Source organism: Vibrio crassostreae (genome assembly GCF_041439375.1).
Taxonomy (GTDB): domain Bacteria; phylum Pseudomonadota; class Gammaproteobacteria; order Enterobacterales; family Vibrionaceae; genus Vibrio; species Vibrio crassostreae_D.
On the sequence record NZ_JBGONY010000002.1, the window covers coordinates 57672 to 103230 of the forward strand.

Genomic DNA, 45559 nt, shown 5'->3' on the forward strand with positions numbered 1-45559 from the left:
GTACACTTCCAATTATCATATTTGTTATGATGTTTGTTCGTGGCGTCAGTGGTTTTGTTTCAACCTATTGCCTCAGTTGGGTTTCTGGCAATGTGGTCATGGAAATTCGCCGTAAGATCTTTAGTCACTTTATGCACATGCCTGTTTCTTTCTTTGATAAAGAGCAGACGGGCGCACTGCTATCTCGAATTACTTACGATTCAGAACAAGTGTCAGCTGCGACCAGTAAAGCTTTGGTGAGTATCGTGCGTGAAGGTGCCAGCATCATTGGCTTGCTGACGCTAATGTTCTGGAATAGCTGGCAGTTGTCTTTAGTTCTATTTGCTGTCGCTCCTTTTGTTGCTTGGGCAATTAGTATTGTATCAAAGCGATTCAGAAAAATTTCTAAGAACATGCAAACCAGCATGGGACATGTTGCTTCTTCAGCAGAACAAATGCTGAAAGGTCATAAAGTTGTTCTAACTTACGGTGGTCAAGAGCTAGAAAGAGGACGTTTTGATACCGTTAGCAACCAGATGCGCCAACAAAGCATGAAGCTGGTAACGGCTCAAGCTGCCGCTAACCCAATTATTCAGATGATTGCCTCTATTGCGATTGTTGTTGTTCTTTATCTCGCGAGTGTTGATTCAATTAAAGCTGAGCTAACAGCAGGTACGTTTACAGTTGTTTTCTCCGCGATGTTTGGCTTACTGCGCCCCCTTAAAGCTTTAACCAATGTAACGTCTGAATTCCAACGCGGTATGGCAGCGAGTACGACCCTATTTGGTTTGATGGATCTAGATACGGAACAAAATAAAGGTACGTTGAAGCCTGAAACCGTAGCGGGTGAAGTCGAAGTAAAAGATGTGACATTTACTTACCAAGGTGCTGAGAAACCAGCGCTTGATAAGGTCAGTTTTAATATACCGAAGGGCAAGACCGTTGCTCTTGTCGGCCGATCAGGTTCGGGCAAGAGTACCATTGCGAACCTGTTTACTCGTTTTTATGACGTCGATTCGGGCTCTATCGAATTGGATGGACACGACATTCGTGATTACGAATTGAGAAACCTACGTGAGCACTTTGCGCTTGTTTCTCAAAATGTACACCTGTTTAACGATACGGTAGCCAACAACATTGCTTACGCAGCAGAAGCTAAATATTCTCGCGAACAAATCGAACACGCGGCTAAGCTTGCTCATGCTACTGAATTTATCGAAGGCATGGAAAACGGCATTGATACGATTGTTGGTGAGAATGGGGCAAGCCTATCTGGCGGCCAAAGACAACGTATCGCTATTGCAAGAGCGTTGTTAAGAGAGGCTCCAGTATTGATTCTTGATGAAGCCACATCGGCTTTGGATACTGAATCAGAGAGAGCGATCCAATCTGCGTTAGAAGAGCTGCAAAAGGACAAGACAGTATTGGTTATCGCACACCGACTCTCTACTATCGAACAAGCCGATGAGATCTTAGTGGTTGATGATGGTCGTATTGTAGAAAGAGGTGCACACGCGGAGCTAATCGCGCATGATGGCGCTTATGCACAACTGCACCGAATTCAGTTCAGCGGATAAGATTAGGCCTTGTTGTGATCGAAAAGATTTGGTTTAACAATCATCCGTTAAAATACCTTCTTTGGCCGCTACTATGGCCATTGAGTCTGCTTTTCAAAATGATCAGCGGTCAAAGACGTGACGCCTATCTATCCGGTAAAAAAGAGACCTACCGTCCGCCCTTACCAGTAATTGTTGTTGGTAATATTACCGCTGGTGGCAATGGTAAAACTCCGGTTGTGATTTGGTTAGTTGAGGTGCTTCAAGCTAACGGCTTTAAGCCTGGAGTGGTTTCTCGAGGTTATGGGGCAAAAGCGCCAAGCTACCCGTTAGTATTGGATGAAAACACGCCTGCTGAACATTCTGGCGATGAACCTCGTTTAATTCGAAAGCGAACCGGTGCGCCTGTCGCTGTCGATCCTGTGCGTGCAAACGCAGTAAAGGCTTTGTTGAGCGAAGGAGTTGATGTCATCATCACGGATGATGGCCTTCAGCATTATGCACTTGAACGTGATATTGAATTTGCGGTTATCGACGGTGCTAGACGCTTTGGTAGCGAATGCCTAATTCCTTTAGGCCCGTTAAGAGAGCCTATATCTCGTTTAGATGACGTAGACTTTTTGGTTAACAATGGCGGTAAAGTGCAAGGACGAGAGTTCTCTATGTCTTTGCTACCAAGCCAAGCCGTTAACCTAAAGACAGGTCAGAAAATATCGGTAGCAGAACTACAGAAGTTGGTGGCTTTTGCTGGTATTGGCCACCCACCACGCTTTTTTAAAACATTGGAAGATCTTGATGGTGATGTGGTTTTCACACAGGGCTTCGCCGACCATCAAGATTTTGATAAAGATGAACTTCATGCCTTAGCTAAGAAAGGCATGAATCTGATTATGACAGAAAAAGACGCTGTAAAATGCGAAGAATATGCTCAAGATAACTGGTGGTATCTTCCAGTTTCTGCGCAGTTTGATGAAGATTCGCAACAGCAAATTTTAAAAAAAATAAAAGAGGTTATGGAATACTATGGATCACCGTCTGCTTGAGATCGTTGCTTGCCCTGTATGTAAAGGTAAACTGACTTTTGACAAGGATAAGCAAGAGCTTGTTTGTAAAATTGATCGCCTTGCTTACCCAATTAAAGAGGGTATTCCTGTTCTTTTAGAACCTGAAGCTCGCACCGTTTCTATGGATGAGGGTAAGTAATGTCCTATACGGTTGTTATACCTGCGAGATACCAATCGAGCCGTTTACCTGGTAAGCCGCTTGCTGACATTGGTGGAAAGCCGATGATTCAATGGGTATACGAACAGTCAATGAAAGCGGGTGCCGATAACGTTATTATCGCTACCGACGACGCTCAAGTTGAAAAAGCGGCTAAAGCATTTGGCGCGACCGTTTGTATGACATCTCCGAATCATGAATCGGGTACTGAACGCCTAGCTGAAGTGATTGAAGTTATGAAGATTCCTGATGATCATATTATCGTGAATGTTCAAGGTGATGAGCCACTTATCCCACCAGCGATCATTAATCAGGTTGCTAACAATCTTGCGAACAGTACAGCTCCGATGGCAACACTCGGTGTGGAAATCACTCATGCTGATGAAGTGTTTAACCCTAATGCCGTTAAAGTTGTAACCGATAAAGACGGTTACGCCTTGTATTTCAGTCGAGCAACTATTCCTTGGGATCGCGATGCTTACGCGAACAACGGTACAGCAGCGGAATCTCCACTGCTTCGTCACATTGGCATCTACGCTTACCGTGCGGGTTTTATCAATACCTATATTAATTGGGAACCTAGTACTCTTGAGCGTATTGAGTGCCTAGAGCAATTACGAGTGCTTTGGTATGGTGAAAAAATCCATGTAGATGTTGCGGCTGAAGCACCAGCTGCTGGTGTTGATACGCCTGAAGACCTTGAAGCGGTTCGAGCTATTATTGGCTAAGCTTCTTTGAGCGACTACTTCTTTGCTCTACAAAAATGCAAAATCATGAGCCTTGCTTGTTGCGAGGCTTTTTTCTATCTATCGAAAAGTACGCTATCGAAAAGCGGATGCGTGTCTGATTGACCTAAGCAAACGGATATTGAGTCGGTTGCATTGGTTTATGCATCATCAACACGGAATTATCTGAGATTTACCTCGCTCGACTTTCAATTTTTCTCTATAATATGCCGCCTATAAAGTAGTGGCGAATCGCTAGTACAGAATAAAACTTACGACAAAACGTGGAGTAAAAGATGCCTTCTCAAAGCCCAGTGATTACGGTTGATGGACCAAGTGGTGCAGGTAAAGGTACCCTGTGTATGTTGCTAGCAGATAAGCTAGGCTTTCATCTTCTAGACTCAGGCGCGATCTATCGCGTATTGGCTTTAGCGGCAATTCACCATGGTGTGGATACTGAATCAGAAGATGCTTTAGTACCGCTTGCTACACACTTAGACGTGCAGTTTATTGCTGAAGGCGACTTAGTTAAGGTTATACTAGAAGGTGAAGATGTGTCTGGTGAACTTCGTAAAGAAGAGACGGGCATGGCGGCTTCAAAAGTTGCTGCTTTACCTCGCGTTCGTGAAGCACTGCTTCGTCGTCAACGTGCATTCAGCGCTGCGCCTGGCTTGGTTGCCGATGGCCGTGACATGGGAACGGTTGTGTTTCCTGAAGCTGAAGCGAAAATATTTTTAGATGCAAGTGCTGAAGAGCGTGCGAGTCGCCGCCTTAAACAGTTGCAACAGAAGGGGTTAGATGTTAAATTTGACGACCTTTTGAGCGAGATCCAAGAGCGAGACGACCGAGATCGTAATCGCCCAGTGGCGCCACTTCGCCCTGCAGAGGATGCTCTAGTGCTTGACTCCACCTCAATGAATATTGAGCAGGTAGTAGAAAAAGCACTACACTATATTGAATCGAAACTGGCTGGGTAATTTCGCTGAGCTAGTACGAACGTTGGTCGCAAGGATGATGACCGGCGAATTTATCAACCCCATGCGGTAGGATACCCATGGACGTTTAATTATTGAAGATTAAATAATGACTGAATCTTTTGCTCAACTCTTTGAAGAGTTTCTATCTGAAACTGAATTCCAACAAGGCAGCATCGTTAAAGGTACTGTAGTAGCTATCGAGAACGGTTTCGTTCTTGTAGACGCTGGTCTTAAGTCTGAATCTGCTATTCCTGCTGAACAATTCAAGAACGCTGCTGGCGAACTTGAAGTTGAAGTTGGTGCTGAAGTAGACGTAGCTCTAGACGCTGTTGAAGATGGTTTCGGTGAGACTCAACTTTCTCGTGAGAAAGCTAAGCGCCACGAAGCTTGGATCGTACTTGAGAAAGCTTGCGAAGAAGCTGAAACTGTTGTTGGTATCATCAACGGTAAAGTTAAAGGCGGTTTCACTGTTGAACTTAACGGTATCCGTGCTTTCCTTCCAGGTTCTCTAGTAGACGTACGTCCTATCCGTGACACTGCTCACCTAGAAAACAAAGAGCTAGAGTTCAAAGTAATCAAGCTAGACCAGAAGCGTAACAACGTTGTTGTTTCTCGTCGTGCTGTTATCGAATCTGAAAACAGTGTTGAGCGTGACGAACTTCTTGAAACTCTACAAGAAGGTACTGAAGTTAAAGGTATCGTTAAGAACCTTACTGACTACGGTGCATTCGTTGACCTTGGCGGTGTTGACGGTCTTCTACATATCACAGATATGGCTTGGAAGCGCGTTAAGCACCCATCAGAGATCGTTAACGTTGGTGACGAAATCCTAGTTAAAGTTCTTAAGTTCGATCGTGAGCGCACTCGTGTTTCACTAGGTCTTAAGCAACTAGGCGAAGATCCATGGGTAGCAATCGCTAAGCGTTACCCTGAAGGTCACAAGCTTTCTGGTCGTGTTACAAACCTAACTGACTACGGCTGCTTCGTTGAAATCGAAGAAGGCGTTGAAGGTCTAGTACACGTTTCTGAAATGGATTGGACTAACAAGAACATCCACCCTTCTAAAGTTGTTAATGTTGGCGACGAAGTTGAGGTTATGGTTCTTGATATCGACGAAGAACGTCGTCGTATCTCTCTAGGTCTGAAACAGTGTAAAGCTAACCCATGGCAGTCATTTGCAGAAATGCAAGCTAAGGGCGACAAAGTTACTGGTAAGATCAAGTCTATCACTGACTTTGGTATCTTCATCGGTCTAGAAGGCGGTATCGACGGTCTTGTACACCTATCTGACATTTCTTGGAACGCTGCCGGCGAAGACGCTGTACGTGAATACAAGAAAGGCGATGAAATCTCTGCTGTTGTTCTAGCAGTAGATGCAGAGCGTGAGCGTATTTCTCTTGGCGTTAAGCAAATGGAAAACGACCCGTTCAACGCATACGTTGCTGACAACAAGAAAGGTGTTCTTGTAAACGGTACTGTTACTGCAGTTGACGCGAAAGGCGCTACTATCGAGCTAATCGAAGGCGTTGAAGGTTACATCCGCGCTTCTGAAGTTTCTCGCGACCGTATCGAAGATGCATCTCTAATCCTAAGCGTTGGCGACAGCGTTGAAGCGAAGTTCACTGGTGTAGACCGTAAGAACCGCGTAATCAACCTATCTATCAAAGCTAAAGATGAAGCTGATGAGCAAGAAGCAATGGCTTCACTGAACAAGTCTGAAGAAGGCGCGTTCGGTAACGCAATGGCAGACGCATTCAAAGCTGCTAAAGGCGAATAATAGCTTCTCGTTAAGAGAATTATAGCTATATAGCCAAGAAAGGAGCCGTAAGGCTCCTTTTTTTTTGCTTATTTTTCCGATAGGTCTATAATTTCTAAAAAGAAAACCAACGAGGGTAACTATGACTAAGTCTGAATTGATTGAAAGACTATGCGCTGAGCAAACGCATCTTTCTGCAAAAGAAATTGAAGACGCTGTAAAAGACATTTTAGAGCACATGGCTTCAACACTAGAAAGTGGTGATCGAATCGAAATTCGCGGCTTTGGCAGTTTTTCTCTGCATTACCGTGAACCTCGTGTTGGACGTAATCCTAAAACTGGTGACAAGGTAGAGTTGGAAGGCAAATACGTTCCTCACTTCAAACCAGGTAAAGAGCTACGCGAACGAGTAAACTCAGGACTGTAGCCTACTTATCGGAATTAAGAAAAGCGGCATACTATAATGTATGCCGCTTTTTTATGACCATAATATGGTGGTCTGATTAGTAATTTTCCTGCATAATCGTACAGCTAACTAACCAATGAGTGATGAACTATGAAAATTATAAAAATAGTCGCCGTTATCGCACTTTTCCTAATTGCACTGGCTTTAGGCTCTCAAAACCAAACAACTGTGAATTTCAACTATCTGCTAGCGCAAGGTGACTTCCACCTATCAAGTTTACTAGGCGTTGTATTCGTTTCAGGCTTTGCCCTTGCTTGGTTAGTCTTTGGCAATATGCACATGCGGTCTCAGCTAAAAATTCATCGCTTGAAGAAGCAACTCAATAAGCAATCAAAGCAGGTCGCTGCTGATACTAAAGCTTAAAGGCTATATTTGATGTTAGAGTTACTGTTCTTACTTTTGCCTATCGCAGCCGCTTATGGTTGGTATATGGGTAATCGTAATGCTCAGCAAGAAAAACAAAAACAATCACACCAGATCTCCCGTCAATACGTGACGGGTTTGAACCTATTACTATCAGACCAATCTGACAAAGCGGTTGATCATTTTATTGAGCTACTTCAAGTAGACAATGAGACCATCGACACTCACTTAGCCTTGGGCAACTTGTTCCGCTCAAGAGGCGAAGTCGACCGCGCTATTCGAATTCACCAAAATCTTATCTCTCGTTCGGGGCTTACTCTCGACCAGAAAAATCTCGCACTGCAACAATTAGCTAAAGACTACATGGTCTCTGGTTTTCTTGATCGCGCCGAAAAAATCTTTGAACAGCTTGTAGAAGAACCCGACCACAAAGAGGGGGCTTTGCAGCAGTTAGTTGCTATTTATCAGCAAACTCGAGAGTGGAATAAGGCTATCCATTACGGAAATATCCTCGTTAAGCTTGGTAAGAAGAAAATGAAAATGCGTGCGACAGTAGCGCATTTTTGGTGTGAACTTGCGATGCAGGAGCAAGCTGATGGCAATCGCTCTAAAGCACTTCAGCACTTCAAGAAGGCGCTTTCTGAAGATCCTAAATGTGTTCGTGCAAGTATTGCTTTAGGTAAGTTCCACTTAGCGAATGAAGATTACCAAAAGACAATTGATTGTCTGGAGTCGGTACTCGAACAAGATATCGATTTTATCAGTGAGGTGTTGCCAACTCTTGCTGAGTGTTACCACAAACTTGGACAAGAAGCTCAACTGGTCGAGTTCCTGAAAGCGTGTATACAGAAGAAAGCCGGTGTATCTGCCGAACTGATGCTGGCGCAATTGGTTGCTCACCATGAAGATGTAGGCTCTGCGCAAGAGCTACTGACCAAGCAGCTTGTTAAAAACCCAACCATGAAAGGTTTTTATCGATTAATTGATTACCACCTAGCGGAAGCTGAAGAAGGTCGAGCGAAAGACAGCTTAACCACACTTCAGTCTATGGTTGGTGAACAACTTAAGGTTAAGCCCCATTATCGTTGTCGTCAGTGTGGTTTCTCAACACATTCAATGTATTGGCACTGCCCTTCATGTAAGGGGTGGGGAACGATCAAGCCTATTCGTGGGCTTGATGGTGAATAGATTTGTGGTCATTTTAAGACCAAATTATTAATTGCAGCTTTCGGGCTGCATTTTTATGACTGTTATTTATCACCTGCTTTGGTGATTGAAATTTTTAGAAAGTTAACTGCGTTAGGAGATGAAATGAACGACCAAAAAATCATTGTAGCTTTGGATTATGACAACCAAGCGGATGCGTTAGCCTTTGTTGATCGTATTGATCCAGCATCTTGCCGCCTAAAAGTGGGCAAAGAGATGTTTACTCTGTTTGGCCCTGAATTTGTTCGTGAATTGCATAAGCGTGGTTTCTCAGTATTTTTAGACCTTAAGTTTCACGATATCCCGAACACATGTTCAAAGGCAGTCCGCGCTGCCGCTGAACTAGGTGTATGGATGGTGAACGTACACGCAAGTGGCGGTGAGCGCATGATGACGGCTTCTCGCGAAATCTTAGAACCGTATGATAAAGATCGCCCGTTGCTAATCGGCGTAACTGTCCTAACCAGTATGGAGCAATCTGACTTAGCGGGTATTGGCTTGGATCTTGAACCACAGCAGCAAGTGATGCGCTTAGCTTCTCTAACGAAGAACTCTGGCTTAGACGGTGTTGTATGCTCTGCACAAGAGGCTTCATTGCTTAAAGGCGCACTTGGTCAGGAGTTCAAACTAGTGACTCCAGGTATTCGTCCTGTAGGCGCTGATGTTGGTGACCAGAAGCGTATCATGACCCCTTCTAAAGCGATTGAATCGGGGTCAGACTACCTTGTTATTGGTCGTCCTATTACTAAAGCTATTGACCCAGCGGCTGTACTTGCAGAGATCAACGGTACGCTAGCTTAAGTTTATATTTAGCTCGAGATATAAATAACAAAGGCCAGCATATTGCTGGCCTTAATTGTCTTGTCCGGATTAGTCTAAACTGGAATGAATTCTCTGCACAGAGTTTAAACTGGAGCACCACTATGGAATTTGAAGTCACTGTCTTCTGAAGTGATAAGTTCCGCTTCTACTTGCGCAAAATGAGCAATACGCTCTGAAATATCTTTACCTGCGATCTGTTCTGCTAGCTCAAGGTAATCTTGGTAGTGGCGAGCTTCTGAGCGAAGTAGAGACACGTAAAATTTCTCCATGTCTTCTTCCAAGAAAGGAGCCAATTTAGCGAATCGTTCACAAGAGCGAGCTTCAATAAACGCGCCGATGATAAGCTTATCAACCAGAGCATCAGGCTCGTAAGTCTTAACTTGTTTGATCAAGCCTTTAGCATAACGACCCGCCTCGATTGGCTGGTAAGTTACGCCTTTCTTCTCCATCAACTCCATGACTTGGTAGAAGTGATGCAGCTCTTCTTTGATCAGCAGTACCATCTTATCGATCAGATCAGCACCGTAATTACAGCCTTCTTTCGCTGTGATTTGCTTGGATACGTTGCTTTTACCACGCAGAGACTCTAAGTCTCCGATACGACGGTAAGCAAATTGCTCGTATGGCAAAATCCATTCATTCAGTTGTTTCGCACTTTCTTTATCAACTGCGTACTTGCGGATAAGGAACAAGGCACTCTGTGCTGCTTTAAGTTCACACAGCATGTGATCGCGTAGAATGATGTGCAGATTTTCAGGCTTTTTGGCTTCATCTATCCATGAATCTGGCGTTTCTGCTTTCAGAAAAGAGTGGATTGGAGCGAGTAGTTCTTGATACATGGTCAGGGAAAGTTTGTTGATAATGCGGGGATTTTATCACAGCTCAAGAGATCTCCCTATACAGAGAAAGGAAATTCAACAGCTATAAAAAAGGCCGCCTATTTAATGTAAATAAGGCGGCCTTTAATTGTTGAGTTAGACTGTTACCATTTTTTCTTTTGACCGAAGAGGGCATCCATATCGTCTTCTCGCTCTTTAGATTCGATCTGTTGTAAATCTTGAGCGTTCTTATCTTGGCGTTTTTGATCAAGCTCGTCGAGCATCTGCTGTAGCTTTTCTTTTGCTTGATTAGAGTACGAATCATTTTTGGTTGCTAGCGCATCGATACCTTTACGCAGTAACTGAATTGCTGTTCCCGGTTGCCCACGAGAAATCGAGTCGTTTGCACGTTTGATAACGTTTTCAATGTTGATACGAATTTGAATTGTCTCTAGACGAGCGTTTTCAACCACATAAGCTTGAGTCTCGAAGCGACCCTTATTGTGTTCGTTACGGACTGTATCACGTAGGCGCTTAACGAGCTTTAGCATCATGATTGCTTGCTTGTCACTACTTGGTACGCGGAAAACTGTGCTCTCACCACCTTTGTAGTTCTCTTTGAGCTGAGTGATCTGTTGTTTTACGCTTTCAATGCGTTGGGCAAGCTGCTTATTTTTTGGATCGAGTTGATACATGTTTTCTAATGCATCAAGAATCCGATTGTTTAAGCACACAAGAAGATCTTGGCTAAACGGCATGTGATGAGCGTTGCCAATCAGTTCTTCTGTACCGTCAATAATGGTTAGATAACGAGAAGCTTCCTGTTTCTTCGCTGTTTCTACCTTAACTTTATATTGAAGCATGATGTTGTAGCCTAAAACTAACACCAAAAGAACGGCTACTAAGGCGATTATTAAACCAATATTCATATGTTTGAGTCTGCTTATTATTTTCTATAGCTAACCTGAGAGGATACACGATTCCATTGTGTATCGGCACTCGTAAATTGCAATTTCTGATTATCTCTTGTTGAGCGAAATCGGCAATCAAAACTTACCCACTAATGTATGAGAATGAGGGTTGGGTTGCAAAGCGTTAGTGATGTTTTTGTTTGTTAAGCTAGAAAAACTCAATTTTTCTGTCATTTTTGTGTTTGAAGCGTTATAACTATTAATTATATTACACGAGACTATAACGCTCTCTTTGCAAATAAGTTAGCACAGAAATGAGTAAAGGATTACGAGGTTAGATATGAAGTTACAGCAACTGAAGTACATTGTTGAGGTTGTAAACCATAACCTAAATGTTTCAGCTACAGCAGAGAGTTTGTACACATCTCAGCCAGGCATTAGTAAGCAAGTTAGATTACTTGAAGACGAGCTAGGCATTCAGATTTTTGAGCGTAGTGGTAAGCATTTAACACAGGTTACCCAAGCCGGTGAGGATATCATTCGCATCTCTCAAGAGATTTTAGCTCGTGTTGAGAGTATTAAAGCCGTAGCGGGTGAACACACTCATCCAGAGATGGGTACATTGAATATTTCAACCACTCATACTCAAGCTCGTTATGCACTGCCTGATGTGATTAAAGGTTTTACTGCGCGTTATCCAAAAGTATCGCTTCACATGCACCAAGGTACACCAAGCCAGATGTCAGAAGCGGTAGCTAAGGGTACAGCGAACTTTGCGATTGCAACGGAAGCGCTGCACCTTTATCAAGATGCGATTATGCTGCCTTGTTACCACTGGAACCGCTCGATCGTTGTGACCAAAGATCACCCTCTGGCACAGAAGCGAAATATAACGATCGAAGATCTTGCGGCTTATTCTCTAGTGACCTACGTATTTGGTTTCACTGGTCGTTCTGAGCTTGATACTGCGTTCAATAAAGTTGGCCTAACACCGCGTGTTGTGTTTACCGCGACCGATGCGGACGTCATCAAAACGTATGTTCGCATGGGCATTGGTGTGGGTGTCATCGCAAGTATGGCGATTGACCACGAGCAAGATACCGATTTGGTTGCGATTGATGCGAGTCACCTATTTGGTGCTAGCACCACAAGCATTGGCTTTAGAAAAGGCACATTCCTGCGTTCTTACATGTTTGATTTTATGGAGCGTTTTGCGCCGCACCTAACTCGCCCAGTAGTTGAGCAAGCCATTTCTTTGAAGTCTAATGAAGAGATCGAAGAGATGTTTAAAGATATCGAACTACCTGTTCGTTAATCTCTTCATTTAAAGCTAGACTCTTATTCGGCCTGTATTTACAGGCCGTTTTGTTTTCGGCTTTATTGGGCGTGCGTTTTTTAGTTCTCTTTGTCTCGAACCTTTCCATTTGAAGCTCTTACCCCTACAATCCACGCACCATAGGGGGAATCATGCATTCACGATTTACAATTCTCGACTCATTTTTGTTAGAGCACCAAGTTTATTGGCGTTCAGAGCCTTTTCACCTATGCCAAACTCAACAGCAACCATGGCAAGAGGCCAATCGTCCACTTGTTGACTGGTTAGAAGACTTAAGCATTGAAAGCATTCAAACTTTAAAAGAAAACCCTGAGCTGTTGGCCGAGGAACTGATTCGTTTCCTTCCTGATTTAGAGCTCGCGAATCAAAATATTCAGTTTGATAATACAGCTTTGGTAGGGCTCCACCTCCCTCGTGGTACTGCCGATGGTATTCCAGGTAGAAAGTTGCAACAAATCGTGTCGATGGGAGAGGCGGTACTTGATCACCACCATGGTAAAGAGTGGCTGGAGTGGTGCTCTGGTAAAGGCTTCCTTGGTCGAATCTTATCTCAACAATCGAAGCAAAAAGTGACCAGCTTCGAGTGGCAACAATCGCTGTGCGAAAGCGGCCAAAAGATTGCAGATGCACGACGTTTAGAAATGACGTTCGTTCAAGGTGATGCCTTTTCTGAGAGTGCTGATAAGGTGTTTAATTCTAATCAACATGCGGTCGCTCTTCATGCTTGTGGTGATCTCCATGTTGAGTTAGTTAAAAAGTCCGTGTCGCATGGGCTTCCTGCTGTGACTATATCCCCTTGTTGTTATCACCTTATTCGTGACGACAACTACAAAGCGATGTCATCAGTGGCACAAGCCTCGGCTTTAACATTGAGCAAGAGTGATTTACGAATTCCACTCCAAGAAACCGTTACTGGTGGCGAAAGGGTAAAGCGACATCGCCAATTGGAGATGAGTTATCGCCTAGGCTTCAGTCAGTTACTCAAGGCTGAAATGGGGATTGATGAATACATTCCCGTGCCGAGCATCAAAAAATCAGAATTGTCTGCGGGCTTTAAAGCTTTTTGTTTATGGGCTTCAGAGATTAAAGAGCTCCCAATTCGTTTGGATACCGATTTTGAGTCTTATCTTGTTCAAGGGGAGCAACTTTTCTGGGAGATGGAAAAACTAAGCCTGGTTCAGCAAGTCTTTAGACGACCATTAGAGATATGGCTAGCGTTGGATCGCGCGATTTATTTAAAAGAACAAGGCTACGAAGCCACCATCGAAGAGTTTTGTGAACGTAGTGTCACACCTCGAAATCTGTTGGTTCATGGTGTTAAGAGCGATAGATAAACGATGCGGTTATTAGAAAGCGTGCTAATCATCGCTTTCGAACGATAGTGTTATAGAGACAAAAAAGCCAGTTCGACAAAATCGGACTGGCTTTTTAATGTGTGGATTAACTGAACGCTTCAACGAGAAAATTTGACGCTCAGTTAGTTACTACATCATTAGTTAAACATTGCGATAGCTTCTGCTGGATCTACGTATTCAAGGTCAAAGCTTTCTGCAACTTCTTTACAAGTTACTTTACCGTGAATGACGTTTAGACCTTCTAGGAAGCCTTCATCAGATAGAAGTGCTTCGCGGTAGCCTTTGTTCGCTAGCTTAACAATGTAAGGAAGTGTTGCATTGTTTAGTGCGTAAGTTGAAGTACGCGCTACAGCACCTGGCATGTTTGCAACACAGTAGTGAACTACGTCATCAACGATGTAAGTTGGGTCTGCGTGAGTGGTTGCGTGAGAAGTCTCGAAACAACCGCCTTGGTCGATTGCAACGTCAACAACAGCTGAACCTGGCTTCATCTTAGCGATGTGCTCTTTTGTAACCAGTTTAGGCGCTGCTGCACCAGGGATTAGTACTGCACCAATCACTAGGTCTGCTTCTAGAACATGCTTCTCGATAGCGTCTTCAGTAGAATAAACCACTTTTGCGCGACCTTGGAATTCTTCATCAAGACGACGAAGTGTATCTACGTTACGGTCAAGGATTGTAACATCAGCGCGAAGGCCAACAGCCATACGTGCTGCGTTAGCACCTACAACGCCGCCACCAACAACAACAACTTTTGCTGGTTCAACACCTGGAACGCCACCAAGAAGAAGACCACAACCACCGTTAGATTTCTCTAATGTTTGTGCACCTGCTTGAATAGACATACGACCAGCTACTTCAGACATTGGTGCTAATAGTGGCAAGCGACCCATATTATCTGTTACAGTCTCATAGGCTACGCAGACAGCTTTGCTCTTGATAAGCTCTTCAGTTTGTGGAAAATCTGGTGCAAGGTGTAAATAGGTAAATAATATTTGCCCTTCGCGAAGCATAGCTCGCTCGACAGCTTGAGGTTCTTTAACCTTTACAATCATCTCTGCTTTCGCGAAAACGTCAGCAGCAGTAGGAAGAATGGATGCGCCTACAGCGATGTAATCATCGTCTGAAAAACCGATACCAGTACCGGCATTGGTTTCTACAAAAACTTGGTGGCCGTGTGAGATTAGTTCTCTCACGCTAGCTGGGGTCATACCAACGCGGTATTCGTGGTTCTTGATTTCCTTAGGTACGCCAATGATCATCCTGACTCCTCATTTTATTTTGGTTGTTTTATCTATGTGTAGGGTAATTCTGTCGAATTAATATCTAGTATAGATAGGTTTAGATAAAATTTGATACTGAATATTAAAAAGTTGTAGTATATTTTTTTGCAAGGAAGTAATAAGGTGGAATAAAAAATGGCAGACAATTATAAGAAGCCGTCCAAGGAACTAGATCGTATTGACCGCAACATTCTTAATGAGTTGCAAAAAGACGGTCGTATCTCAAACGTTGAACTCTCAAAACGAGTAGGACTTTCTCCAACTCCATGTCTTGAACGTGTTCGTCGTTTAGAACGTCAAGGTTACATTACTGGGTACACAGCATTGCTGAACCCACAGTACCTTGATGCTTCACTTTTAGTGTTTGTTGAAATTACGTTGAACCGTGGTGCGCCAGATGTGTTCGAACAATTCAACACCGCTGTGCAGAAACTGGATGACATCCAAGAGTGTCATTTAGTGTCGGGTGATTTTGACTATCTTCTAAAAACACGTGTATCTGATATGGGTGCTTACCGTAAGCTACTGGGTGATACGTTACTTCGTCTACCGGGCGTAAACGACACTCGAACTTACGTTGTAATGGAAGAAGTGAAACAAACTAATCAACTTGTGATTAAAACTCGTTAGTCACAATTGGTGAAATGAAAGAAAGCGGACATTTGTTCCGCTTTCTTGCTTTCTGGAATTGGGTTTTTCTGTTTGATATGGTTAAATCAACAGTAGTTTCATTGAAACGAGCGGCTTTTGCCGCTCGAGATGTTTTTATCCCGTTTAATTATTAAGTTGGTTTATGTTCAAGCAGAGCAGTAATAAAGTAGAAACAATCATTAAAACGAGTGAAGAGCCTCAGTCTCCTCGTTTGAGTGGTTCTCAACGTCTCAAAGAGTGCAGCCTGATTCTCGGTGTTCTCTTCTCTATTCTACTTGCCGTTGCGTTATTAACTTTTAGTCCAGCTGACCCATCATGGTCGCAAACGGCGTGGGGTGGTGACATTCAAAATGCGGGTGGTTATCTAGGTGCTTGGTTGGCGGATACACTTTTCTTCATATTTGGTTCTTTGGCTTACCCTTTGCCTATCTTGGTGACGGTTGCTGCGTGGGTATTATTCCGCAAACGTAATGAAGACGAGCAGATCGACTTCATGCTGTGGGGCACTCGCTTACTTGGCCTGACTATCCTAATCCTTACTAGTTGTGGTCTAGCGGATATTAACTTTGACGACATCTGGTACTTTTCATCAGGTGGAGTCGTGGGTGACGTCTTAACAAGCCTTGCACTTCCGACGTTGAATGTTCTTGGTAGTACGCTGGTTCTTCTTTTCTTATGGGGTGCTGGTTTTACTCTATTAACTGGTATTTCTTGGTTAAGCATTGTGGAATGGTTAGGTGAATGTGCCATCAAATTCTTCACGTCTGCTGTTAATAAGGCTCGTGGCCAAGATCAAGAGCTACTAGAGCCTCAGCTAAGAGAATCAGCAGACCGCGATTTAATCGAAGAACGTCATCAAGAGCCGAGTTACCGTGATGTTCCTGCTTTAGAAGATAACAAAGAATCAACAGAGCATGATCCACTAGATCCTGCAATGAGCTTTTCTGCGACCAATGATTCGTCAGATGCGGCTGCAAGTGCGCTAGAGAGCGCTGCGACACCGAAGCGCCATTACAATATTCACATGCCTGTTGAGGCGCCAGCGAAGCAAGAAGCTTCAGAACAAGAAGAACCTCAGGTTCAGCGCCAACCTCAAGTTGCACCTGCGTCGATCCCTGTAGCACCTGTTTACAAAGCGCCAGAAGAACCGTTAGAAGAAGGTATTGAGCGCTCGAAGCAGCTTAATGCCACTATCGAGCAGCTAGAAAACGCCGCTATGTATGAAGATGATCTTGCGGAGCAAGAACAGGTTGATGCGCATGAATCTCAAATCGCGTATCAGCAATACATGCAGAATGAGCAACAAGACGTTACCTCTACTGATATGGCTCTTGAAAGTGCAGAACCAGAGATCAATAGCTCGCCAGAAGTAACGAATGAATTCGATGTTGAAGATGTTCAGCCAGAATCTCTATACGCTTCACCAATGGGTGAGCCAGAAGCAACTGTGGAAGACGATTTCTCTGCACAAGCTTCACCATTTGATGTAACGGAAGAGCAGGCTGACGAACAGACTTTCGCTCCTGAAGCTCAGCAGACTGAAACCGAGCAAGCTGATGCAGAGTTAGCGGATGAGCAATTTGAACCTTTCTCTTATCAAGAAGAACATTCAGAGCCTGAACAGCCAACAGCACAAAGTCAAGAGCCAGCTGTTGATCTTCCTTGGGAAGAAGTTACGGAAGAAGAGCCTTCGCATCAAGATCAGGATGTCGCCGCATTCCAAAGCATTGTTTCTGAAGCCCAAGCGAATATGGCAGCGGCGCAGAACCCGTTCTTGGTTCAACAAGATGTTAATTTACCGAAGCCTGCTGAGCCATTACCAACACTTGAATTGTTATTCCACCCTGAAAAGCGTGAAACCTTTATTGACCGTGACGCATTAGAGGCAATTGCTCGTCTTGTTGAATCTAAGCTAGCGGACTATAAGATCAAGGCAGATGTGGTTGATATTTTCCCAGGTCCAGTAATCACTCGATTCGAGCTGGATCTTGCTCCAGGCGTGAAAGTGAGCCGTATTTCTGGCCTTTCTATGGACTTGGCTCGTTCGCTCTCTGCATTGGCTGTACGTGTTGTAGAGGTGATTCCGGGTAAACCTTATGTTGGCTTAGAGCTGCCGAACATGAGTCGTCAAACGGTATTCTTCTCAGATGTGGTTGCTAGCCCTCAGTTCCAAGAAGCGAAATCGCCGACGACAGTGGTCCTAGGACAAGACATCGCAGGTGAAGCGGTCATTGCTGATCTATCGAAAATGCCTCACGTTCTGGTTGCTGGTACAACCGGTTCTGGTAAGTCGGTAGGTGTGAACGTAATGATTCTGAGTATGCTTTACAAAGCATCACCGGAAGATGTTCGATTCATCATGATCGACCCGAAAATGCTTGAGTTATCGGTTTACGAAGGTATCCCTCATCTATTGTCTGAAGTGGTAACCGACATGAAAGATGCGTCGAACGCCCTTCGTTGGTGTGTTGGCGAGATGGAACGCCGTTATAAGCTGATGTCAGCGTTAGGCGTTCGTAACATTAAAGGTTACAACGATAAGCTTAAGATGGCTGCGGAAGCGGGTCACCCAATTCACGATCCACTGTGGAAGCCGGGCGACAGCATGGACCCTGAAGCCCCATTGCTTGAGAAGCTGCCTTACATTGTGGTTATCGTTGATGAATTTGCCGACCTAATCATGGTGGTCGGTAAGAAGGTTGAAGAACTGATCGCACGTTTGGCACAAAAAGCACGTGCGGCGGGTGTTCACTTGATCCTAGCGACGCAACGTCCTTCGGTGGATGTTATTACCGGCCTTATCAAAGCGAACATTCCAACCCGTGTGGCCTTTACGGTATCAACCAAAACGGATTCAAGAACTATCCTTGACCAAGGTGGTGCGGAATCACTATTGGGCATGGGTGATATGCTTTACTTGCCACCGGGCTCTAGTCATACAACTCGTGTTCACGGTGCCTTTGCATCTGATGATGATGTACACGCAGTTGTGAATAACTGGAAAGCGCGTGGTAAGCCAAACTATATTGATGAGATCACTAACGGCGAACAAACCCCAGAAACCTTGCTTCCGGGTGAGAAGATGGAAGGTGATGAAGAGGTCGATCCTCTGTTTGATCAAGTGGTAGAACACGTTGTTCATTCACGTCGTGGTTCAGTTTCAGGCGTACAGCGTCGATTCAAGATTGGTTACAACCGTGCTGCACGTATTGTCGAGCAACTTGAAGCTCAAGGTATCGTAAGTGCTCCAGGCCATAACGGTAACCGAGAAGTCTTGGCACCAGCGCCACCAAAAGATTAGGTCAACACGCTCTATGAACTTATACCCATTAAGTCGGTCAAATCGAAAATATGACCGACTTATGTTTTAACAGGATTATTGATGAAAAAATTATTCGCACTTTTATTTATGAGCTTCTCAGTGTTTGCTTCTCCGAAGGAAGAGTTGAGTAGCCGTTTGGCATTAAACGCAGGCTTTAGCGCTGACTTTAAACAAGTCGTGACCAGCCCTGATGGTGATGTTGTTATGGAAGGTGAGGGCTCGGTTGAGATTGCACGCCCAAGCTTGTTCCGCTGGGAAACCACTTTCCCTGATGAAAACCTATTGGTATCTGATGGCCAAAGCTTGTGGTACTACAGCCCATTCATTGAGCAAGTGAGTATTTATTGGCAAGAGCAAGCGACATCGCAAACACCTTTTGTCCTGCTTACACGTAACCAAGAAAGCGATTGGGATAACTACAACGTCGCGCAAACAGGTAACCAATTTACACTAACACCAACGGCAGCGGACTCTAATCAGGGTGACTTCCAGATTAATATCACCGAGAAAGGCATTGTTCAGGGCTTTAATGTGATTGAACAAGACGGTCAAAAAGGTGAGTTTACCTTTAGCAATGTTGACTTGGGTAAACCTGCAGCAGACCGTTTTACTTTTGTGGCGCCGGAAGGTGTCGAGGTCGACGACCAAAGAAACTGATCTAAAGAAGCAGATCGTTTGGTAGTACGTCGATAGGCATTAATGCCATCAACGAATCAAGAGATTGCAATTGAGTAATTACAGCTTAGATTTTGCGGGGGACGAAGATTTTCGTCCCCTTGCTGCTCGTATGAGACCGGAAACTGTCGAACAGTATATCGGTCAGCAGCATATATTAGGCCCAGGTAAACCACTTCGCAGAGCATTGGAAGCGGGTCATATCCACTCGATGATTTTGTGGGGGCCTCCGGGCACCGGTAAAACGACGTTAGCCGAAGTAGCGGCAAACTATGCGAATGCAGAAGTTGAACGCGTATCGGCGGTAACTTCGGGCGTAAAAGACATTCGTATTGCGATTGAAAAAGCGCGTGAGAACAAGCAAGCAGGGCGCAGAACCATCCTGTTTGTGGACGAAGTCCATCGCTTTAACAAAAGTCAGCAGGATGCTTTTCTGCCTCATATCGAAGATGGTACCGTGACCTTTATTGGTGCGACGACAGAAAACCCTTCTTTTGAGTTGAACAACGCTTTGTTGTCACGTGCGCGTGTCTACAAACTGACTTCTCTCAATACCGAGGATATTGCGACGGTAATACGCCAAGCGATTGAAGATAAGCAGCGTGGCCTTGGTGATGTACCTGCACACTTTGCTGACAATGTTTTGGATCGCTTAGCTGAGTTAGTTAACGGTGATGCACGTATGTCGCTCAACTACCTTGAGCTGCTGTACGACATGGCCGAAGACAACGACAAAGGCGAGAAAGCGATCACCTTACAACTGCTTGCTGAAGTAGCAGGTGAGAAAGTCGCTCGTTTTGATAATAAAGGCGATATTTGGTATGACCTAATATCTGCAGTTCATAAGTCAATTCGTGGTTCAAACCCGGATGCGGCTTTATATTGGTCGGCACGCATGATTGCGGCAGGTTGCGATCCTCTCTATATCGTTAGACGCTTGCTGGCGATTGCTTCTGAAGATATTGGCAATGCTGACCCTCGCGCAATGCAAGTCGCGATGTCGGCTTGGGATTGTTTTACACGTATTGGCCCTGCTGAAGGGGAGCGTGCGATTGCACAGGCGGTTGTTTATCTCGCGTGTGCACCAAAGAGTAACGCCGTTTATACAGCTTGGAAGCAAGCGTTAACAGACGCGCACAATCTGCCTGAATATGAAGTCCCTCATCATTTACGGAATGCACCCACAACTTTGATGAAGGACATGGGCTACGGGCAAGAATACCGTTATGCTCATGACGAACCTGGAGCCTACGCGGCTGGGGAAAAGTATCTGCCTCCTGAAATGGGAGAGAAGCAATACTATTTCCCAACAAAACGAGGCTTAGAGACCAAAATTGGCGAGAAGCTAGATTATCTGGCGGATTTGGACGCAAAAAGCCCACAAAAACGCTATGAAAAGTAGTCTTTTTTGGATATCGTTACCTAGTCATAAAAATTCAATTAAATCGTTAGAAATTGGTCGAAATAGCACCAGTTTTAGGGGTTTAGCAGTGATTCAGTAGCAAACTACTGAATATTCAAATAACTAAAGCATAGGATTAGCAATGCTGGATTCTAAATTACTTCGAGCTGAGCTGGATGAAACAGCGGCAAAATTAGCACGTCGAGGCTTCACCCTTGATGTAGAGACAATTCGTGAACTTGAAGAAAAACGTAAGTCCCTTCAGATGAAAACTGAAGAGCTACAAGCGTTACGTAACTCTCGATCGAAGTCCATTGGTCAAGCGAAAGCAAAAGGCGACCATGAAGAAGCTGAGCGTATCCTTGCTGAAGTAGGCAACCTAGGCGCAGAACTAGACCAAGCTAAAGTAGCATTGGCCGATCTTCAATCTGAGCTAGAAACGATCACAATGTCTATTCCTAACCTACCTGATGCAGAAGTACCAGATGGTAAAGATGAAGACGACAACGTAGAAGTTTCTCGTTGGGGTCAACCTAAGACTTACGACTTTGAAGTGAAAGATCACGTCGATCTTGGCGAAATGTCTGGCGGTCTTGATTTTGCTAGCGCAGTTAAAATCTCTGGTTCTCGTTTCATCGTGATGAAAGGAAAATTTGCGCGCCTACACCGTGCTATTGCTCAGTTCATGCTGGACCTTCACACTGATGAGCACGGCTACACAGAAATGTACGTACCGTATCTAGTGAACCACGATAGCCTTTACGGTACTGGTCAACTTCCTAAGTTCGGCGAAGACTTGTTCCACACAAGCCCGCTAACTGAGCAAGTAAGTGACGTACCTCTTAAGACTCTATCGCTTATCCCTACTGCGGAAGTACCGGTAACGAACATGGTTCGTGACACGATCACTGATGAAGCTGAACTGCCACTTAAGATGACAGCTCACACGCCGTGTTTCCGTTCTGAAGCGGGTTCTTATGGTCGTGACACTCGTGGTCTTATCCGTATGCACCAATTCGATAAAGTTGAATTAGTACAAATCACTAAGCCAGAAGACTCAATGGCAGCGCTTGAAGAGCTAACTGGCCACGCTGAGAAAGTACTTCAACTTCTAGAGCTTCCTTACCGTAAAGTGATTCTATGTACAGGTGACATGGGCTTCGGTTCTGCGAAAACTTACGACTTAGAAGTATGGGTTCCAGCACAAGAGACTTACCGTGAGATTTCTTCTTGTTCAAACATGTGGGATTTCCAAGCGCGTCGTATGCAAGCTCGTTTCCGTCGTAAAGGCGAGAAAAAACCTGAACTTGTACACACACTAAACGGTTCTGGTCTTGCTGTTGGTCGTACTATGGTTGCTATCCTTGAGAACAACCAAGAAGCAGATGGCCGTATTGCTATCCCAGAAGTACTTCAACCATACATGGGCGGCGTAACGCACATCGGTTAATTAGATTGATTAAGCATTAGGTTACTTATAAAACCCAGCCAACAGGCTGGGTTTTTTATTGCCTATAGAATAGTGCAGTGGCGAGAAATAAATAATTTTTGTTACCTATGTGTAATAGTGTTTTATTGATTTTGATAATTATTACAATCCTTAAATGTGGCTATAATATGCTCTTACCGCGGTAGGTATAGATTTTCTCGTTCAAATACTGAGGAGGGCTTATGGCCGTAGGATGGGCAGGTGACGATAGTGTCAGCCAGCAAATACAAAATACCATTGATGATGAGATCTCTCGTGTAAGAGGAAACCTTCGAGGTGGTGAGGGTTTGCGTTATTGTGATGAGTGTGGTGATGAGATTCCGGAACAAAGACGACGCGCGATCAAAGGCGTTCGTTTGTGTATAGAATGTCAGTCAATATTAGAGCATGACGCACATCGACATTCATTGTTTAACCGTCGAGCAAGTAAAGATAGCCAATTACGTTAAACTGACGGTTACCTTCAAGCAGTTAAGGCCTTACTTTTATGTAAGGCCTTTTAGTTTAATTAAATGATTTATTAATGAAGATATATAGAAATAATCGTCGCTCTTGTTTAGAGCAATAAACGCCTTATTTAAAGCAATGAGTATTTTGTAATGCAGTGTCGATAGCTGCGACCAATTGCTCAATATGTTGTGGTTTGATAATAAACGGAGGCATCATATAAATTAGCTTACCAAACGGACGGATCCAAACGCCTTGCTCTACAAAGTGAGCTTGAATGGCTTCCATATCGACGGGTGTGTGAGTTTCAACGACGCCAATAGCGCCTAACCAACGCACGTCTTTAACCAGTGCATGTTCTCGCAACGGTGGTAACAACTCAGAAAAGAGCTGTTCAATCTGTTGAGTCTGATTTTTCCAATGGCCTTGCTCGATGATGGATAAACTTGCCGCACCGACTGCGCAAGCCAATGGGTTGCCCATAAAGGTTGGCCCATGCATAAAGCAGCCTGCTTCACCGCCACATACCGTGTCAGCAACTTCCTTACTCGCAAGCGTCGCTGACAATGTCATATAGCCACCAGTTAAAGCTTTGCCTACGCATAATATGTCCGGTTGAACATCGGCATGCTCACAAGCGAACAGTTCCCCTGTGCGGCCAAATCCGGTCGCAATCTCATCCAAGATCAGCAATACGTTGAATTCATCACACAGCAAGCGAACTTGTTTTAGGAACTCAGGGTGGTAGATGCGCATGCCGCCAGCCCCTTGAACGATAGGCTCTAAGATCACCGCTGCGACTTCTTGATGGTGTGCTGCCAGCTTTTCTTTAAAACTATCGATGTCACTTGAGTTCCACTCATCCCAAAAGCCTGTTTTTGGTGAATCAGCGAAAATATGTTCCGGTAAAAAGCCTTTGTAGAGGCTGTGCATCGAGTTGTCAGGGTCGGTCACTGACATCGCCGCAAAGGTATCACCGTGGTAGCCATCTCTGAGTGTGAGGAACTTTGAACGAGGTTGTCCTTTAGCGTGCCAATATTGCAATGCCATCTTGAGGCTAACCTCTACGGCAACTGAACCTGAATCGGCCAAAAATACATGCTCAAGATTACTTGGCGCGAGATTCAAAAGCTTCTTACATAGATCGATAGCGGGCTGGTGGGTGATGCCACCAAACATAACGTGTGAAACCTTATCGATTTGACTATGAGCTGCAGCGTTTAGCTCTGGATGATTGTAGCCGTGGATGGTTGACCACCAAGATGACATACCATCAATAATTCGTTTTCCGCCTTCTAATTCTAGGTAAACACCGTCTGCGTTGGTGACTGGGTAGCAGGTCAGAGGTGTTAACGTTGATGTGTAGGGATGCCAGATATGCTGGCGATCAAAGGCGAGATCCATAGTAACTTCCATTCTTGATGTGGTTAAAAAATAACCATATGTAAACTTTTGATATTATCAATGTGTTGACAGTCTAAAGCTTGTCGGTAGACTAGCCAAGCATAAATGCAATCTCTATTGATAGAGATGAAACATCAAATAATAAAAAAGGATCGACACGTGGAAGTTCGTCATGACTGGACAGTTGCTGAAGTAACAGCGCTGCTTGAAAAACCGTTTATGGATTTAATGTTTGAAGCTCAAGTGGTTCATAGACAGTACCAAGAGCACAACCACGTGCAGGTGAGTACGCTTCTATCGATTAAGACCGGTGCTTGTCCTGAAGACTGTAAGTATTGTCCTCAAAGTGCTCACTACCGAACGGATGTCGACAAAGAACGCCTAATGGAAGTAGAGCGTGTTTTGCATGCGGCGCAAAAAGCCAAGAACGCGGGCTCGACTCGTTTCTGTATGGGCGCGGCGTGGAAAAACCCGAAAGAACGCGATATGCCTCACTTGACTGATATGATCAAAGGTGTGAAAGGTATGGGTCTAGAAACCTGTATGACACTAGGCATGTTAACCCCTGATCAAGCTGGCGAGTTAGCGGATGCAGGTTTGGATTACTACAACCACAACCTTGATACGTCTCCTGAGTTCTACGGCAGCATCATCACCACTCGTACTTACCAAGATCGTTTAGATACGCTATCTCACGTGCGTGATGCCGGTATGAAGATCTGTTCTGGTGGCATTATTGGTATGGGCGAAAGTACCAATGACCGTGCAGGCCTGCTGGTAGAGCTAGCGAACCTTCCGGTACACCCTGAGAGTGTGCCAATCAACATGCTCGTGAAAGTGAAAGGCACACCGATGGAAAACGTCGATGATGTTGAATCTTTTGACTTCATTAAGTTGATTGCGATTGCTCGTATCATGATGCCAATGTCTGCGGTTCGTCTATCTGCAGGTCGCGAGAATATGAATGAACAGATGCAAGCGATGTGCTTCATGGCTGGCGCGAACTCTATCTTCTACGGTTGTAAGCTACTGACTACGCCAAACCCAGATGAAGATACGGACATGCAGCTGTTTAAGAAGTTAGGCATCAACAGCCAACAAGTGGCTCAGAAGCCAGATGAAATTCAAGAAAACGAACTGTTAGATCAAGTGGTGGAGCGCGTTGCTGCTCGTCCAACGAAAGATGACATGTTCTACGATGCCACTGTTTAAATTTCGTATTAAAGATGCCCTTGTTCAACGCCGTGAACAGGGGCTAACTCGTCAACTCAATGTACTCGAAAACAGTAACGGTCCTTTGCTTACTTGCGAAGGCTCTCGTTTCATCAATTTTTCGAGTAATGATTATTTAGGCCTGGCGAACGATCCTGAATTGGTCGATGCATGGCAAACGGGTCTTTCACAATATGGTGCTGGAAGTGCGGCATCACCGTTGGTTACAGGCTTTAGTCCTGCTCATCGAAACTTAGAGGCTCAGCTGTGTGAGTGGCTTGGCTTTGAACGTGCCATTCTCTTTAGCTCTGGTTTCAGTGCTAATCAAGCCTTGTTGTTTTCTCTGCTCGAGAAAGACGATTCACTATTGCAAGACAAACTTAACCACGCCTCTTTGATGGAAGCGGGGATGCTTTCTCCTGCCACAATGAAACGTTTTAAGCATAACGACACGCAACATCTAGAGTCGTTATTAAGCCGTTCTCCGCAATCCTTGGTTGTGACGGAAGGCGTGTTCAGCATGGATGGCGACCAGGCACCCCTTAATCAAATATCTAACCTGACCAATCAATACGACAGTTGGCTAACAGTTGATGATGCCCACGGTATTGGTGTATTGGGTGATAAAGGGGCAGGGAGCTGCAACGCTTCGCAAATAACGCCTGATATCTTGGTCGTGACCTTTGGTAAAGCATTTGGCCTATCTGGTGCTGCGATTTTGTGTTCATCAGAAGTGGGTGACTACTTAACTCAATTTGCTCGTCATCATGTGTATTCGACGGCAATGCCACCTTCACAGGCTGTGGCTTTGTCTCATGCGTGTCAGATGATTCAAACGCAAGAGTGGCGTCGCGAGAAGCTAACCGAGCTAGGGGCTCTCTATGCGGAGCAGATGAATGGCGTAAAAGGTTTTGTTGATACTCATACTCCGATTAAGCCGTTTGTGATCGGTGAGGCTCAGGCTGCGCTCTCCGTTGCAGAAGAATTAAAGCGCAACCAAGTTTGGGTCACTGCAATTAGGCCACCCACGGTTCCGACCGGGACGGCTCGTCTGCGTATTACATTAACCGCCAATCACACTCAAAAGCAGATTCTTCAGTTAACCCGTTCGTTACGTCAAGCAGTCGAAAGAAATGTTCAATCAAGTGAATCAAGCTTTGAATCGAATAGCGAAACTCACATCGAAATAAACAATGAGGCTCAGTAAATGTCACAAGAAGCAGTCGTGCATAATTACGTAGGCCAAGATAAGAGTGCGATTGCCGACGCTTTCGGCAAAGCAGCAACAACCTATGATAAACACGCTGAGTTTCAGCGCGATGTCGGCCACCGATTACTGGATAAGTTACCTAGCGACCTCTCCGGTTTAAAGGTACTCGATTTAGGTTGTGGTACGGGGTATTTCTCCGAACAGATAGTGAAGCGTGGTGCTGAGGTAGTGTGTGCTGACCTGTCTGTTGGAATGTTAAAAGCGGCAGAACAACGCTGCGGCTCATCAGTCTCTTTATATCAACAAGCTGACGCTGAACAGTTGCCGTTTGAGGATGGGTGTTTTGACATCGTTTTTTCAAGCTTAGCGTTGCAATGGTGTGATGATTTATCGTCGCCTTTGAAAGAGATGAAGCGCGTTACAGCAGCTGGTGGACGTGTGATTTTTTCAACTTTGCTTGATGGGTCACTGTTTGAACTGGAAAAGTCATGGTCCAAAATTGACGCACATCAACACGTTAACCATTTTATTACAATCAATCAGGTAAAAATTGCGTTAGCGCAATCTAGCTGTACTGCTCATCAACTAGACTTGCCCACCATCACCGTTTGGTACGACACTGCGTTTGAACTGATGCGCGACCTTAAAGGCATCGGCGCTAATCACGTAAGTGGTCGCTCACAAGGTTTAACAAGTCGCCGCATGTTGCAGCTTGTTGAACGGGAATATCGAGAGTTCAAAAACCATCAAGGTTTCTTACCAGCAACATATCAAGTTTGTTTAGGGGTTATTCAATTATGATTGATGCATTATTCATTGCAGGTACGGATACCGAAGTGGGAAAAACTGTGGTTTCAAAAGCGATTCTTCAAGCTTTGGCCGCACAAGATTTATCAACAATTGGCTACAAGCCAGTTGCTGCAGGGTGTGAACAATACCCTGAAGGGTTACGTAACAGTGATGCATTACATCTTCAAGAAGCGGCGACGCAAGATATTGCTTACGAAGACGTGAACCCGTACGCGTTGCTACTACCATCATCACCTCACATTGCGGCTAAGCATGACGGTGTCGTGATTGATGAAGCGGTATTATCAGCGAAATTAGACGAGCATAAGCAAAACTCTGACATCGTTCTCGTTGAAGGTGCGGGTGGCTGGCGTGTTCCGGTTTCAGATGACGAATACTTGTCTAGCTGGGTCAAGAAAGAGCAGCTTCCAGTTGTATTAACAGTTGGTATTAAGCTGGGTTGTTTGAGCCACGCACTGCTAACTGCTGAAGCGATTCGTGCAGATGGTTTAAACCTAGTCGGTTGGGTAGCAAACCGCATTAATCCAGGCACTGAACATTACGCTGATATTATTGCGATGCTTGAAGATAAGCTAGGTGCGCCAAAGTTAGGTGAGATCCCTTACGTACCAAAAGCGAAGTCTAAGAATATTGGCAAGTACATTAATGTACAGCCATTGCTTGAGCTTTAATTCTCAAGCTATACGTGAAACAAGAAAAGGGCTGCGATTGCAGCCCTTTTGCTATTTTAAGCCTGTGTAGAGTTAAGCTTGGGATTAATGTTCTTTTGTCAGTCCCATTAAAGCTTGCTGTGTTTCTGTGATCTTTGTCTGTGCAGTTTGCGGTGTTAGGATTCCGATCTGCTTTTTCGCTTCTTCTTCAGTAATCCCTAGGTGACAGCACAGTAAATCGATAGCCATTTGAGTGTTAGTACCTTCAACCATGATTCTTCCCTTTTTGTACATGGACTAGCCAATAAATCATCTGAAGTCACTGTAAACGGATTGTTATATCGACACCATACGACTTAGGTCTAATAGATTAGATTTAATTCGGATATGGTCTCGTAATCAAATGTTGCAATTTAATGCTTAACCTTGTTTTCTTAATCTAAGACTATATGTATAAGTAAGTATAAGTCTTCAAGGTTGGAATCTATTGCTGTCTACCTTGTCTATAACAATAAGTTTTATAAAAACAGCTTTCATGCGGAGATAAGTAATGAAGCGAGTAATGTTGTTCCTTGCAACCAACCTAGCGGTTGTATTGGTTCTAAGTGTTGTTCTTAATATTGTATACGCAGTCACAGGTATGCAACCCGGTAGCCTCTCAGGCTTATTGGTGATGGCTGCGGTATTTGGTTTTGGCGGCTCATTCATTTCATTAATGATGTCAAAGAAAATGGCGCTACGCTCTGTAGGCGGCATGGTCATTGAAAGCCCGCGCAACGAAACAGAACATTGGTTGATGGAGACGGTAAGCCGTCAATCTCAACAAGTTGGTATTGGCATGCCAACAGTGGCGATCTACGACTCGCCAGACATCAACGCATTCGCGACAGGCGCTAAGCGTGACGATTCATTGGTCGCAGTATCAACAGGCCTGCTGCACAACATGACGCGTGATGAAGCTGAAGCGGTATTGGCTCATGAAGTTAGCCACATCGCGAACGGTGATATGGTGACGATGACTCTAATGCAGGGTGTTGTGAACACGTTCGTTATCTTCCTATCTCGTTTCATCGCCAACATTGTTGCGTCGAATGACAATGAAGAAGAGGGTGGCAGCAACATGATGGTGTACTTCGGTGTGTCTATGGTGCTGGAACTGGTATTTGGTTTCCTAGCGAGCTTCATTACGATGTGGTATAGCCGCCATCGTGAGTTCCATGCCGATGCAGGTGCTGCGCACTTGGTAGGTAAAGAGAAGATGATTGCAGCGTTAGAGCGTCTAAAAGTGAGCCACGAGCCACAACTAGAAGGTTCTATGATGGCGTTTGGTATCAACGGTAAAAAGTCTCTTACTGAGCTATTAATGAGCCATCCGCCACTAGATAAGCGTATTGCGTCTCTACGTAACATGTAATTTCTAATATGATTAGCCATCGCTAGTCGAAAAGATAAATCTAAAGGCTTCCTTCGGGAGGCCTTTTTTGATCTTGGCGCTTAAGATAACAAGTGTTGAGACATGAAGTATGAGATACGAGGTGTAGTTGTAGCTAGGTGATTAAATTGAATGAGTAGGAGGTGAGTAGATCAATTGGAGGAGAATTGGTGTTCTTATGTTTACGATTCTTGTGTCGATAGATTTAATTCCGCGCAATAAAAAGGCTTCCACATGGGAAGCCTTAGTCTATTCTTCGATTCGAAATTCGAATCTTACAGCTTGTCAGTTAGCTCGATTGCTTGACCGATGTAGTTTGCTGGAGTCATCTCTTTCAGGCGAACTTTCTCGTCTGCAGGGATTTCAAGACCGTCGATGAATGCACGCATGCCTTCGCCATCTACACGCTTACCACGAGTTAGCTCTTTTAGCTTCTCGTATGGCTTCTCGATGCCGTAACGACGCATTACTGTTTGTACTGGTTCAGCAAGAACTTCCCAGTTTTTGTCTAGTTCAGCAAGTAGTGCTTCACGGTTAACTTCTAGCTTGCTAATACCTTTCAGAGTTGAAGTGTATGCAATGATTGCGTAGCCAACACCAACACCTAGGTTACGAAGAACTGTAGAGTCAGTTAGGTCACGTTGCCAGCGAGAAACTGGAAGTTTTTGAGCAAGGTGGCTAAATACTGCGTTAGCTAGACCAAGGTTGCCTTCAGAGTTTTCGAAGTCAATTGGGTTAACTTTATGCGGCATTGTAGAAGAACCGATTTCGCCAGCAATAGTCTTCTGCTTGAAGTGACCAAGAGCAATGTAGCCCCAAACGTCACGGTCGAAGTCTAGAAGAATCGTGTTGAAACGAGCAACCGCGTCGAATAGCTCAGCGATGTAATCGTGAGGTTCGATTTGAGTTGTGTACGGGTTCCAAGTTACGCCAAGAGATTCAGTGATGAACTCTTCAGAGAACTGGTGCCATTCAACTTCTGGGTATGCAGAAAGGTGTGCGTTGTAGTTACCTACCGCGCCGTTGATTTTCGCTAGGATCTCAACGCTTTCGATTTGCTTGTATTGACGTTCCATACGGTACGCAACGTTAGCCATCTCTTTACCCATAGTCGAAGGAGAAGCTGGCTGACCGTGTGTACGAGAAAGAAGAGGAATGTCACGGTACTCGTTCGCAAGTGCTTTGATAGCATCAATTACGTTACGAATTTCTGGAAGAATCACTGTGTCACGAGCTTCTTTAAGCATAAGCGCGTGAGATGTGTTGTTGATGTCTTCAGAAGTACATGCAAAGTGAATGAATTCGTTAACTGCGTGAAGCTCAGGAACGCCCGCAACTTTCTCTTTCAAGAAGTACTCAACCGCTTTTACGTCGTGGTTTGTCGTGCGCTCGATCTCTTTGATACGCAGAGCGTCTTCTTCGCTGAAGTTAGCGGCTAGTTCATCAAGAAACTGGTTAGCTTCTGCACTGAACGCTGGTACTTCCTTGATTGCATCAGTAGCTGCAAGCTTTTGTAACCAACGAATTTCAACGATAGAGCGGTACTTTAGTAGTCCAAACTCACTAAAGATGCTGCGTAATGCAATAGTCTTACTTCCGTAACGGCCGTCTACTGGTGAAACAGCAGTCAATGCTGACAGTTCCATGGTGTTCTCCTGAATTGAGTTTTCTAAATTTTGAGAGGTTTATACCAGTAACAATCTCAATTGTCACGCATATTGCGCAATCGTTTGCGTGAGAGTTGTGTTGATACAAAAAACAAGCTCGCGACAAGGCGCGAGCTAATAAATCACATTCGAGCTAGTAGGATTTGAGCCTGCTCGATCATCTTCTTGCGACCGAAGATAAGGTGGCGGCGTTTACCACCAACCTGGCGCCATAACACAGCGCTTCGAATCCCTGATAGAAGCAGTGCGCGAACCTTATGTTGGCTCGAGGTTTGTTGAAGTACAGCTGGTGTGCCAGAAACCTGAATACGAGGGCCTATTGGGCTCACAACATCAAGGTAGATGCTCGCAAGGTTGCTGATCATTTGCTCGTCGAACAGATCAAAGTGTTCAGTTTGGCGCTCTGCAGTTTGAATGCGATCACCAAGCTGAGACATAGAGTCGTTGCGAGAAGATAGCTTACGCTCAAGAGCCATCAAGCTGATAATGTAGCGAGTAATGTCGCTACCAGCTGGAGTACTATCGATACCTTTTACTAAGCACTCAAGGCCAAGCTTTAGGTTCGCTTCACGTCCAAATACGCCAACTGTATTCGCTGGGTTGGTATTTAAAATAGCACTGAGTGAAGCTTCGAAGGCATCTTTATCACAATGGCCGTCTTTCGCTACTTGTTGAACCAAAGCCACAGCTTGGCAAATTCCGGCGAAAGCAATAGTACGGTCATAAAGTGTATTAGCCACGTAGTAACTCCTAGTTGTCTTCTATCGTTTGTCGTTCGATTAGTTAGATGCGTTTTTCGATGATACCGCCACCAAGACATACTTCGTCTAGGTAGAACACTGCCGATTGACCTGGGGTCACAGCAATCTGTGGTTCATCAAAAATAACCTTAATGTTCTCATCATCAATTGGGATGATTGTACAAGGAATATCAGTCTGACGGTAACGTGTTTTTACCGTGCATGTCATAACTTCAGTAATTGGTGTGCGATTTACCCAATGAAGCTGAGAAGCGATCAAACCTTCTGATTTCAAAAGAGGGTGGTCTTTACCTTGTACTGCGATCAAAACATTACGCTTGAGATCTTTTTCACCAACAAACCATGGCTCTTCATTACCGCCGCCACCTTTAGTGCCACCGATATGAAGGCCTTTGCGCTGACCTAGCGTGTGGTACATCAAACCTTGGTGTTGACCAATCACTTGGCCTTCCGGTGTTTCGATGTTACCCGGTTGTGCTGGTAGGTATTTGCCTAGGAATTCAGTGAACTTACGCTCACCGATAAAGCAGATGCCTGTAGAATCTTTCTTCTTCGCTGTGATCAAGTCTTGCTCTTCAGCAATACGTCGCACTTCTGGCTTTTCTAATTCACCGACAGGGAATAGGCTTCGTGCCACTTGATCTGAGCTTAGCGTGTATAGGAAATAGCTTTGGTCTTTGTTGCTGTCTAGACCACGTAGCATTTCTGGTTTTACGCCAGCATCAAGCTCTTCTTGAGTTGGGAAAGTACGACGAACGTAGTGACCCATCGCAATGTAGTCTGCGTCTAGCACTTCATCCGCAAACTCTAAGAATGCTTTGAACTTGATTTCTTTGTTACAAAGGATATCAGGGTTCGGTGTGCGGCCTGCTTTGTACTCTTCAAGGAAGTATTCGAATACATTGTCCCAGTATTCCGCAGCGAAGTTGATCGTGTGTAGGTGGATACCTAGTTTGTCACATACCGCTTGAGCATCAGCAAGGTCTTCAGCTGCCGTGCAGTATTCTTCGTTATCATCTTCTTCCCAGTTTTTCATGAAAAGGCCTTCTACCTGATAGCCTTGTTGCTGAAGAAGATACGCCGATACTGACGAATCTACACCGCCGGACATACCGACAATTACTTTCTTTTCGCTGTTTCCAGAGCTGATATCTGACATGTCTAAACACCGTTACTATTACTTGGTCGCAGATTCTAACAGAAAGAGAAACGCCGTGACAGATCTGAGACCGGAATCACAGTTTCATTTGCACAAATAGTGCGCTGACTTTGTTAGAGAATCGCATGAGAGCGAGGTGAGTCGCTAGGATGTCAGAAGTATATGTGGCATAGTCGCTCGAAATCCAAGACCTGAGATAAAAAAATGTCTGAACAAAATGAATTTATGCAAGAAGAAGAGCTGATTGAGATTATCGAAAACCAGCTTGAAGATGGCGAACCTGTAAAAGTTAAAGAGACGCTGATGCGTTTAATGATGACTGGTACTCCTCGTGAAGAGGCAATTGCGGCTATGGCATGTGCACTGGCAATTGAAGTCTTTGACGTTATGAAAAACGGCGCGGAGTTCAATCAAAAACGTTACGCAGAGCATTTGGGTATGCTGCCTGATCTGAGCTTTATGGAAGGCGAATAAAAAAAACCTTCAGCAAACGTTTGCTATAGTTTGAAAGATTGCCGCGTTAAATATAGCGCGGTAGAATCCGCCACCTATTTCCCCTTGACTTAGACTAGCCCTATGAAATTCCCTGGACAACGTAAATCAAAGCACTACTTTCCGGTTCACGCTCGTGATCCTCTAGTGAGCCAAGCTCAAAGCAGTAAAAGAATGTCACGCACTCATATTATCGGTATTGACCAAACATTGGTGGATATTGAAGCAAAGGTGAGTTCTGAACTTATTGAGAAGTATGGTTTGAGCAAGGGACATTCACTGGTTATTGGTGACGCAGCCGCTGAATCTTTATATCAAGAATTAAAAGAACAGTGCCTGATTACCAATGAATACGCTGGTGGCACAATTGGTAACACATTACACAACTATTCAGTGCTAGCGGATGACCGTTCTACTCTACTGGGTGTAATGAGCCAAGATATTAAGATTGGTAGCTACGGTTACCGCTATTTATGTAATACATCAAGCAGAATGGACCTGAACCATTTACAAGGGGTAGATGGCGCAATTGGTCGCTGCTTTGCATTAATTACAGAAGACGGTGAACGTACTTTCGCAATTAGCGAAGGACAAATGAACCAATTAAAACCAGAAAGCATTCCTGAAAAAATCTTCAAAAGTGCTTCTGCTTTAGTTTTAACGGCTTATTTAGTTCGTTGTAAGCCAGGTGACCCTATGCCTGAAGCTACAATGAAAGCGATCGAATACGCGAAGAAATACGATGTGCCTGTTGTTTTGACCCTTGGTACTAAATTTGTTATTCAAGATGATCCAGAATTCTGGAAAGATTTCCTTGAGCAACATGTAACGGTTGTTGCAATGAATGAAGATGAAGCTGAAGCATTAACAGGCGAGAGTGATCCGCTTGCTGCTTCAGATAAAGCGTTAGAGTGGGTAGACCTTGTTCTATGTACTGCAGGCCCTGTTGGCCTATTCATGGCGGGTTACACGGAAGATGCAGCTAAACGTGAAACGTCACTGCCTTTACTTCCAGGTTCAATCGCAGAGTTCAACCGTTTTGAATTTAGCCGTCCTGCGCATAAAGATTTATGTGAAAACCCAACCAAAGTGTATTCGCATATTGCGCCATACATGGGCGGTCCGGAAAAAATCAAAAATACGAATGGTGCAGGTGATGCTGCGTTATCAGCTTTATTACATGATATGGCTGCGAATAAGTACCACAAAGAAAACGTGCCAAACTCAAGTAAGCACCAACATTCATTCTTGACGTACTCTTCGTTCTCACAAGTTTGTAAATATTCTAACCGTGCTAGCTATGAAGTGTTGGTTCAACACTCTCCACGTTTATCTCGTGGCCTTCCTGAAAGAGAAGATAGCCTAGAAGAAGCGTACTGGGAAAGATAAGTTACTTTCTTTAATCAGTAGTACTATCAGTATCAGTTAGTTTCTAATACTGATAGTACAAATATAAAAAAGGCTCCGAAAGGAGCCTTTTTTGTTTCTGAATATATTGAAGTCGTAAATAATACTTTGGTCGACTTAAATATTAATTCTATTGCTTAGCGTGTAATTGATTACTCACTAAGTAAACTAAATGCTTAGATAGCAAACTCTTCTAGAGATTTACCAGCATCTAGCTGTTCTTGGATAGCTGAAGGCGTACGGCCTTGACCTGTCCAAGTTTTCTCGTCGCCGTTTGCGTCTACATATTTGTATTTCGCTGGGCGAGGAGCACGTTTAGCTTTTGTTGTTTTAGATTTTGCTTCACCAGAAAGTGCAGCAATAAGATCGGCAACATCAATTCCGTCTTTTGCAATTTGTTCAGCAATAGCAGAAAGTTTAGCTTCTTGTTCTGCTTTAGCCGCACGCTCTTCAGCTTCTGACTCTTGACGCTCTTGTACAACAATAGTTAGCTTGTCTAGCGCTTCTTCAAGTTGCTCAAGAGTTAATTCACGTGAGAACGCACGAAGGCTACGGATATTTAATAGAGTTTTTGTTAATTCAGACATGATATTTTCCATCAAGGTAAACTAAATAATCCTCCTAATAATAAACAGAGCCTAAGAATAAAACAAATAGTATTTCTTCTATTACATATTAAAATATAAAAGTGAGATGAATAGTTGAAAACTCAACGTTGTATTCCTATCGAATTTATAATAATTATTAAGATTATCTTAAAAAATGATATGTGACTGGTGGAGTAGTTCACCAGAGTTGACTATTCTGTTATTGATTGCTTCATTAACAAAAAGCTATTTTTCTCGGAATGATATGTTGCATTGTTGCTCTTCATGAGTACAATTGCGGCTACCTGATGCGAGGCTTTGGTTAATCTGTTGTTAAACTCTGGTTTACACGGTTAATAATGTTATCGCACGTAGAGGTGCAATTATAAAAAGTAACTTCCGTTGGGGTGATGCCAATGAGCGGGAATGAAAGGTGTAATTGCCGAAGTAAATTGTATATCTAAGCAATTTGCTGGGGTTGTGCTCAATAGGTACAACACTGCCATAGTCTTAATTTTAAACTATGGAGCGCTACTGTAGGGTTGGGTGAAGTGTTCACTTCCCTTTCGCTTAGTTCAACATGAACTTGGTCAGCCGTATCAAGTTTGTCTGCAGTAGATCTCTAGCCAAATAAAAAACTGGTTTTTGAAGATCATGAATTTAATAGATTTTGCAACATCGCCTTTATCACTGCTTCCTCCTTTGGTTGCATTGACTCTTGCTATTGTTACCCGACGTGTATTGGTTTCTTTGGGTGTCGGTATTGTTATGGGTGCGATTCTACTTGCTGATTACTCAGTAGGTAACGCAGCTAGCTACGTGTTTACTAAAGCATCGGGTGTTTTCATCGAAGATGGTGGCATCAACACTTGGAATATGAGCATCATTGCATTCCTAATTATTCTTGGAATGACAACTGCACTATTAACACTGTCTGGCGGTACTCGCGCATTTGCTGAATGGGCACAGTCTCGCGTTAAGAGCAAACGTGGTTCAAAACTACTTGCTGCTTTCTTAGGTGTATTCATCTTTGTTGATGACTACTTCAACAGCTTAGCGGTAGGTGCTATCTCTCGCCCTGTAACAGACCGTTTCTACGTATCTCGCGCTAAGCTTGCTTATATTCTCGATTCTACTGCTGCTCCAATGTGCGTGATCATGCCAGCTTCTAGCTGGGGTGCTTACATCATTACTATTATTGGTGGCATTTTAGTGACACACGGTGTGACAGAGTATTCTGCACTGGGTGCTTACGTTCGTCTTATCCCAATGAACTTCTACGCTGTATTCGCTCTGTTAATGGTGTTTGCCGTTGCGTGGTTCGGCCTAGACGTTGGTAAGATGCGTGAGCATGAAATCGAAGCATCTCAAGGCCGTGGCTTTGAAGGCGACAACGATCAAAAGCAAGCTCACGATCTAAACGAAGAGCTAGACATCGAAGAGAGCGAAAACGGTTCAGTTTCTGATCTTGTGATGCCAATCGTATCGCTAATTGTAGCGACAGTTGCAGCAATGCTTTACACAGGTGGCCAAGCGCTTACTGCTGATGGTCAAGCATTTAACCTTCTAGGTGCATTCGAAAACACGGATGTAGGTAAGTCTCTTGTTTACGGTGGCATCATCGGTCTACTTGTGGCGCTAGCGACTGTATTTAAGCAAAAGCTGTCTATGGCAGACATCGCAAGAACAATGTGGATCGGTGCAAGCTCTATGTTTGGCGCTATCCTAATTCTTGTGTTCGCTTGGACTATCGGCTCTGTTATCGGCGACATGAAAACAGGTTCGTACCTATCATCTTTAGCAACGGGCAATATTGATTACCACTGGCTACCAGTTATCTTGTTCCTTCTTGCTGGTTTGATGGCTTTCTCGACAGGTACATCTTGGGGTACGTTCGGTATCATGCTACCTATTGCGGGTGACATGGCTGCAGCATCTGACATCGCGCTAATTTTGCCGATGCTAAGTGCGGTTCTTGCGGGCTCTGTATTTGGTGACCACTGCTCTCCAATTTCAGACACAACGATTCTGTCTTCTACTGGTGCTCGTTGTAACCATATTGACCACGTATCGACTCAGCTTCCATACGCGCTGTCTGTGGCGTTCGTATCGTGCATTGGTTTCATTACCCTAGGTATGACATCTTCAATTAGCATCGCATTTGGCGCAGCGTCTCTAACGTTTGTCGCTGTATGTTTTGCATTGGCTTACTTCTCTCGCTGTAAAATGGCGACGTGCAAAAGCTAAAACTGAAAGCTAATCAGTAAACTATCAGGGAGGCGTTAGCCTCCCTTTTTTGTGCTTGTTAATTTAATTTTAAGTTTCGTGAAAAAAGTTCGAATAAATGGTTGAAAAAGGATCTCAGCTTAGTTAGTGTGGAGACAAGACAGCAAACAACTGAAGAGCTTATAAGTATGCGTAAATTAGTAATGAACATTCATCACCATCATCACCCTATCTAGTCTTTCGGGGAGATTTACGTATACCCGGGAGCAAGAATTCTCCCGGAGGTTAAGTCAAAGAATTTAGATTTAAACCCTCGGGATGACAAAGTCTTCCGAGGGTTTTTTAGTTTTAGCGCTTTTAAATAATCAATAAATTCAAATATTTGCACAGGGATACAGCAATGCAGACACAACGCCTAAGAATCGCAATTCAAAAGAAAGGTCGCTTAAGTAAAGAGTGCCAAGATCTACTTAAAAAATGTGGTGTTAAATTTAACATCATGGGTGAGCGCCTAGTTGTTCATTCATTAAATATGCCAATCGACTTGTTATTAGTTCGTGATGATGACATCCCAGGTCTTATCATGGATGGTGTGGTTGACCTTGGTTTTATCGGTGAAAATGAACTAGAAGAAGTTCGCCTAGACCGTGTTGCTCTAAAAGAGCCATCAGAGTTTCGCACACTACGTCGTTTAGACTTCGGTGGTTGCCGTCTTTCTATCGCAATCAACAAAGATGAAGTCTACAACGGGCCACAAGATCTTGCGGGCAAGCGTATTGCGACAACTTACCCACAACTACTGAAAGCCTACATGGATGAGCAGGGTGTTGAATTCAGCACTTGTATGCTAACAGGCTCGGTTGAAGTAGCGCCTCGTGCAGGCCTTGCAGATGCTATCGCTGATTTAGTTTCTACAGGTGCAACGCTTGAAGCGAATGGCCTAAAAGAAGCTGAAGCTATCTTCCAATCGAAAGCAACACTTATTCAACGTGTTGGTGATTTCGACGCAGACAAAACCGCACTGATTGAAAAACTACTGACTCGTATGCAGGGTGTTCAACAAGCGAAAGAGTCGAAGTACATCATGCTTCACGCGCCAACTTCTCAACTAGAGCAAATCAAAGCACTACTGCCTGGTGCTGAAGATCCAACGGTTCTTCCACTATCTACAGACAAAGACAAAGTTGCCGTTCACCTAGTAAGTACAGAGAACTTGTTCTGGGAAACAATGGAGCAGCTGAAAGAGTTGGGTGCAAGCTCGATTCTAGTATTACCAATCGAAAAAATGATGGGGTAGTGACGATGAGAACCGTTGTTTGGCAATCTTTAAGTGAATCACAGCAAGACTCGGTACTAGAGCGTCCAGCTATTACTGAAGGTGCAAACATCACAGCGACTGTTTCTGATGTTATTGCAAAAGTACGAAATGAAGGCGATGCCGCACTTAAAGAACTGACTGAAAAGTTCGATCGTGTGACTCCAGAATCCATTCGAGTCAGCTCGACTGAGATTGAAGAGGCATGTGCTCGTTTAACACCAGAAATGAAGCAAGCGTTAGAGCAAGCTTATAGCAATATTGCTAAGTTTCACGAAGCTCAGAAGCCGCAGCCAATTAAGGTTGAAACACAGCCAGGCGTTGTGTGTGAGCAAGTGACACGCGCTATTAATACTGTTGGCCTTTATATTCCGGGTGGCAGCGCGCCACTTCCGTCAACGGTTCTTATGTTAGGTGTACCTGCTCAAATCGCGGGTTGCCGCAAGGTTGTGCTTTGTTCACCTCCGCCAATCGCGGATGAAATCTTGTATGTCGCTAATCTTTGTAAAATCGATGAGGTTTACAATGTAGGTGGTGGTCAAGCCGTTGCTGCGATGGCTTACGGTACGGAGAGTGTCTCTAAAGTAGATAAAATTTTCGGTCCTGGTAATGCGTATGTAACGGAAGCTAAGCGCCAAGTGAGTAACGACTTCCGTGGTTCTGCGATTGATATGCCGGCAGGCCCATCGGAGGTGATGGTGATTGCAGACGAAACTGCGGATGCTGACTTCATTGCTGCTGATCTACTGAGCCAAGCTGAACATGGCCCAGATTCACAGGTTGTATTAGTAACACCATCGCCAGTTATTGCCGACCAAGTAACCGATGCGGTTCAGAAGCAACTGAAAGAACTGTCTCGTGCGAACATCGCTCAGCAAGCATTGGCTTCAAGCCTAATCATCATTGCTGAATCGATCACTCAAGCGATTGCGATTTCTAACTTCTACGGTCCAGAGCACTTGATTGTTCAGACCAAGAATCCACGTGAATTGCTGCCGTTGTTAGACAATGCCGGTTCAATCTTCCTTGGTGACTGGTCTCCAGAGTCTGCAGGTGACTACGCATCAGGTACAAATCACGTTCTTCCTACTTACGGCTATACCAACACCTATTCAAGTCTAGGTTTGGCTGATTTCTCTAAGCGTATGACGGTACAAGAGTTAACGGCTGATGGCTTGAAAGGCCTAGCGCCAACGGTAGTTACAATGGCGGAAGCCGAAGGTTTGGATGCGCACAAACGTGCTGTGACCATCCGAATTGAAAAGTTAAATAAAGCGAAATAAGGGTAGGGCATGGAAAAGTTAGCAAGAAAACAAGTTCAGGCTCTTACACCTTACTTGTCTGCAAGACGCATTGGTGGCAGCGGAGATGTGTGGCTAAACGCTAACGAGTCTCCGTTTGATAACGAGTACAACCTAAACTTGTCTCGTCTTAATCGCTACAACGAGTGCCAGCCTAAAGAGCTGATCGATGCTTACGCTCAATATGCAGGCGTGAAATCAGAGCAAACGCTGACCACTCGTGGCGCTGACGAAGGTATCGAACTTTTGATTCGAGCTTTCTGCGAGCCGAACGAAGACTCGATTCTGTACTGCCCTCCGACTTACGGTATGTACGCCATCAGTGCCGAGACGATTGGTGTTGAGCGCAAGGTTGTGCCTTTAACGGCTGAATGGCAATTGGATCTTCCTGCTATTGAATCTCAACTAGACAACGTGAAAGTAGTGTTTGTTTGTAGCCCAAACAACCCAACGGGTAACTTAGTTGATCGCAAAGACATCATCAAACTGCTTGAAATGACGCAAGACAAAGCGATTGTGGTGATGGATGAAGCGTATATCGATTTCTGTCCAGAAGCGTCAACGGTCGACTTGCTTGAGCAATACCCGAACCTTGCGATTCTGCGTACCTTGTCGAAAGCTTTTGCTCTGGCGGGTTTACGTTGTGGCTTTACGCTGGCGAACAAAGCACTTATCGATGTACTGTTGAAAGTGATTGCGCCTTACCCGGTTCCAATTCCAGTTGCTGACATTGCCGTTCAAGCGCTTTCTGAACAAGGGCTTGCGCGAGCGAAGTTCCAAGTTCTGGATTTAAGTGCTAACCGAGCGTATTTGCAAGCTGGTTTGTTGGGTATGCCTCAAGTGACGGTATTTGATGGTTGGGGTAACTACCTGCTGGTTAAATTCCCGAACGGCGATGAGTTGTTCAAAGCGGCATGGGACACGGGCATCATCTTGCGTAATTCGCCAATTGAAGACTGTGTTCGTATTAGTATTGGTAACCGCGAAGAGTGCGAAAAGACACTTGGATTCATTCGTAACTTTTTTCAGTAACGAAAGGCTTACCATTAATAACATTTGTCAGTCTGAGTTGATTAAAAACAGACTGGCAAATGAAACCAATATTTTGGGTTAGCGTTTGATTTTAGCTAGGCCAGCAGATTTAAAATTAAAAGGAAGTTCAAGTGAGTAAACAACAGAAAATACTTTTTATAGACCGTGATGGCACCTTAATTGTTGAGCCGCCAGTCGACTTTCAAGTAGACCGTTTAGACAAACTAAAATTCGAACCGCTAGTGATCCCTAGCCTACTGGCATTACAAGATGCGGGTTACCGCTTAGTGATGGTCACTAACCAAGATGGCCTAGGTACCGACAGCTACCCACAAGAAGATTTCGATGCGCCACACAATATGATGATGGAGTTCTTCGAATCTCAAGGCGTTAAGTTTGACGATGTACTTATTTGCCCTCACTTTGACGAAGACAACTGCTCTTGCCGTAAGCCTAAACTGGGTATGGTTAAAGAATACCTACAAGGCGGCAAAGTCGACTTCCAACATTCTGTTGTGATTGGCGATCGAAAGACGGATCTTCAACTTGCAGAAAACATGGCAATCCGCGGCATTCAATATGGCCCGGATGCAGAAACGGAAGGCACACTCAACTGGCCACAGATCGTTAAAGATTTAACGGTTAATGCTCGTGTTGCTGAAGTGGTTCGTACAACGAAAGAAACTGACATTAAGGTAGCCGTAAACCTTGATGAAACCGGTGGTAACAAGATCGATACTGGCATGGGTTTCTTCGATCACATGCTTGATCAAATCGCGACACACGGCGGTTTCCAAATGAACCTGACTGTGAAGGGCGACCTACACATTGATGATCACCATACAATCGAAGACACCGCTCTCGCTTTAGGCCAAGCGCTTAAAGATGCATTAGGCGATAAACGTGGTATCGGCCGTTTCGGTTTCAGCCTGCCTATGGATGAGTGCTTAGCTCAGTGTGCGTTAGACCTATCTGGTCGTCCGTACCTAAAATTTGATGCTAAGTTTAGCCGCGAGCAAGTGGGTGACCTTTCTACGGAGATGGTGGTTCACTTCTTCCGTTCTTTAACCGATACACTGGCTTGTACATTGCACCTTTCTTCAGCTGGTAATAATGATCACCACATTATTGAGAGTCTGTTCAAAGCGTTTGGTCGTACTCTTCGTCAAGCAATCAAAGTTGAAGGTAATGAGTTACCAAGCAGCAAAGGCGTTCTGTAAGGCTAACGTTAGCAAGGAAAAACAATGAAAGATCAAAAAGTCGTTATTATTGATACTGGTTGTGCCAACGTTTCCTCAGTGAAGTTTGCTATTGAACGCCTGGGCTATACAGTTGAAATTTCAAAAGAACCAAAAGTTGTTCTTGCTGCAGACAAGCTGTTCCTACCCGGTGTGGGTACAGCAAGTGAGGCAATGAAAAACTTGCAAGAGCGCGACCTTGTTAGTCTTGTGAAACAAGTAGAGAAACCTTTGCTGGGTATCTGTTTAGGTATGCAGCTGTTAGGCAAACTGTCTCAAGAGAAAGGCCAAAAAGCTGACGAGTTAGTTGAATGCCTAGGATTGTGTGATGGCGAAGTTTGTTTACTTGAAACGGGTGATTTGCCATTACCACACATGGGTTGGAACACAGTAACCGCGACACCTAACCACCCTCTATTCAAAGATATTGAAGAGGGCGAGTACTTCTACTTTGTACACAGCTTCGCAATGCCAGTGGGTGACTACACAATCGCACAATGTGATTACGGCAATCCGTTTACTGCCGCAGTGCAAAGTGGCAATTATTATGGTGTTCAATTCCACCCAGAGCGATCTTCGAAAGCTGGCTCTAAGCTGATTCAGAACTTCTTGGAATTGTAATAAGGATTAGGCAGCGGCTACCGTTGCCAGATAAGGAATGTAAATGATTATTCCCGCATTAGATTTAATTGAAGGCCAAGTAGTTCGCTTATTTCAAGGGGACTACGGGCAAGTAACAGAATACAAAGTCGATCCAGCAGAGCAGTTCAACCTTTATCACCAAGCTGGTGCTGGCTGGCTTCACCTTGTTGACTTAACAGGTGCAAAAGATACCACTGCTCGTCAGTTAGACTTGATTGCTAAGCTACTGGCTAGCACGCCTGCGAACATCCAGATTGGTGGTGGTGTTCGTAATGAACAAGATGTCGTTGATCTGCTAGAAGCGGGCGCACAGCGCGTTGTGGTTGGTTCTACAGCAGTTAAGCAACCAGAGTTGGTTAAAGGTTGGATGGAGAAGTACGGCGCGGACAAAATCGTGCTGGCTCTGGATATCAACATTGACGAAAGTGGCACACGTAAAGTGGCGATTTCAGGTTGGCAAGAAGATTCAGGCGTGACCATTGAAGCGCTAATTGAAGATTACCTCACGGTTGGCCTTAAACACGTTCTGTGTACAGATATTTCACGTGACGGCACGCTAGAAGGGTCAAACGTAGAGCTCTATGTTGATCTTTGTAAGCAGTACCCACAAGTGCAATTCCAATCATCGGGTGGCATTGGCAGCCTAGCTGATATCGAAGCACTGAAAGGCAGTGGCGTTGCGGGTGTGATTGTTGGTCGCGCACTGCTTGATGGCAAGTTCACAGCAGAGGAGGCATTTGCATGTTGGCAAAGCGAATAATCCCTTGTTTGGATGTCCGTGATGGGCAAGTGGTTAAGGGCGTTCAATTCCGCAACCACGAAATTATTGGTGACATCGTTCCGCTAGCACAACGCTACGCAGAAGAGGGCGCTGATGAATTAGTATTTTACGATATTACCGCATCAAGTGATGGCCGTGTGGTCGATAAAAGCTGGGTGAAACGCGTAGCAGAAGTGATTGATATTCCTTTCTGTGTGGCTGGTGGTATTAAGTCCGCGGAAGATGCAGCGCGCATTCTTGAGTTTGGTGCAGATAAAGTATCCATCAACTCGCCTGCATTGGCTAACCCACAGCTGATCACTGACCTAGCGGATAAGTTTGGCGTGCAGTGTATCGTTGTCGGTATCGATTCATACTTCGATAAAGAGACGGGTAAATATCAGGTTTACCAATTCACAGGCGATGAAGCGCGTACCAAAGCAACCAAGTGGGAAACCAAAGATTGGGTGCAGGAAGTACAGAAACGTGGCGCCGGTGAGATCGTGTTAAACATGATGAACCAAGATGGCGTTCGCAACGGCTATGATATCGACCAGTTAAACATGGTACGTTCAGTGTGTAATGTACCCCTGATTGCATCAGGTGGCGCAGGTGCGATGGAGCACTTTGCTGAAGCCTATAAAAAAACCAACGTGGACGGAGCACTTGCGGCTTCGGTATTCCACAAGCAAGTCATCAATATTGGTGAACTTAAACAGTATTTGAAACAACAAGATGTAGAGGTGCGACTATGAGTTTTGAACCCGTAAGCTTATCAAAAACAGAAGTAGGCGCATTGTCAGAGCGTATTGATTGGGAAAAAGTAGATGGCTTAGTGCCGGCTATTGTTCAAAATTACCAATCGAGCCAAGTGCTGATGATGGGATACATGAACCCAGCAGCGCTCGAGAAAACAGGTGAAACTGGTCAAGTGACGTTTTTCTCTCGCACTAAAGAGCGCCTTTGGACCAAAGGTGAAACGTCGGGTAACGTATTGCAACTGCAAAACATGTCATTGGATTGTGACAACGACACCTTGCTGGTTAAAGTCAATCCCATTGGCCCAACGTGCCACACAGGTACAACAACGTGTTGGGATGGAGACAAGCAAGAAGAAACACAGATGGTGTGGCTTCATCAGCTTGAGCAGCTACTGGCTGCCCGCAAGGACGCAGACCCTGAGTCTTCTTATACTGCCAGTTTATATGCCCGTGGCACCAAGCGTATTTCGCAAAAAGTGGGCGAAGAAGGCGTTGAAGTCGCGCTTGCGGCGACGTCGGGCGATAAGGCGGAATTAGTGTGTGAATCAGCAGATTTGATTTACCACTTGATGGTTCTTTTACAAGACCAAGGCTTATCGATGAACGATGTGGTGAACAAATTAAAAGAGCGCCATAAGTAAGCTCTCTTTAGATTAATCGAACTACGTAACAGATAGATAAAAGCCCCGTAAACAATTATGTTTACGGGGCTTTTTAGCTTTTTAATTTTCAA

The 45559-nt window shown here is 44.5% G+C and carries 43 protein-coding genes, 1 riboswitch and 1 other annotated feature (1 of these 45 running past the window's edge); of the genes, 34 read left to right on the forward strand and 9 right to left on the reverse strand.

Annotated elements, in window-relative coordinates:
- From msbA to pyrF, 10 genes are all read left to right on the forward strand, one after another.
- Positions 1-1556, forward strand: partial view of a lipid A ABC transporter ATP-binding protein/permease MsbA gene (gene msbA, locus ACED45_RS01520; protein WP_004736248.1) — the 3' portion only. Its footprint begins 193 nt before the window's first position; only the last 1556 of its 1749 coding nucleotides appear in the window; its start codon lies beyond the left edge, outside the window; its stop codon occupies positions 1554-1556.
- 14 nt (positions 1557-1570) lie between these two features.
- Positions 1571-2578: a tetraacyldisaccharide 4'-kinase gene (gene lpxK, locus ACED45_RS01525; protein ID WP_371713202.1), complete on the forward strand. Its 1008-nt coding sequence runs from the start codon at positions 1571-1573 to the stop codon at positions 2576-2578.
- A complete protein-coding gene (locus ACED45_RS01530) occupies positions 2559-2738 on the forward strand; it encodes a Trm112 family protein (RefSeq protein WP_004736429.1) in 180 nt (59 codons plus the stop codon). The genes lpxK and ACED45_RS01530 overlap by 20 nt, the downstream gene beginning before the upstream one ends.
- Positions 2738-3484, forward strand: coding sequence for a 3-deoxy-manno-octulosonate cytidylyltransferase (gene kdsB / locus ACED45_RS01535; protein ID WP_371713203.1), 747 nt, complete (start codon positions 2738-2740; stop codon positions 3482-3484). Before ACED45_RS01530 ends, kdsB begins: the two co-directional genes overlap by 1 nt.
- 293 nt (positions 3485-3777) lie before the next feature.
- Positions 3778-4458 carry a (d)CMP kinase gene (gene cmk / locus ACED45_RS01540; RefSeq protein WP_017060237.1) on the forward strand — a complete coding sequence of 227 codons (681 nt, stop codon included), beginning with the start codon at positions 3778-3780 and terminating at the stop codon, positions 4456-4458.
- A 106-nt stretch (positions 4459-4564) separates the two neighbouring features.
- The gene (rpsA, locus tag ACED45_RS01545) at positions 4565-6235 is read left to right on the forward strand and encodes a 30S ribosomal protein S1 (RefSeq protein ID WP_371713204.1); all 1671 of its coding nucleotides are present in this window, start codon (positions 4565-4567) and stop codon (positions 6233-6235) included.
- Positions 6236-6356: 121 nt separating this feature from the next.
- A complete protein-coding gene (gene ihfB, locus ACED45_RS01550) occupies positions 6357-6641 on the forward strand; it encodes an integration host factor subunit beta (protein WP_010439923.1) in 285 nt (94 codons plus the stop codon).
- A gap of 129 nt (positions 6642-6770) precedes the next feature.
- Positions 6771-7043, forward strand: a complete 273-nt coding sequence (locus tag ACED45_RS01555) for a LapA family protein (RefSeq protein ID WP_017066774.1) — start codon at positions 6771-6773, stop codon at positions 7041-7043.
- Between the two features lie 12 nt (positions 7044-7055).
- Positions 7056-8231 (forward strand): lipopolysaccharide assembly protein LapB, encoded by a 1176-nt coding sequence (lapB, locus tag ACED45_RS01560; RefSeq protein WP_016769333.1) that lies wholly within the window; start codon positions 7056-7058, stop codon positions 8229-8231.
- Between the two features lie 123 nt (positions 8232-8354).
- Complete coding sequence (gene pyrF / locus ACED45_RS01565; protein ID WP_371713205.1) at positions 8355-9050, forward strand: orotidine-5'-phosphate decarboxylase; 696 nt, start codon at positions 8355-8357, stop codon at positions 9048-9050.
- A 104-nt stretch (positions 9051-9154) separates the two neighbouring features.
- Here the strand turns inward: pyrF and miaE are convergent, their stop codons facing one another.
- Positions 9155-9910: a tRNA isopentenyl-2-thiomethyl-A-37 hydroxylase MiaE gene (miaE, locus tag ACED45_RS01570; RefSeq protein ID WP_048658293.1), complete on the reverse strand. Its 756-nt coding sequence runs from the start codon at positions 9908-9910 to the stop codon at positions 9155-9157.
- 143 nt (positions 9911-10053) lie between these two features.
- Positions 10054-10818: a hypothetical protein gene (locus tag ACED45_RS01575; RefSeq protein ID WP_048658294.1), complete on the reverse strand. Its 765-nt coding sequence runs from the start codon at positions 10816-10818 to the stop codon at positions 10054-10056.
- Positions 10819-11140: 322 nt separating this feature from the next.
- Here ACED45_RS01575 and cysB point away from each other — a divergent pair, with 322 nt between their 5' ends.
- Both cysB and ACED45_RS01585 read left to right on the forward strand, forming a co-directional pair.
- A complete protein-coding gene (gene cysB, locus ACED45_RS01580) occupies positions 11141-12115 on the forward strand; it encodes an HTH-type transcriptional regulator CysB (protein WP_017060244.1) in 975 nt (324 codons plus the stop codon).
- Positions 12116-12267: 152 nt separating this feature from the next.
- Positions 12268-13470, forward strand: a complete 1203-nt coding sequence (locus ACED45_RS01585) for a methyltransferase (RefSeq protein WP_048658295.1) — start codon at positions 12268-12270, stop codon at positions 13468-13470.
- 158 nt (positions 13471-13628) lie between these two features.
- Here the strand turns inward: ACED45_RS01585 and ald are convergent, their stop codons facing one another.
- Positions 13629-14753 carry an alanine dehydrogenase gene (ald, locus tag ACED45_RS01590; RefSeq protein WP_017060246.1) on the reverse strand — a complete coding sequence of 375 codons (1125 nt, stop codon included), beginning with the start codon at positions 14751-14753 and terminating at the stop codon, positions 13629-13631.
- A 156-nt stretch (positions 14754-14909) separates the two neighbouring features.
- On the opposite strand from ald, the gene lrp reads away from it, so the two are divergent.
- The 6 genes from lrp (at position 14910) to ACED45_RS01620 (ending at position 22762) form a co-directional block, all read left to right on the forward strand.
- Positions 14910-15404 (forward strand): leucine-responsive transcriptional regulator Lrp, encoded by a 495-nt coding sequence (gene lrp / locus ACED45_RS01595; protein WP_004734558.1) that lies wholly within the window; start codon positions 14910-14912, stop codon positions 15402-15404.
- A 163-nt stretch (positions 15405-15567) separates the two neighbouring features.
- Positions 15568-18726 carry a DNA translocase FtsK 4TM domain-containing protein gene (locus ACED45_RS01600; protein WP_371713206.1) on the forward strand — a complete coding sequence of 1053 codons (3159 nt, stop codon included), beginning with the start codon at positions 15568-15570 and terminating at the stop codon, positions 18724-18726.
- An 81-nt stretch (positions 18727-18807) separates the two neighbouring features.
- Positions 18808-19404 carry an outer membrane lipoprotein chaperone LolA gene (lolA, locus tag ACED45_RS01605; protein ID WP_371713207.1) on the forward strand — a complete coding sequence of 199 codons (597 nt, stop codon included), beginning with the start codon at positions 18808-18810 and terminating at the stop codon, positions 19402-19404.
- A gap of 70 nt (positions 19405-19474) precedes the next feature.
- Positions 19475-20824, forward strand: coding sequence for a replication-associated recombination protein A (locus tag ACED45_RS01610; RefSeq protein WP_371713208.1), 1350 nt, complete (start codon positions 19475-19477; stop codon positions 20822-20824).
- 142 nt (positions 20825-20966) lie between these two features.
- Positions 20967-22274, forward strand: a complete 1308-nt coding sequence (serS, locus tag ACED45_RS01615; RefSeq protein ID WP_017060250.1) for a serine--tRNA ligase — start codon at positions 20967-20969, stop codon at positions 22272-22274.
- Positions 22275-22495: 221 nt separating this feature from the next.
- A complete protein-coding gene (locus ACED45_RS01620) occupies positions 22496-22762 on the forward strand; it encodes a DksA/TraR family C4-type zinc finger protein (RefSeq protein WP_017060251.1) in 267 nt (88 codons plus the stop codon).
- 124 nt (positions 22763-22886) lie between these two features.
- On the opposite strand, the gene bioA is transcribed toward ACED45_RS01620, so the two are convergent.
- Positions 22887-24164 carry an adenosylmethionine--8-amino-7-oxononanoate transaminase gene (gene bioA / locus ACED45_RS01625; RefSeq protein ID WP_371713209.1) on the reverse strand — a complete coding sequence of 426 codons (1278 nt, stop codon included), beginning with the start codon at positions 24162-24164 and terminating at the stop codon, positions 22887-22889.
- A 159-nt stretch (positions 24165-24323) separates the two neighbouring features.
- Here bioA and bioB point away from each other — a divergent pair, with 159 nt between their 5' ends.
- From bioB to bioD, 4 genes are read left to right on the forward strand one after another with little or no spacing between them, the layout of a single operon-like run.
- On the forward strand, positions 24324-25376 hold the full coding sequence (gene bioB / locus ACED45_RS01630; RefSeq protein WP_136974658.1) for a biotin synthase BioB: 1053 nt from the start codon (positions 24324-24326) through the stop codon (positions 25374-25376).
- Positions 25363-26583 carry an 8-amino-7-oxononanoate synthase gene (bioF, locus tag ACED45_RS01635; protein ID WP_371713239.1) on the forward strand — a complete coding sequence of 407 codons (1221 nt, stop codon included), beginning with the start codon at positions 25363-25365 and terminating at the stop codon, positions 26581-26583. Before bioB ends, bioF begins: the two co-directional genes overlap by 14 nt.
- A complete protein-coding gene (gene bioC / locus ACED45_RS01640) occupies positions 26584-27387 on the forward strand; it encodes a malonyl-ACP O-methyltransferase BioC (protein ID WP_371713210.1) in 804 nt (267 codons plus the stop codon).
- On the forward strand, positions 27384-28067 hold the full coding sequence (gene bioD, locus ACED45_RS01645; protein ID WP_017631372.1) for a dethiobiotin synthase: 684 nt from the start codon (positions 27384-27386) through the stop codon (positions 28065-28067). The genes bioC and bioD overlap by 4 nt, the downstream gene beginning before the upstream one ends.
- Before the next feature lie 84 nt (positions 28068-28151).
- Here the strand turns inward: bioD and ACED45_RS01650 are convergent, their stop codons facing one another.
- Positions 28152-28319: a hypothetical protein gene (locus tag ACED45_RS01650; RefSeq protein WP_017078977.1), complete on the reverse strand. Its 168-nt coding sequence runs from the start codon at positions 28317-28319 to the stop codon at positions 28152-28154.
- Between the two features lie 277 nt (positions 28320-28596).
- Between ACED45_RS01650 and htpX the strand changes: the two genes are divergently transcribed.
- Entirely contained in the window at positions 28597-29460 is an 864-nt protein-coding gene (htpX, locus tag ACED45_RS01655; RefSeq protein ID WP_060982833.1) for a protease HtpX, read from the forward strand.
- 293 nt (positions 29461-29753) lie between these two features.
- Here the strand turns inward: htpX and purB are convergent, their stop codons facing one another.
- The 3 genes from purB to mnmA form a co-directional block, all read right to left on the reverse strand.
- Complete coding sequence (purB, locus tag ACED45_RS01660) at positions 29754-31124, reverse strand: adenylosuccinate lyase (protein WP_017057059.1); 1371 nt, start codon at positions 31122-31124, stop codon at positions 29754-29756.
- Positions 31125-31267: 143 nt separating this feature from the next.
- Positions 31268-31885 (reverse strand): high frequency lysogenization protein HflD, encoded by a 618-nt coding sequence (gene hflD, locus ACED45_RS01665; protein WP_009848813.1) that lies wholly within the window; start codon positions 31883-31885, stop codon positions 31268-31270.
- Between the two features lie 43 nt (positions 31886-31928).
- A complete protein-coding gene (gene mnmA, locus ACED45_RS01670; RefSeq protein ID WP_017068076.1) occupies positions 31929-33065 on the reverse strand; it encodes a tRNA 2-thiouridine(34) synthase MnmA in 1137 nt (378 codons plus the stop codon).
- A 204-nt stretch (positions 33066-33269) separates the two neighbouring features.
- On the opposite strand from mnmA, the gene ACED45_RS01675 reads away from it, so the two are divergent.
- Both ACED45_RS01675 and ACED45_RS01680 read left to right on the forward strand, forming a co-directional pair.
- Entirely contained in the window at positions 33270-33539 is a 270-nt protein-coding gene (locus ACED45_RS01675) for a hypothetical protein (RefSeq protein ID WP_010439986.1), read from the forward strand.
- A 102-nt stretch (positions 33540-33641) separates the two neighbouring features.
- Complete coding sequence (locus ACED45_RS01680) at positions 33642-34946, forward strand: inosine/guanosine kinase (RefSeq protein WP_017065317.1); 1305 nt, start codon at positions 33642-33644, stop codon at positions 34944-34946.
- A gap of 194 nt (positions 34947-35140) precedes the next feature.
- On the opposite strand, the gene ACED45_RS01685 is transcribed toward ACED45_RS01680, so the two are convergent.
- A complete protein-coding gene (locus ACED45_RS01685; protein ID WP_017060262.1) occupies positions 35141-35551 on the reverse strand; it encodes an H-NS family histone-like protein in 411 nt (136 codons plus the stop codon).
- A gap of 364 nt (positions 35552-35915) precedes the next feature.
- Positions 35916-36093: riboswitch (Lysine riboswitch) on the forward strand.
- Positions 36094-36205: 112 nt separating this feature from the next.
- Between ACED45_RS01685 and ACED45_RS01690 the strand changes: the two genes are divergently transcribed.
- From ACED45_RS01690 to hisIE, 9 genes are all read left to right on the forward strand, one after another.
- Positions 36206-37798, forward strand: a complete 1593-nt coding sequence (locus ACED45_RS01690; protein WP_132744986.1) for a Na+/H+ antiporter NhaC family protein — start codon at positions 36206-36208, stop codon at positions 37796-37798.
- Between the two features lie 190 nt (positions 37799-37988).
- Positions 37989-38124, forward strand: a sequence feature (His leader region).
- A gap of 53 nt (positions 38125-38177) precedes the next feature.
- Complete coding sequence (gene hisG, locus ACED45_RS01695) at positions 38178-39074, forward strand: ATP phosphoribosyltransferase (RefSeq protein WP_009848806.1); 897 nt, start codon at positions 38178-38180, stop codon at positions 39072-39074.
- Entirely contained in the window at positions 39074-40375 is a 1302-nt protein-coding gene (hisD, locus tag ACED45_RS01700; RefSeq protein ID WP_371713211.1) for a histidinol dehydrogenase, read from the forward strand. Before hisG ends, hisD begins: the two co-directional genes overlap by 1 nt.
- A gap of 9 nt (positions 40376-40384) precedes the next feature.
- Positions 40385-41425 (forward strand): histidinol-phosphate transaminase, encoded by a 1041-nt coding sequence (gene hisC, locus ACED45_RS01705; protein WP_371713212.1) that lies wholly within the window; start codon positions 40385-40387, stop codon positions 41423-41425.
- A gap of 131 nt (positions 41426-41556) precedes the next feature.
- Positions 41557-42645, forward strand: a complete 1089-nt coding sequence (hisB, locus tag ACED45_RS01710) for a bifunctional histidinol-phosphatase/imidazoleglycerol-phosphate dehydratase HisB (protein ID WP_371713213.1) — start codon at positions 41557-41559, stop codon at positions 42643-42645.
- Between the two features lie 24 nt (positions 42646-42669).
- Complete coding sequence (gene hisH / locus ACED45_RS01715) at positions 42670-43284, forward strand: imidazole glycerol phosphate synthase subunit HisH (protein ID WP_371713214.1); 615 nt, start codon at positions 42670-42672, stop codon at positions 43282-43284.
- 43 nt (positions 43285-43327) lie between these two features.
- Complete coding sequence (gene hisA / locus ACED45_RS01720) at positions 43328-44065, forward strand: 1-(5-phosphoribosyl)-5-[(5-phosphoribosylamino)methylideneamino]imidazole-4-carboxamide isomerase (protein WP_017093547.1); 738 nt, start codon at positions 43328-43330, stop codon at positions 44063-44065.
- Entirely contained in the window at positions 44047-44820 is a 774-nt protein-coding gene (hisF, locus tag ACED45_RS01725; protein WP_004734577.1) for an imidazole glycerol phosphate synthase subunit HisF, read from the forward strand. The genes hisA and hisF overlap by 19 nt, the downstream gene beginning before the upstream one ends.
- Positions 44817-45467: a bifunctional phosphoribosyl-AMP cyclohydrolase/phosphoribosyl-ATP diphosphatase HisIE gene (hisIE, locus tag ACED45_RS01730; protein WP_371713215.1), complete on the forward strand. Its 651-nt coding sequence runs from the start codon at positions 44817-44819 to the stop codon at positions 45465-45467. The genes hisF and hisIE overlap by 4 nt, the downstream gene beginning before the upstream one ends.
- Positions 45468-45559 lie beyond the last annotated feature (92 nt).

Bases quoted from the DNA above. Each gene is read 5' to 3' on its own strand.
- ACED45_RS01530 (WP_004736429.1), top strand. From the start codon at position 2,559: ATGGATCACCGTCTGCTTGAGATCGTTGCTTGCCCTGTATGTAAAGGT.
- kdsB (WP_371713203.1), top strand. From the start codon at position 2,738: ATGTCCTATACGGTTGTTATACCTGCGAGATACCAATCGAGCCGTTTA.
- cmk (WP_017060237.1), top strand. From the start codon at position 3,778: ATGCCTTCTCAAAGCCCAGTGATTACGGTTGATGGACCAAGTGGTGCA.
- rpsA (WP_371713204.1), top strand. From the start codon at position 4,565: ATGACTGAATCTTTTGCTCAACTCTTTGAAGAGTTTCTATCTGAAACT.
- ihfB (WP_010439923.1), top strand. From the start codon at position 6,357: ATGACTAAGTCTGAATTGATTGAAAGACTATGCGCTGAGCAAACGCAT.
- ACED45_RS01555 (WP_017066774.1), top strand. From the start codon at position 6,771: ATGAAAATTATAAAAATAGTCGCCGTTATCGCACTTTTCCTAATTGCA.
- lapB (WP_016769333.1), top strand. From the start codon at position 7,056: ATGTTAGAGTTACTGTTCTTACTTTTGCCTATCGCAGCCGCTTATGGT.
- pyrF (WP_371713205.1), top strand. From the start codon at position 8,355: ATGAACGACCAAAAAATCATTGTAGCTTTGGATTATGACAACCAAGCG.
- miaE (WP_048658293.1), bottom strand. From the start codon at position 9,910: ATGTATCAAGAACTACTCGCTCCAATCCACTCTTTTCTGAAAGCAGAA.
- ACED45_RS01575 (WP_048658294.1), bottom strand. From the start codon at position 10,818: ATGAATATTGGTTTAATAATCGCCTTAGTAGCCGTTCTTTTGGTGTTA.
- cysB (WP_017060244.1), top strand. From the start codon at position 11,141: ATGAAGTTACAGCAACTGAAGTACATTGTTGAGGTTGTAAACCATAAC.
- ACED45_RS01585 (WP_048658295.1), top strand. From the start codon at position 12,268: ATGCATTCACGATTTACAATTCTCGACTCATTTTTGTTAGAGCACCAA.
- ald (WP_017060246.1), bottom strand. From the start codon at position 14,753: ATGATCATTGGCGTACCTAAGGAAATCAAGAACCACGAATACCGCGTT.
- lrp (WP_004734558.1), top strand. From the start codon at position 14,910: ATGGCAGACAATTATAAGAAGCCGTCCAAGGAACTAGATCGTATTGAC.
- ACED45_RS01600 (WP_371713206.1), top strand. From the start codon at position 15,568: ATGTTCAAGCAGAGCAGTAATAAAGTAGAAACAATCATTAAAACGAGT.
- lolA (WP_371713207.1), top strand. From the start codon at position 18,808: ATGAAAAAATTATTCGCACTTTTATTTATGAGCTTCTCAGTGTTTGCT.
- serS (WP_017060250.1), top strand. From the start codon at position 20,967: ATGCTGGATTCTAAATTACTTCGAGCTGAGCTGGATGAAACAGCGGCA.
- ACED45_RS01620 (WP_017060251.1), top strand. From the start codon at position 22,496: ATGGCCGTAGGATGGGCAGGTGACGATAGTGTCAGCCAGCAAATACAA.
- bioA (WP_371713209.1), bottom strand. From the start codon at position 24,164: ATGGATCTCGCCTTTGATCGCCAGCATATCTGGCATCCCTACACATCA.
- bioF (WP_371713239.1), top strand. From the start codon at position 25,363: ATGCCACTGTTTAAATTTCGTATTAAAGATGCCCTTGTTCAACGCCGT.
- bioC (WP_371713210.1), top strand. From the start codon at position 26,584: ATGTCACAAGAAGCAGTCGTGCATAATTACGTAGGCCAAGATAAGAGT.
- bioD (WP_017631372.1), top strand. From the start codon at position 27,384: ATGATTGATGCATTATTCATTGCAGGTACGGATACCGAAGTGGGAAAA.
- ACED45_RS01650 (WP_017078977.1), bottom strand. From the start codon at position 28,319: ATGGTTGAAGGTACTAACACTCAAATGGCTATCGATTTACTGTGCTGT.
- htpX (WP_060982833.1), top strand. From the start codon at position 28,597: ATGAAGCGAGTAATGTTGTTCCTTGCAACCAACCTAGCGGTTGTATTG.
- purB (WP_017057059.1), bottom strand. From the start codon at position 31,124: ATGGAACTGTCAGCATTGACTGCTGTTTCACCAGTAGACGGCCGTTAC.
- mnmA (WP_017068076.1), bottom strand. From the start codon at position 33,065: ATGTCAGATATCAGCTCTGGAAACAGCGAAAAGAAAGTAATTGTCGGT.
- ACED45_RS01675 (WP_010439986.1), top strand. From the start codon at position 33,270: ATGTCTGAACAAAATGAATTTATGCAAGAAGAAGAGCTGATTGAGATT.
- ACED45_RS01680 (WP_017065317.1), top strand. From the start codon at position 33,642: ATGAAATTCCCTGGACAACGTAAATCAAAGCACTACTTTCCGGTTCAC.
- ACED45_RS01685 (WP_017060262.1), bottom strand. From the start codon at position 35,551: ATGTCTGAATTAACAAAAACTCTATTAAATATCCGTAGCCTTCGTGCG.
- ACED45_RS01690 (WP_132744986.1), top strand. From the start codon at position 36,206: ATGAATTTAATAGATTTTGCAACATCGCCTTTATCACTGCTTCCTCCT.
- hisG (WP_009848806.1), top strand. From the start codon at position 38,178: ATGCAGACACAACGCCTAAGAATCGCAATTCAAAAGAAAGGTCGCTTA.
- hisC (WP_371713212.1), top strand. From the start codon at position 40,385: ATGGAAAAGTTAGCAAGAAAACAAGTTCAGGCTCTTACACCTTACTTG.
- hisH (WP_371713214.1), top strand. From the start codon at position 42,670: ATGAAAGATCAAAAAGTCGTTATTATTGATACTGGTTGTGCCAACGTT.
- hisA (WP_017093547.1), top strand. From the start codon at position 43,328: ATGATTATTCCCGCATTAGATTTAATTGAAGGCCAAGTAGTTCGCTTA.
- hisF (WP_004734577.1), top strand. From the start codon at position 44,047: ATGTTGGCAAAGCGAATAATCCCTTGTTTGGATGTCCGTGATGGGCAA.
- hisIE (WP_371713215.1), top strand. From the start codon at position 44,817: ATGAGTTTTGAACCCGTAAGCTTATCAAAAACAGAAGTAGGCGCATTG.